The sequence below is a fragment of the Bacillus sp. FSL K6-2431 genome (assembly GCF_038005165.1).
Classification (GTDB): domain Bacteria; phylum Bacillota; class Bacilli; order Bacillales; family Bacillaceae; genus Bacillus; species Bacillus pumilus.
Genome location: NZ_JBBOSQ010000001.1, coordinates 1667928 through 1725598, shown reverse-complemented (window position 1 = coordinate 1725598; position 57671 = coordinate 1667928). Strand labels below are relative to the sequence as shown.

At 44.9% G+C, this 57671-nt stretch carries 23 protein-coding genes (2 of these 23 cut by a window edge); 16 read left to right on the top strand and 7 right to left on the bottom strand.

Translation table 11 applies throughout. The features are described 5' to 3' along the window. The 6 genes from MHH40_RS08480 to MHH40_RS08455 form a co-directional block, all read left to right on the top strand. Nucleotides 1-3370, top strand: the end of a protein-coding gene (locus MHH40_RS08480) for a non-ribosomal peptide synthetase (protein ID WP_340900935.1). The gene continues 7337 nt to the left of window position 1, outside the view; the window shows 3370 of its 10707 coding nt (coding positions 7338-10707); its start codon lies off the left edge, out of view; the stop codon is at nucleotides 3368-3370. 20 nt (nucleotides 3371-3390) lie between these two features. Beyond that, nucleotides 3391-14085 (top strand): non-ribosomal peptide synthetase, encoded by a 10695-nt coding sequence (locus MHH40_RS08475; protein ID WP_340900934.1) that lies wholly within the window; start codon nucleotides 3391-3393, stop codon nucleotides 14083-14085. A gap of 44 nt (nucleotides 14086-14129) precedes the next feature. Beyond that, nucleotides 14130-17963 carry a non-ribosomal peptide synthetase gene (locus MHH40_RS08470; RefSeq protein WP_340900933.1) on the top strand — a complete coding sequence of 1278 codons (3834 nt, stop codon included), beginning with the start codon at nucleotides 14130-14132 and terminating at the stop codon, nucleotides 17961-17963. Between the two features lie 63 nt (nucleotides 17964-18026). Further along, on the top strand, nucleotides 18027-28157 hold the full coding sequence (locus MHH40_RS08465) for a non-ribosomal peptide synthetase (protein WP_340900932.1): 10131 nt from the start codon (nucleotides 18027-18029) through the stop codon (nucleotides 28155-28157). 13 nt (nucleotides 28158-28170) lie between these two features. Further along, on the top strand, nucleotides 28171-36366 hold the full coding sequence (locus tag MHH40_RS08460; RefSeq protein WP_340900931.1) for an amino acid adenylation domain-containing protein: 8196 nt from the start codon (nucleotides 28171-28173) through the stop codon (nucleotides 36364-36366). A 6-nt stretch (nucleotides 36367-36372) separates the two neighbouring features. Beyond that, nucleotides 36373-37113 carry a thioesterase II family protein gene (locus MHH40_RS08455; RefSeq protein ID WP_050945481.1) on the top strand — a complete coding sequence of 247 codons (741 nt, stop codon included), beginning with the start codon at nucleotides 36373-36375 and terminating at the stop codon, nucleotides 37111-37113. A gap of 35 nt (nucleotides 37114-37148) precedes the next feature. On the opposite strand, the gene MHH40_RS08450 is transcribed toward MHH40_RS08455, so the two are convergent. Continuing rightward, a complete protein-coding gene (locus tag MHH40_RS08450; protein WP_340900930.1) occupies nucleotides 37149-38063 on the bottom strand; it encodes a DMT family transporter in 915 nt (304 codons plus the stop codon). A 130-nt stretch (nucleotides 38064-38193) separates the two neighbouring features. On the opposite strand from MHH40_RS08450, the gene MHH40_RS08445 reads away from it, so the two are divergent. Then, nucleotides 38194-39531 (top strand): aminotransferase-like domain-containing protein, encoded by a 1338-nt coding sequence (locus MHH40_RS08445; RefSeq protein WP_226804646.1) that lies wholly within the window; start codon nucleotides 38194-38196, stop codon nucleotides 39529-39531. Here MHH40_RS08445 and MHH40_RS08440 read toward each other — a convergent pair. Together MHH40_RS08440 and MHH40_RS08435 are read right to left on the bottom strand one after the other, a co-directional pair. Then, nucleotides 39528-40220 carry a 4'-phosphopantetheinyl transferase family protein gene (locus MHH40_RS08440; protein ID WP_050945484.1) on the bottom strand — a complete coding sequence of 231 codons (693 nt, stop codon included), beginning with the start codon at nucleotides 40218-40220 and terminating at the stop codon, nucleotides 39528-39530. The two genes, MHH40_RS08445 and MHH40_RS08440, sit on opposite strands and share 4 nt — an antisense overlap. A 197-nt stretch (nucleotides 40221-40417) precedes the next feature. Further along, nucleotides 40418-41062 carry a YczE/YyaS/YitT family protein gene (locus tag MHH40_RS08435; RefSeq protein ID WP_044140485.1) on the bottom strand — a complete coding sequence of 215 codons (645 nt, stop codon included), beginning with the start codon at nucleotides 41060-41062 and terminating at the stop codon, nucleotides 40418-40420. A gap of 535 nt (nucleotides 41063-41597) precedes the next feature. Between MHH40_RS08435 and MHH40_RS08430 the strand changes: the two genes are divergently transcribed. From MHH40_RS08430 to MHH40_RS08420, 3 genes are all read left to right on the top strand, one after another. Continuing rightward, nucleotides 41598-45647 (top strand): isopeptide-forming domain-containing fimbrial protein, encoded by a 4050-nt coding sequence (locus tag MHH40_RS08430; RefSeq protein ID WP_340900929.1) that lies wholly within the window; start codon nucleotides 41598-41600, stop codon nucleotides 45645-45647. A gap of 6 nt (nucleotides 45648-45653) precedes the next feature. Continuing rightward, a complete protein-coding gene (locus MHH40_RS08425; RefSeq protein ID WP_050945486.1) occupies nucleotides 45654-46214 on the top strand; it encodes a class D sortase in 561 nt (186 codons plus the stop codon). 105 nt (nucleotides 46215-46319) lie between these two features. Next, a complete protein-coding gene (locus MHH40_RS08420) occupies nucleotides 46320-46604 on the top strand; it encodes an AbrB/MazE/SpoVT family DNA-binding domain-containing protein (RefSeq protein WP_050945487.1) in 285 nt (94 codons plus the stop codon). A 40-nt stretch (nucleotides 46605-46644) separates the two neighbouring features. On the opposite strand, the gene MHH40_RS08415 is transcribed toward MHH40_RS08420, so the two are convergent. From MHH40_RS08415 to tcyA, 3 genes are read right to left on the bottom strand one after another with little or no spacing between them, the layout of a single operon-like run. Next, a complete protein-coding gene (locus MHH40_RS08415) occupies nucleotides 46645-47388 on the bottom strand; it encodes an amino acid ABC transporter ATP-binding protein (RefSeq protein WP_050945488.1) in 744 nt (247 codons plus the stop codon). A gap of 12 nt (nucleotides 47389-47400) precedes the next feature. After that, nucleotides 47401-48093, bottom strand: coding sequence for an amino acid ABC transporter permease (locus MHH40_RS08410; RefSeq protein ID WP_034325166.1), 693 nt, complete (start codon nucleotides 48091-48093; stop codon nucleotides 47401-47403). After that, entirely contained in the window at nucleotides 48080-48895 is an 816-nt protein-coding gene (tcyA, locus tag MHH40_RS08405; RefSeq protein WP_003213831.1) for a cystine ABC transporter substrate-binding lipoprotein TcyA, read from the bottom strand. The genes MHH40_RS08410 and tcyA overlap by 14 nt, the downstream gene beginning before the upstream one ends. 325 nt (nucleotides 48896-49220) lie before the next feature. Here tcyA and MHH40_RS08400 point away from each other — a divergent pair, with 325 nt between their 5' ends. After that, complete coding sequence (locus MHH40_RS08400; protein ID WP_212046365.1) at nucleotides 49221-50654, top strand: amino acid permease; 1434 nt, start codon at nucleotides 49221-49223, stop codon at nucleotides 50652-50654. Between the two features lie 45 nt (nucleotides 50655-50699). On the opposite strand, the gene MHH40_RS08395 is transcribed toward MHH40_RS08400, so the two are convergent. Next, on the bottom strand, nucleotides 50700-52193 hold the full coding sequence (locus tag MHH40_RS08395) for a peptide MFS transporter (RefSeq protein WP_044140493.1): 1494 nt from the start codon (nucleotides 52191-52193) through the stop codon (nucleotides 50700-50702). A gap of 262 nt (nucleotides 52194-52455) precedes the next feature. On the opposite strand from MHH40_RS08395, the gene MHH40_RS08390 reads away from it, so the two are divergent. From MHH40_RS08390 to MHH40_RS08370, 5 genes are all read left to right on the top strand, one after another. Then, nucleotides 52456-54240 (top strand): right-handed parallel beta-helix repeat-containing protein, encoded by a 1785-nt coding sequence (locus MHH40_RS08390; protein ID WP_226804648.1) that lies wholly within the window; start codon nucleotides 52456-52458, stop codon nucleotides 54238-54240. A 200-nt stretch (nucleotides 54241-54440) separates the two neighbouring features. Continuing rightward, the gene (locus tag MHH40_RS08385) at nucleotides 54441-55766 is read left to right on the top strand and encodes an LLM class flavin-dependent oxidoreductase (protein ID WP_226804649.1); all 1326 of its coding nucleotides are present in this window, start codon (nucleotides 54441-54443) and stop codon (nucleotides 55764-55766) included. A 17-nt stretch (nucleotides 55767-55783) separates the two neighbouring features. Then, nucleotides 55784-56287, top strand: coding sequence for a GNAT family N-acetyltransferase (locus MHH40_RS08380; protein WP_340900924.1), 504 nt, complete (start codon nucleotides 55784-55786; stop codon nucleotides 56285-56287). Between the two features lie 22 nt (nucleotides 56288-56309). Next, nucleotides 56310-57104, top strand: coding sequence for an amino acid ABC transporter substrate-binding protein (locus MHH40_RS08375; protein WP_050945492.1), 795 nt, complete (start codon nucleotides 56310-56312; stop codon nucleotides 57102-57104). 24 nt (nucleotides 57105-57128) lie between these two features. After that, nucleotides 57129-57671 carry the 5' portion of an amino acid ABC transporter permease gene (locus MHH40_RS08370; RefSeq protein ID WP_003214174.1) on the top strand. Its footprint extends 132 nt past the window's final position, so only the first 543 of its 675 coding nucleotides appear in the window; it begins with the start codon at nucleotides 57129-57131; its stop codon lies off the right edge, out of view.

The window sequence follows — 57671 nt, the reverse complement described above, 5'->3', positions numbered from 1 at the left end:
GGAGCCATTCGAAGAGAATATCGCCAAATTTGATTTGACCTTAACTGGAAACGAATCGGCTGATCACATTGAGCTTGTGTTCGATTTTAATTCTTCTATCTTTCAACAGTCGTCGATTGAAAAATGGAAGGAGTTTTTCCTTCATTTATTGGAACAAATGGTATCAGCGCCAGAACAATCACTAGATCAAATGCAGCTATTATCACCGAAGCAGCAGCAAAAAATGCTCAACGAATGGTCAGGTCCTGTCCTAGACGTTCCGTCAGATCAAACGGTTCATGAACTGATCGAGGCTAAGGCATTTGAAGCACCTCGCCAAAAAGCGGCGACCTTCTGCGGAACGAGCTGGACGTATGAAGAGCTGAACAATCGGGCAAATAGAGTCGCTTCAAGACTTATCTCAAGGGGCATAAAACGAGGAGACCGCGTCGGCATTCTCACCCGTCCGTCCCTTGACATGACGGCAGCTGTCCTTGGCATCTTGAAGTCAGGTGCGGCATTCGTTCCAATTGATGCGGATTACCCGGATCAGCGTATTGCCTACATGCTGGAAGACTGCGGGGCAGAGGTTCTTCTCATGCAAAAAGGATTAACTGCACCAACTTCCTTTGCAGGTCATGTCCTGTTGATAGAAGATGCCGTAGAAGGCGAAGCACAAGAAATTCAGGTTCATGTCAAACCAACAGATCTCGCCTATATGATTTACACATCTGGAACGACAGGACAGCCGAAGGGTGTCATGGTCGAGCACCAGTCCCTTGTGAATCTTGCGTTCTGGCACAATGATGCCTTTCAAGTGACAAATGCGGATCGAACCGCCAAATATGCCGGCTTTGGCTTTGATGCCTCTATTTGGGAAATGTTCCCGACATGGATTGCCGGCGCAGAGCTGCACATCATTGATGAAGCGATTCGTCTCGATATGATCAAGCTCAATGCGTATTTCAATGACGAAAATATCACCATTGCATTCCTGCCAACTCAGCTATGCGAGCAGTTTATGTCGATGGACAATCACTCCTTGCGTTACTTACTAACAGGAGGAGACAAGCTGAAACAGGTAAAACCAGTTCCATATCAACTCGTGAATAACTACGGTCCGACAGAAAACACCGTCGTGGCGACAAGCGGGATCATCGATCCAGATCAAGGCACGCTTCCGATTGGAACAGCGATTGCCAATACCCGTTTTTACATTATGGGTTCGTTATATGACCTCTCGCCGCCAGGCGTACCGGGTGAGCTTGTGATCGCAGGAAAAGGACTGGCAAGAGGGTACTGGAATCTTCCAGAGGAAACAGAGAAAAGCTTTGTCCCAGATCCATTTTATCCAGGTGAGCGTATGTACCTGACAGGCGACTTAGTGAAATGGACAGAGGATGGCGAGCTGATTTATCTCGGCAGAAAAGATCATCAGGTCAACATCCGTGGCTTCCGGATTGAGCTGTCAGAAATTGAAGCTCAGCTTCTTGAACTGAATTCAGTCAAAGAAGCAGTCGTGACAACGGTCAAAGATGCCAGTGAACAGGATGCCCTTGCCGCATATGTCATCACGGAGAATGAAACAGAAGACTTAAAAGAAAGCTTAAAACGCACGTTGCCAGACTATATGGTGCCTTCTTGGATCATTAAGCTTGACCAACTGCCGATGACGGCAAATGGCAAGGTCGATCTGAAAGCATTGCCAGCACCAAATATGGAAGCGAACCAAACAGCATACGAAGCACCAAGAGACGAAGTGGAAACACTACTATGCGGCATTTGGGAAGACGTGCTTGGCGTCAGCCAAGTCGGCATTCACGATCACTTCTTCTTCCTTGGCGGAGATTCGATTAAAGGCATTCAAATGGCAAGCAGGCTCACACAAGCGGGCTGGAAGCTTGATATGAAACTGCTTTTCCAATACCCAACGATTGCGGAGCTGCGCCCATATATCGAAGAAGCTGATCAACTGACAGCTGACCAATCACCTGTCGAAGGAGAAGTTATTTTCACACCGATTCAGCGCTGGTTCTTCGAACGAAACTTTACGAGTCAGCACCATTGGAACCAATCAGTTATGCTCCAAGCTCCAAATGGCTTGGATGAAACCATCGTTCAGCAAGTGTTGGAGCAGCTCATGATCCATCATGATGCCTTGCGAATGGTGTATCCGCTTGAAGAAGGACGCGTAATCCAGCGTCATCGAAAAATCGAAGAAAATTTGGTGGCTGTTGATGTGGTAGAAGTACAAGGGGAACTGTCGCAGCAAATCCAGCAGGTAGAAAACCTGGCAAATGAAGTGCAGGCGAGTATATCGCTAGCGGAAGGACCTTTAGTAAAGCCAGCCATTTTCCGAACGGATCAAGGGGATCATTTACTGCTCGCTGTACATCATCTTGTCATCGATGGTGTGTCATGGCGTATTTTCCTTGAAGATTTTATGGCTCTTTATGAACAGTCGAAGCGCGGGGAAATCCTGACACTTCCTGAAAAAACACACTCTTTCCAAGAATATGCCCAGAAGCTGACGGAATACGCGATGTCAGATGAGTTGCTGTCGGAAAGAGCTTATTGGAAAAAGGTACTTGCGCATTCTGTTACACCGCTTCAAAAGGATCATGTGACGGAGGATCAGCGGATGCTTCATACACAGACCATTCGTTTTACATTGTCTGAGGAGGAAACGCGCAGTCTGCTGACAGATGTACATGAAGCATATCAAACAGACATCAATGATATTTTGCTGACAGCACTCGGATTGTCCATGAAAGAGTGGACTGGTGAAGACAGACACTTTATTCATCTTGAAGGACACGGAAGAGAGAACATCCTCCCTGCGGTCAATGTATCACGGACGATTGGCTGGTTTACAAGTATGTATCCTGTGTTACTGGATATGTCGCATGCAGACGATCTTTCTTATCAGATCAAGCATTTAAAAGAGGAACTCAGGCACATCCCGAACAAGGGAGTCGGCTATGGCATATTAAAATATTTAACCCCTGACAAGATGAAGGACGATATCTCATTTGAGCTTGCGCCACATATCAGCTTTAACTATCTTGGTCAGTTTGATGAACAGATCAGCGGTGAGTTAAGCCGTTCAACGTGGCATCCAGGACAATCGCTGAGTCCTGAATCAGAGAAACCTCATGCAATTGATATTGTTGGTTTCGTCGAACAAGCCATGCTCCATGTGACGATTTCTTATCATCATCTTGAATTTGAAGAACGTACGATGGAACAATTCAAGGACCTTCTTGAAAAGAATGTGAAGGCGCTGATCTCACATTGCGTATCACAGGAGGAAACCCAGATGACACCTAGTGATGTAGGGGATGAAGATCTCACGATGGATGAACTTGAAAAGCTAATGGATATATTTTAAGCAAACGAAGAGGTGGACATATGAGCAAGCAGAAGATTCAAAAGGTATATCCTTTAACACCCATGCAGGAGGGCATGCTGTATCATGCCATGCTAGACCCTAATTCCTCCTCTTATTTCACACAGCTTGAGCTTGGAATAAGCGGAGAATTTGATCACGCTCTTTTTGAAAAAAGTCTCAATGAGCTCATACGGACATATGACATTCTCCGTACAGCCTTTGTTTATCAACAATTACAAAAGCCTCGTCAGGTTGTACTTGCTGAACGTCATCTCGATGTGTATCGAGAGGATCTATCACATCTGAATCATCAAGAGCAGCAAAAGGTATTGGATCAATATAAAAAACAAGTGAGAAAGCAAGGATTTCATTTAACAAATGATCTGTTATTGAAGGTCGCTGTTTTTCAACTAAATGAAACAAATTGGCATCTAATTTGGAGCAACCATCACATCATCATGGATGGTTGGTCCATGGGTGTTTTAATGAAAAAACTGTTTCATTACTATGAATCTTTTCGGAACGGTCGAACGCCGGATCGCTCACAGGGTAAGCCTTATGCAGATTATATCCAGTGGCTTGGAAAGCAAAATAAACAAGAAGCGGAAAGCTATTGGCAGGAGCGTCTAGATGGAGCGGTTCAGCATCAAGGGCTGCTGCAGCAAAAAGAAGCGAACGGACAATACGACCATCAGGAATGGACGTTTACATGGGATGCTCAAACGGTACAAGCCATTCAAAATGTAGCAAGACAATGCCAAGTGACAGCCCCGAACCTGTTTCAGGCTGTCTGGTCTGTTCTTTTAGGCACCTATCATGCAGCTGATGACGTCACATTCGGCACCGTTGTATCGGGCAGACCTCCAAGTGTATCTGGAATTGAGCGCATGGCAGGGCTGTTTATCAATACGATACCCGTTCGAGTGACATTGGATCAGAAACAGACGTTTAAACAGCTGTTTCAAAAGGTTCAGCAGCACGCACTGGAAGCGGAAAACTATGATTTTATGCCGCTTTATGACATTCAGCAGAAGACAGCTGCTGGAGGGCAGCTTTTTGATCATTTGGTTGGGTTTGAAAACTATCCTTTAGATCAGGAGCTGTCTGGTGACACCATGTCTGCACGTCTTGGTTTTTCCATTGATGTAAAGGACGGATTTGAACAAACGAATTTTGACCTAAATATCCTTGTGTATCCAGGTGAAACATGGACATTGAAAATCAAATACAACGCCATAGCTTTTGAAGAAAAGATCATTGAAAACATATCGAAACATCTAACCAATCTCATGAAGCAAATCATCCAAAACCCTGAAGTACGCCTTCAGGACGTGACGTGTATCACGGAAGAGGAGAAGCAGCAGATCAAAGCGTGGAATCAGACGGAGCGAGATTATCCGAAGCATCTGTCTATTCCTGAGCTGCTCAATGAACGTGTGAAGGCGCAGCCTGACCATCTGGCATTAGTTGAAGGCGATCAAACATTCACGTACGAGGAGCTCGGACAAGAAATCAGTCGTTTAGCTGGCAGTCTTATTGAGAAAGGCGTACAGCCAGGAGATGCTGTTGCAGTGTATATGAACCGATCAGCTGATGCGGTGATTGCCATTTTAGCAGTTCTGCACGCAGGGGCAGCTTATGTGCCGATTGATCCTTCGCAGCCTGAAGAAAGAATCCGATTTATGCTTGAGGACAGTGGCGCATCCATTTTGCTTCATGCTGATAGTCAGCCGCCAGTTGATGAACAGATCAAGGCTGTACATGTGACGAGTCAGCCTCATCACTCACACATGGATGTATCAGTCAGGACGTCTCCATCTCACTTGGCGTATATCATGTATACATCGGGATCAACTGGACAGCCAAAAGGGGTTCAAATTGAGCATCAGCATATTGTGAGATTGGCTTGCTCTCAGGAGAAATTAGGCTTGAATAAGTCGGATCGTATGGCTCATACAGGGGCCGTCAGCTTTGACGCCATTACCTTTGAAATCTTTACCACGCTGCTGGGTGGGGCGACGCTGTATCCTGTTGACCGCGATACTTTATTGGATATTCATCGATTTGAACAATTTATCCAAACACATCAGATCACGACGCTCTTTTTAACGACTGGATTATTTAATCAGCTCGCTCAGCAGCGGCCACAAATGTTCAAAGGATTAACCACATTAATTACAGGCGGTGACGTGATCAATGTGAAGAGTGCGGAGCTTGTGAAACAGCATCATCCAGCACTTGTTTTGCTGAATGCCTATGGTCCAACAGAAAATACAACCATCTCGACCATTTACGAAGTAAGAGGAGATGAAACGGGTCCAATTCCAATTGGCCAGCCGATTAACCATTCGTCGGCTTATATTTTAGATGATGATCAACGATTGCAGCCAATTGGAGCGCCAGGAGAGCTGTATGTTGGCGGGGATGGTGTCGCAAGAGGGTATCTCCATCGTCCAGATTTGACCAATCAAGTATTCATGGCAAATCCTTTTAAGCCGTCAGGCCGTTTGTATCGAACAGGGGATTTGGCTCGGTATGGCGCGGATGGCCAAATCGAATTCCTCGGCCGGACAGATGATCAGGTGAAAATTCGAGGCTTCCGTATTGAGCTTGGTGAAATTGAATCAGTGCTTCAGCAAAAAGAGGGCATAGATGATGCGGTTGTGCTTGTCCATTCGTTTTCCTCAGATGAAAAGGAAATCACTGCTTACTTCACAGGGACAATGACAGAAGAAGAAGTGCGAGATTTATTTAATCAAGAGCTCCCAGCTTATATGGTGCCGCACCATGTGATGAAGCTGGATGCTTTTATGCTCACATCGAACGGCAAGGTAGATCGAAAAGCTTTACCAAAGCCGGACGAAGCGTATCAGGAGAAAAAGGAAATCATTCCGCCTGAGACAGAGACAGAAAAGGCACTCGCTCAAATTTGGGAGGAGCTTCTTGGAAAAACGGTAGGAGTAGATGAACATTTCTTCATGGCTGGCGGGCACTCTCTTAAAGCGATGATGATGTCCGCGAAGATTCAAGAGGTGCTTCAAAAGGAAATGCCGATTCAAGTGATTTTTGAGAAGCCGACGATTCGTTCATTAGCAACATATATCGATCAGGATGGTCAAGAAGAAATGGGGCATCCGATTTTACCAGCAGAGCAGGCGGACGAGTATCCGGTATCACCAGCTCAGCGCCGTTTATACATTTTGCAGACACTTGAACCAGACAGCACGAATTATCATATTCCAATCGTCTTAACGCTTGAAGGAACGCTCGAATATCAGCGGCTCAAATCGGCGTTCGATCAGTTGATCCAAACGCACGAAATTCTAAGAACGAGTTTTCATATGAATGGAGAAGATATTGTTCAAAGAGTGAATGAATGGACGGGATTTGACCTTCCTGTTCATGATATCAAGGAAGAAGAGGCGGAGGCATTTCTTTCTGAACATCAATCACCATTTGATTTAACAGCTGCGCCTTTATTACGAGCCCAGTTGTTGAAGGTCAGTGAAAACCGTCATCTTCTCGTCTTGGAAGCACATCATCTCATTACAGATGGCAGCTCCATGAAGACGTTCATACAAGATTTGGCGAAGGCCTATGATGGCGAAGCTCTTGCAGAAAGAGCCATTCATTATAAAGATTACGCTGTCTGGCAGTTAAGTGAAGAAGAGACGGAGAAACAGAAGGAGCATGAAGCCTATTGGCTGAAGCAATTCGAAGGAGACTTGCCAGTATTAGAGCTGCCAACTGATTTCTCGCGTCCAGCGGAACGTGATTTTTCAGGAGAACGATTCATGTTTGGCTGTGATCAAGCGACGACTCAGCGGATTCATGACCTGCTTCAGAAAACAGATACGACCATGTACATGTTCTTGTTATCTGCTTTTCAGGTGCTGCTTGCCACCTATAGCGGTCAGGAAGATATCATCGTTGGTTCCCCTGTTGCAGGACGGACACATCCTGATATACAGGACATGCCAGGGATGTTTATCAACACCGTTGCGATACGCGGAAAACCAGAGCAAACGAAAACATTTTTACAGCTGCTTGAAGAAATAAAAGAAACGAGTGTTGATGCTTTTGCTCATCAAAGCTATCCGCTTGAAGAGTTAATTGCACGTCTTCCGTTAGATCGTGATACAACCCGAAGCCCGCTCTTTAGCGTGTCATTTAACATGCAGAACATGGAGGTTCCCGCACTAAAGCTCGGCGACCTGCACATTTCGCCTTATGCCATACAGCATCACTCAGTCAAATTTGACTTGTCTCTAGAAGCATTTGAACGAGAGGGAGCATTAAAGCTGAGCTTTGACTATGCAGCGGCGTTATTTAAAGAAGAGACGGTCCGCAGATTCGGAACGCATCTTCTGGCGATTATTCATGAAGCGGTCCAACACCCGGAGGAACAGATCGGCTTGCTCCCTATTCTTGAACAGCATGAGCAAATAGAGCGGTTGGAGAAAAAAGACGAAGTGCAAACAAATCATCATGAGCCTTTCCACGTCCAATTTTCACGTCAGGCAAAGGAAACACCAGATGCCATTGCGGTGATGGATGATCAACGGAAGCTCACTTACGGCGAGCTGGAAGACATGTCAAATGCGCTTGGCAGTGAACTGAAGATACGTGGCGTCGAGAAAGAAAAGACTGTAGCGCTGATTCTTGATCGCTCTGTCTATGTCATCGTTTCAATGCTTGGTGTGATGAAAGCAGGAGGTGCATTTGTGCCAATTGATCCGGCCTTCCCTGCGGAACGTATCAATTACACGTTAGAAGATTCAGGTGCACAAGTGATCGTAACAAATGAGTCTCTTGCAGGGTCCTATCAACATCACAAGTCGATTCAGGTCGTGCAGGTTGAAAAAGCAGTACTTCAAAGCCGCACGCTAGATTTACCGGAAGCATCAGCCAATCAACTTTCGTATGTGATTTACACATCTGGGACAACAGGAAAACCGAAGGGTGTTCAGCTCACGCATCGTAATCTATCACACTACGTTAACTGGCTGACAAATGAGGTGACATTGCAAGAATGCGATCGGACGGCACTGCTTTCTTCTTATGCATACGATCTTGGTTACACAAGCATTTTCCCTGTCTTAAAGGCAGGAGGAACCCTGTATGTGCCTCGTGAAGATGTGTATACAGACCCGGTACGACTCATGCGTTTAATTGATGAACAAGAGCTGACTTATATCAAAATGACACCATCCTTATTTCATATGATGGCAGATTCGAAGGATCATGCATTTAACGCTTTACGCCTTGTCATACTTGGAGGAGAACCGATTGTCTCTGAGGACGTTGAGACATTTATGGAGCAGCATCCATGTGTGGCTGTGATGAACCACTACGGCCCGACAGAGACAACCATTGGAACTGTGACCAAGCTGATCACAAAGCAAGAGCTAGGCACACTCAAGGATCGCTCTGTGATCGGGCAGCCAATTGCTCATACAAGAGCGCTCGTACTCAATCGTCAGCAGCGCCTCGTCCCTTATGGCGCACCTGGAGAGCTTTATATATCAGGGGAAGGTGTATCGAGAGGGTATTTGAATCAGCCTGAATTAACGGCAGAGCGTTTTCTAGAAAATCCGTATTTTTCTGAAGAACGGATGTATCGTACAGGAGATTTGGTCAGACAGCATGCAAATGGAGACATAGAGTTTCTCGGAAGAATAGATGATCAAGTAAAAATCCGCGGCTATCGTATTGAGAAGCAGGAAATTGAGCATGCCGCACGTGCACGATTATCCATTCAAGAGGTGTATGTCAAAGTACTTCATATGTCCCGTTTACCAGAGCTTGCACTCTATTACAAGGCGCCTGAACCGATTGGAACACTGACGTTTAGAGAAAAGCTTGCGGAGACACTGCCGGATTATATGATCCCAACGTACTTTGTCAAAGTCGACCACATCCCGCTCGCGCAAAACGGAAAGGTAGATGCGAAGTCTCTGCCGCTTCCGCACGAGGTGCATATGAAGCGCGCGGTCCATGTAGCACCAGACACGGCACTTGAGCAGACGCTTTGCGATATTTGGTCAGAAGTACTTGCGGTTGAACAAATAGGTGTGCATGATCACTTCTTTGAATTGGGAGGTCATTCCCTCAAAGGCATGGTGCTCATTTCAAAAATGCAAGCCAAGCTGAACAAGCATGTGCCGCTCAAAGTCCTTTTTGAAAAGCCAACGATACGCGCGATGACAGCTTATTTAGAAGAAGTGGGTTCCTCGGACATGACATCCATTCAGCCGGCGGAGAAGCAAGATTTCTATCCTGTCTCTTCTGCTCAAAAGCGGATGTATGTGTTGCAGCAGCTGCATCCAGAAGCAGTGACTTACCATATGCCTGCCGTATTGATGATGGAAGGCAGTCTAGATGTAAAGCAGCTAGAAGAAGCGCTGCAAGCCTTGATCGAACGACATGAATCATTGCGGACAGCCTTTGTAGAAATTGACGGCGTACCCGTTCAAAAAGTGTATCGCCGAGTGCCGTTTACGTTAGAGGTTGTTGAAGTAGAGAAAGGTCATGAGCAACCTGTCATAGACGCATTCATCACCCCATTCTCATTACATCAAGCACCATTAATGAGGGCAAAGGTGGCGAAGTTTTCTGAAGAAAAATATGTGTTCATGATGGATATGCACCATATCATCGCAGATGGTGTCACACGCAGTCTGCTCATTCAAGAATTGGCAGAGCTGTATGAGAAAAAGACGTTACCGCCAGTTCAGCTGCACTACAAGGATTATGCGGTGTGGCAGCAGGAAGAAAAGCAGCAAGCGCTGCTCCAGAAACAGCGTCAATATTGGCTGGAGCAATACGCAGAGCCACCTGAAGATTTGGCACTGCCACTTGATTTTCCGCGCCCTCATGTCCAGTCATTTGAAGGAGACCGAGTCGATAGATGGTTATCTCCTGAGAAGGTGCAGACCATTAAAGCACTCATGGCTGAAAAAGGTGTAAGCATGAACATGGTCATGCAAACGGCATTTGCTATTTTCCTTTCCAAATTAACTGGGCAGACAGATATCGTCATAGGCGCTGTCACAGCAGGACGTACACATGCTTCAATCGAACGGGTTCCAGGCATGTTTGTGAATACACTGGCTTTTCGACATGAAGTGCAACTCGAGGAAACCACAGCACAATTGCTTGAAAAAATGAAAGATCGAAGTCTATCAGCCTATGAACATCAAGATTTTCCGTTTGAGGAATTGGTAGCACAGTTAGATCTTCCGAAAGACACTAGCCGCAACCCATTGTTTAGTGTCATGCTGACAACGGATGACCGTGATATGACATTACCGAAACTAAATGGACTCAAGCTTTCGCAAAAACAGCAAGAGACAGTTCAAGCAAAATTCGATGTAACGCTCGGTGTATTCGAAGAAAAGGACAAAGTGGGCTTACGCTTTGAATATGCAACAGCGCTGTTTAAAAAGAAGACCATTCAGCGTTGGAGTCGATATTATGAACAAATCATAGACGAGATGCTGGCGAAGCTAAATGAACCAATTTCATCGCTTTCGATCTTAAATGAAGAGGAAAAACAAGAGCTGATCAATGAATGGTCAGGCCCTGTGCTACATGTACCGTCAGATCAAACGGTTCATGCACTGATTGAGGCTAAGGCATACCAGACACCTCATCAAAAAGCGGCGACCTTCTGCGGAACGAGCTGGACGTATGAAGAGCTGAACAATCGGGCGAATAGAGTCGCTTCAAGACTTATCTCAAGGGGCATAAAACGAGGAGATCGTGTCGGTATTCTGACTCGCCCATCGCTTGATATGACGGCAGCCGTCCTTGGCGTCCTCAAGTCAGGTGCGACATTCGTTCCAATTGATGCGGATTATCCGGATCAGCGTATTGCCTACATGCTGGAAGACTGCGGGGCAGAGGTTCTTCTCATGCAAAAAGGATTAACTGCACCAACTTCCTTTGCAGGTCATGTCCTGTTGATAGAAGATGCCGTAGAAGGCGAAGCGCAAGAAATTCAGGTTCATGTCAAACCAACAGATCTCGCCTATATGATTTACACATCGGGAACGACAGGACAGCCGAAGGGTGTCATGGTCGAGCACCAGTCCCTTGTGAATCTTGCGTTCTGGCACAATGATGCCTTTCAAGTGACAAATGCGGATCGAACCGCCAAATATGCCGGCTTTGGCTTTGATGCCTCTATTTGGGAAATGTTCCCGACATGGATTGCCGGCGCAGAGCTGCACATCATTGATGAAGCGATTCGTCTCGATATGATCAAGCTCAATGCGTATTTCAATGACGAAAATATCACCATTGCATTCCTGCCAACTCAGCTATGCGAGCAGTTTATGTCGATGGACAATCACTCCTTGCGTTACTTACTAACAGGAGGAGACAAGCTGAAACAGGTAAAACCAGTTCCATATCAACTCGTGAATAACTACGGTCCGACAGAAAACACCGTCGTGGCGACAAGCGGGATCATCGATCCAGATCAAGGCACGCTTCCGATCGGAACAGCGATTGCCAATACCCGTTTTTACATTATGGGTTCGTTATATGACCTCTCGCCGCCAGGCGTACCGGGTGAGCTTGTGATCGCAGGAAAAGGACTGGCAAGAGGGTACTGGAATCTTCCAGAGGAAACAGAGAAAAGCTTTGTCCCAGATCCATTTTATCCAGGTGAGCGTATGTACCTGACAGGCGACTTAGTGAAATGGACAGAGGATGGCGAGCTAATCTATCTCGGCAGAAAAGACCATCAGGTCAACATCCGCGGCTTCCGGATTGAGCTGTCAGAAATTGAGGCGCAGCTCCTTGCGCTGGCAGAAGTCAAAGAAGCAGTTGTGACAACGGTGAAAGATGCCAGCGAACAGGATGCCCTTGCCGCTTACGTCATCACAGATGAAGAAACGACCGACCTAAAAGAAAGTCTAAAACGAACGTTGCCAGACTATATGGTGCCTTCATGGATCATTAAGCTTGACCAACTGCCGATGACGGCAAATGGCAAGGTCGATCTGAAAGCATTGCCAGCACCAAATATGGAAGCGAACCAAACAGCATACGAAGCGCCAAGAGACGAAGTGGAAACACTACTATGCGGCATTTGGGAAGACGTGCTTGGCGTCAGCCAAGTCGGCATTCACGATCACTTCTTCTTCCTTGGCGGAGATTCGATTAAAGGCATTCAAATGGCAAGCAGGCTCACACAAGCGGGCTGGAAGCTTGATATGAAGCTATTATTTCAGTACCCAACCATTGCCGAGCTGCGCCCATATATCGAAGAAGCTGATCAACTGACAGCCGACCAATCATCGGTTGAAGGGGAAGTCATGTTGACTCCAATTCAACGCTGGTTCTTTGAACGAACATTCACTGACCAGCATCATTGGAATCTCTCGATGATGCTTCATGCGCCAAATGGATTTGACCTTTTGATGGCAGAACAAGTGATGCAGAAATTACTTTCACATCATGATGCACTGCGCATGGTATACAGGCAAGAGGATGGCGGCATCCTGCAATACAATCAGCGGGAGCTCACTGAACCGATTGCGGTTATTTCTCATGATGTCTCTAAAGAGCACGACGTGAAAAAAGCCATTTCCACCTATGCCAACGAGTATCAGCGTCAGCTGAACCTCGAAACAGGTCCGCTCATGAAAGTGATCTGTTTCCGTGCAAAAGATGGCGATCACTTACTTATCGTGACACACCATCTTGTGATTGATGGTGTCTCATGCCGAATTTTACTAGAGGACTTTATGTCTCTTTATCAACAGGCAGCCCAAGGACAAACGCTCGTCCTACCGCCTAAAACCCACTCCTTTAAAGAATGGGCAGAGGCGATCGAACGATACGCACAGTCCAAGCCGTTAAAAAGCCAAAGTGAGTACTGGAATGAGATTGACAGGACGCCAATGACCACTTTACCTGTTGATCATGAAGTAACGAAAAGAAAAGTTGCTCAAACAAAAGCAGTACAGATGCAGCTTTCAGAGTCTGAAACCGAGCATCTTTTAACAGACATTCATCTACCGTACACAACGGAAATGAACGATATTCTTCTATGTGCGCTCGGTCTTGCCGTTCAGGAGTGGACAGGTGAATCCCATGTACATGTGCAGCTTGAAGGTCATGGAAGAGAGGATATTTTATCAGGGCTGGATGTCTCCCGCACGGTTGGATGGTTTACGAGTATGTACCCAGTCGTACTGAAAGCAAAGCCGGATCAGACCGTAGCTGAGGCTATTAAAGGAACGAAAGAGATGCTGCGGCGTGTCCCGAATAAAGGGATCGGCTACGGGATTTTAAAATACCTCACAGCCACTGAATCGTCAGGACAGCATGTACAACCTGAAATCAGCTTGAACTATCTGGGGCAGATTGATCAAGAAGTGACGACAGAACTCTTTAGACCGTCCGCCTATGATATGGGACGACAAGCAAGCCCTGATTCAGAAGCTGTCTATAAGCTGAATCTCAGTGGTCTTGTTCAACATAATCGATTCATGATGTCGTGTTCCTATTGTACAGATGAATATGAAGAACAAACGATACAGCAGTTCATGGCATTGCTAAAAGAAAAAATCCAATCCATCATGACTCATTGTTTAGCGCAGCACGAACGAGAATTTACGCCAAGTGATTTCTCTGCTGGTGACCTTGAAATGGATGAAATGGACGATATATTTGACATGCTTGAGGAGAAATTGACCTAACAACATGAGATCAGTCATAAAAACGGGAAGGGAGGATGAAATAGATGAGTTCATTTAAAAGGGATCAAGTTCAAGACATGTATTATCTGTCACCGATGCAAGAAGGCATGCTGTTTCATACCCTCCATCACCAAGAAAAGGGCTTTTATGTAGAGCAAATGGATATGAACGTAAAGGGCACACTGCGTCATGACTTACTTGAGAAAAGCATGAACGTCATCGTGGAGCGGTACGATATTTTTCGTACCGTATTTCTCCACGAAAAAGTGAAGCGCCCTGTCCAAGTTGTGCTGAAGAAACGTCCTTTTACGCTTGATGTGGTGGACATGCAGAATCTTTCTGAAAACGAACAGCTTGTACGTCTTGAGACATTTAAACAACAGGATCGCCTGAGAGGATTTGACCTTTCGAAGGATGCTCTCATGCGGGCAACTGTTTTCCAAACGGGCCCTGCCAGCTATCGCTGGATATGGAGCTACCATCATATCCTTCTTGATGGCTGGTGCTTTGGGCTTGTGGTGCAGGAGTTATTTGCGATTTATCATGCCCTTTTACATGACATCCCTTACAAACTGGAACCGGTTAAACCGTACAAAGAATATATTCAATGGCTTGAAAAACAAGATAAACAAGCATCACTTCAATATTGGCAGCAATCATTAGCCGGGTTTGATGGGCAATCTACCTTTAAAGAACAGAGAAAGCAAACGAATGAACATGAATTAGGCGAATTGGAATGGTCGATGAGTAAGGCAGAAACGGCTGCTTTATCAGAGTTAGCGTTCCAGCAAAATGCAACGTTAAGCAGTGTGCTGCAATCGGTCTGGTCAATTCTGCTGAGCAGATATCAGCGGTCAAATGATGTGCTGTTTGGCACGGTTGTGTCGGGACGTCCGGCAGATTTAGCTGGTGTTGACAGAATGGTTGGCTTGTTCATCAATGTCATCCCAAGAAGAATTCAGCTGACAGATGATATGACATTCCGTTCTCTTCTGTCAGAAACGCAGCAGCAGTCTCTTGCAGCCGAGCCGCATCAATATATTCCGATTTATGATATTCAGGCAAATACAGGTCATCAGCCACTCATTGATCATATTGTCGTGTTTGAAAATGTCCCAGCCGCAAAGAAGGACGAGCAAGAGGCGCGGTTAGGATTTACTGTGGAAAACATGAATGTGTATGAAAAATCGAACTATGATCTCAATTTGCTGGCATCACCAGGAGAACAATTGCAATTGAAGCTGGCCTTTAACAAAAAAGCATTTGATCCTCAATTTGTTCAACGGTTAAAGGAGCAGCTGAGTTTATTGATGAGCGAGGCGATCAAGCATCCTGATCAATCGGTTCATACACTTACACTTGTCACGAAACAGGAAAAGCAGCTGATTCTTGAGGAATGGAATGCGCCCGAGCTTGAGCATGACCAGCTATATTTGTCGAAATGGTTTGAGCATAATGTCCGCAAACAGCCGAATGCGGTCGCATTATCAGCAGGTGAGCACACGATGACATATGCGGAGCTGAATGAACAAGCTAACCGATTGGCAAGACATTTGCAAAAAAATGGGGTCACGCATCAAACGGTCATCGCCATTTTAGCGGGCCGCACGCCTGAACTGATTGTCAGTCTACTTGCTGTCTTAAAAGCAGGTGCAATCTATGTGCCAATTGATCCCGATTATCCAGAAAGCCGCATTCAATACATGCTTAAAGACAGCGGGGCAACGCATCTACTGACTCACTCATCCTTTATCGGTCAAGTGAAGGGACTTGCGTTTGATGGAAAGTATCTGTTTGCAGATGATCAAGAAATTTCACTGATGAGCTCAGAGAATCTGCCGCTTGAAGCAGGCTTACACGATACGGCTTACATCATGTATACGTCTGGTACAACAGGTCAGCCAAAAGGCATCATGACGACCCATTCCAATATTGCCCGGGTGGTCAAAAATACAAACTACTTAACCATTTCAGAAACAGATACACTGCTGTCATTATCCAACAGCGTATTTGATGGCTTTACATTTGATGTGTATGGCGCACTTTTAAACGGAGCGAAGCTTGTCTTGCCGAAAAAAGAGACCATTTTAAACATGGGCGAGCTGACGGGATTGATTAAAAGGGAAAACATTTCTGTCATGTTTGTTCCAACGGCATTATTTAATCTCCTTGTTGATGAAGAAACCGACTGGATGCGTAGTGTGCGCAAGGTGCTATTCGGAGGAGAGCGGGCATCGGTACAGCATGTGAGGAAAGCCTTTGCTGTCATGGGGAAAGGCAGACTCATCAATGTCTATGGCCCAACCGAATCAACAGTATTCGCCACTTATTATCCAGTCGATGAGGCTCTGCCGATGGAAGCCCGTTCGATTCCAATCGGAAAGCCGCTCAACCAGACGGGTGCTTATATATTGAGTCAGCACAGGCAGCTTCAGCCGATTGGAATGGTCGGAGAGCTTTGTCTGAGCGGCAAAGGGCTTGCGAAGGGGTATTTGAATCGTCCTGATCTGACAAAACAAGCCTTTATCGCGCATCCATTCGCTGCGGGAGAAAGGCTGTATCGTACAGGAGACTTGGCTTATTTTCGAACGGACGGTTTGATTGAGTATGCAGGCAGAGTGGATGATCAGGTGAAAATTCGCGGTCACCGAATTGAGCTGTCAGAAATTGAAGCCCACCTTCTCATGCATCCAGGTGTAAATCAAGCGGCTCTTATAGCTGATCAGCATAACACGCAGCATACAAGGCTGCTCGCCTATATGACGTGTGAGGAGGAGTGGAAGGATAAACTGGATGTGATCAAATCAGGGCTGAAGGAAAAACTTCCGGCTTACATGCAGCCTCATGACCTGATCAGACTTGAGAAAATACCACTTACGCCAAATGGAAAGGTTGATAAACGTCAGCTGCCAAAGCCAGCGTTGCCTCAAGGAAACCGTCATGTGAAGCTTCCGGTAAATGAGGTAGAACAAAAGCTACTTGTGATGTGGCGGGAAGTGCTTGAACGAGAAGATATCAGCACAGATGACCATTTCTTTGAGCTTGGCGGGCATTCATTAAAAGCGATGTTGCTTTTATCCAAGATGTCGAAGGAATTCGATGTTCAGGTGCCTATTCACTTGCTGTTTGAGACGCCTACCATTGAAGCAATCAGCCGTTATATTCAACAGCAGGATCAGGAAGCAGCCGGCTATCTTGTATTCAATGAATCTCAAACGCCAACAGTCTTTGCTCTACCCCCATTACCAGGCTATGGCTTTATCTATCAGGAAGCCGCAAAAACGCTCGATGGTGTTCGTTTGATCGCCTTTGACTTTATTGAAGCTGATCACCGAATCACGCAATACGTTCAGCATATCCAGCACCTTCAGCCTGAAGGACCGCTGACTTTGATGGGTTACTCTGGCGGGTGCTACCTAGCCTTTGAGCTTGTTCAATCGCTCGAACAAGCAGGGCGGACCGTCGAAAAAGTCATCATGATCGATTCCTATAAGAAAATAGGAGAAAGTGATTTAGAAGGACGATCCATTGATGACGATATTGCAGCGATCGTCCATCAGTCGAAGCAAAGTGAACTTGCCCAAGCGGAGCTCATTCAAGACGCGCTTGCTCAAAAAACGAGGGCTTACTATGAAACTTTTGTTAAGGGGGTGAACCAAGGAGAGATACAAGCAAACATTGATTTCATCCAATCCGAAGAAAACATTGCGATACCAGAATGGATGGAACATTGGGAAACTGCGACGACCGGCGCTTATCGACAATATCAAGGCTATGGTCAGCACGCCGACATGTTCAAAAACAAAGAATGTGCCGCCCGAAATGCACAGCTAATTAAAGAAATAGTCCATCATAAAAATAGAGAAACAGTCTTGTGAACTTTAGATGAGGCAGGGGTGCACATTGGCAGCCCTGCCTGACAAAAAAGGGAAGGAACTCATATGAAACCATCAACCATTAATCAATCGAATGTACATGAATCAATGGATACGATTTTACAAGATGTACAGAAAACCATTTTACAAACCAACGAAATCGAACGCTTCGCTGTTTTTTCTCGTGAAAAAACCATTCGACCACGGCCATATCACCTCTCTCATTTATTTCTAGACCAACACATGGAGCAGGAGGCCGCAGCTGAATGGATACAAACGCAAATGGCTTCACCTGCTTTAGCGGACATGCCCCCAGCCATTTCCTATGGAGGGGATATAGATGTTCGGGCAGGAGCTCAAACCTTGCAGGACGCTCTAACTGAGGCAGCCAAAACAACAAATGGGCTGACTTATATCATCAATAGTGAAAACGAGCTCACGCAATCCTACGCGCAGTTAAAGGAGGATGCCGAGCGGGTGTTGACGGGTTTAAGGGCACTAGGGCTTGAGCCAGGAGATCCTGTGTTCTTTCAATTTTCATCGAATCATGCGATGGTCACGGCTTTTTGGGCATGTGTGTTAGGCGGATTTGTCCCAACACTTGTGTCGGCAGCCCCGACCTATCGGGAAATGAATGCCTCAGTGAAGAAGCTTCATCACGCTTGGGACCTGCTGGAGCATCCGCTCATTCTCACGGATGACTCGCTGATTGATGAGGTGCAAGGCTTGGCTTTACTGTGGCATACAGATCAATTACGTGTGGCAGCCGTTGAACCAATGCTTACTTTAGAAAGAGATCTAGAAGCACACCCAGTCACGCCCGATGATTCCGTCTTTTTTATCTTAACGTCTGGAAGTACGGGGATGCCTAAATGCGTAGAGCATTCTCATAGAAGTGTGCTGGCGAATGTCAAAGGAACAGTGGCAGCCAATGGGTTTACACAAGAGGATGTCTCGTTAGACTGGATGCCATTAGATCATATTGGCGGCATTGTCATGTTCCATCTTGTCAATGTGTACACAGGCTGTGAGCAAATTCGAGCAAGAACAGATGACTTCATCGCTCAGCCGCTGCGCTGGCTTGACTGGATGGACCGCTATCGTGCAACGAAGACATGGGCACCTAACTTCGCATTTGCGATGATCAATGATTATGAGAAAGAAATCTCTTCGGGATCGTGGGATCTTTCTGCTATGACTTGTATGATCAATGGGGCAGAAGCGGTCGTACCGAAGACGATTCACCGGTTTTTACACCTGCTCGCTCCGCACGGCTTAAAAGGAGATGTCATCAGACCAGCTTTCGGCATGTCAGAAATCTCATCAGCCGTTGTCTTCTCTTTTGCGATTGAGCGGGGAGATGAAAACAGCGGGGTACTGACCTTTGAGGAAACATCGCTGACAGAGCAGCTAAGACCAGCAGAGGCACGCGAAACTGGAACCGTCAGCTTTACAGAGCTCGGGAAACCGATTCCGGGTATTACGATTCGTATCGTTAACCATGAGCATGAGCTTCTTCCCGAAGATCATATTGGCAGCGTGCAAATCAAAGGGCCGACGACAATGAAGGGCTATTACAAGAATGACGAAGCGAATCAAGAGGTTTTTCAAACAGAGGGCTGGTTCCACACGGGTGATTTAGGTTTTCTGCATGAAGGAAGACTGACATTAACCGGTAGAGAAAAAGACATGATCATCATCAACGGGAAAAATTATCACAACTATGAAATTGAAGCCATGGCAGAGGAAGTACCCGGCGTAGAAACAAGCTTTGTGGCAGCTTGCTCCGTTCGGATGGAGGCATCTGCATCCGATGAACTGATTCTCTTTTTTACACCGAAGCTGTATGAGCCTGCTTATATCATGAGGGCTAGCCAGCACATTAAAACCCATATTGCGACAAAAATGGGTCTTTATGCATCAAGGGTTATTCCTGTCCAGAAGCATGCCTTTCCGAAAACAAGCTCTGGAAAAATAGAAAGGGCACAGCTCAAGACAAGGTGGCAGGAAGGTGAATTTGACGAAATCATCAAGGAACTGGACATCAGACTTGAAAATGAACATACCTTGCCTGATTGGAGTTATCAAAAGAAGTGGACACCCGCTCCGCTTCATGAAACGGAAAAGCAAACAGAAGGGGACATGGTGATCTTTGCAGATGAGTTAGGGCTGGCAGATCAATTGAAATTCCTCTCAAACCATGAACAAACCTATATCACGGTTGAACCGGGTCAAGCATTCACACAACTCACACCCACTCACTTCATCATCCACCCGAATCGGCCGTCAGACTACGAACAACTCTTTGAGACGCTCCGTTCGTATGGCGTTTCGGTGAAACAAATCATTCACCTTTGGAACTACACAAACAAGAAAGACACATTACAGGCGGAAATAGCGAAGGAAGCACAGAAAGCTGGCAGCATGAGTGCATTGTATGTAACAAAAGCGATCGCCGCCTATGAGGAACCTGTAGAGATGACCTTTGTCTCCGCTCATGCGATGAATTTGCCAGAAGACAAAGTACATCATGTGGAAAAAGCAACAACAGCGGGATTGATGACAGCTGTTCAGCATGAATGGCCGTTTATCAAGGTGCGATGTCTTGATTTTTCTCTCACAGAATCGGTTGGTCATTCTCATGTATCGGCGATCATGACAGAGCTCATCCATGGCACAAGTCAGCATGTCGCTGCTTATCGCGAAGGTGTTCGTTATATTCCTCTTATAGCGCCGCTTCATCTGGAAAGGGAACAAAAGAGGAAAAAACCGCCATTTGAATCATCCGGGCTTTACGTGATGACGGGCGGGCTTGGCGGAATAGGACGGATGCTAAGTGAACATCTTCTAACATCCTATCACGCGCATCTTGTGCTGCTTGGAAGAAAGGCACGAGAAGCTTTAAGTGCGGAGCAGCAAGACGTATTGACCTCACTTGAGAAACAAGCGGAAAAACGCGGCGGCACTGTTCATTATGAAGAAGTGGACTTGACGAATGCAAAAGCCCTTGAAGCCCTTATCTCGAGACAAGAGGTGGCTCATGGAAAAAGGCTGCATGGTGTGATTCATTTCGCTGGCATCATTCAAGAAGAGCTGCTTGCGGACATGACGTCTGCGTCCTTACATGCGATGTACGAAGCAAAGGTATATGGCACGATTGCGCTTCATGAAGCGGCTTCTAAACGGCATAATGTCTTATTTCTTTCTAGCTCATCAGCACGAACGTTAAAGGGCGGGATGACCGTAGGCGCTTATTGCGCTGCCAATGAGTTCGTTGAACAATTTGCTCATTATCAGAGGCTGACATCTACCGTGAAGCCTTACTGCTTTAGCTTTAGCATGTGGGATGAGATCGGCATGAGCGAGGGTTCAATGATCAAAGGCATGTTAAAAGAAAGAGGCTATCTTCCGATTCCGAAGCGGGCGGGCTTACAGACGATGCTGGCATGTTTGATGACAGATGCACCTCTCATTTATATGGGATTAGATCGGTCGAAGCAGGACATTCAAGAGATGCTCCATGCGAAGAGCCGAACAGAGAAAGCCGTGTATGTCTTTTTCAAAACCGACAAAACAAAAGCCATTGAAGAACGGCTGTATCAGTCCATTTATACGTCTTTGCAGTCTCATCTATCTGGTGAATATTCCGTCCATCTATTTCCTGAGGAATATTGGAAAGAATCAGAGGATGGCATGCCGGATGAACCGTATTTTAAAGCACTCATTGAGGAAAGTGGCCAGGAAGCCGAGGACAGAGCGCCTCAAACGGAGACGGAGAAACTTTTGGCAAGCATTTGGTCCGAACTGCTTGATGTCTCAAATATCAGCTGTGGTGATCATTTCTTTCTACTCGGGGGTCATTCACTCAAGGCGACGCAAATGCTGTCTGCGGTGAGACAAAAAATGGGGTTTGATGTGCCTCTCGCTGTTCTTTTTGAGCATACGAGACTTGGGGAATTAGCGGCATGGATCGATTCGCATGCAAAAGTGGATGAAGCGGTACAGGTGCGGAAAATGGCAAAGGGTCAGGAGATTCCGATGTCTTATGCCCAGCAAAGACAGTGGTTTCTCTATCAATTACAGCCTGATCTGCCATTTTACAATAATACAATTTCCTTTCGGATGAATGGATCTTTAGATGTGAAGGTACTTCAGCGCAGTCTTCAGCAAATGGTGCGAAGGCATGAATCGCTCAGAACTTCCTTTACCATGAGCGGCGATGAACCGGTGCAGATCATCCATGAGCATATGACCCTTCCAGAGCTTGAAGTGGTGGATCTATCAGATCTGACGTCACAGGAAGAAAAAGAACAAAAAGCGGCTGAGTGGGCAAAAAGAGAGGCAAGCAGAGCTTTCCGCTTAGAGTATGATCCGCTCTTTCGGGTAAAACTAATTCGGTTGTCGGACACAGATCATTTGTTGCTAATGTCCATTCACCACATTGTGTCAGATGGCTGGTCGGTTGGGATTGCCGCAAGAGAGCTGTCTGAATGGTATACAGCGATGATTGACAAGAGAGAGCCTGATCTTTCGCCGCTGCCAATACAATATGCGGATTACGCCCTATGGCAGAAGGAGTATTTGACTGGAGAGACGCTGCAAAAGCAGGTTTCCTATTGGAAGGAGCAATTTGCTGTCCCTGTAGAAGATTTGGTTTTGCCGTATGACTACCCGCGGCCAGCCGTTCAATCCTACAAGGGAAAAACGAAAAAATACCACCTGTCGCAGTCGCTGTCTGAGCAGCTGGCAGCTCTTTCTAAAAAAACAGACAGCACCCTTTATATGACGTTACTGACTGCCTTTTCTACCTTGCTGCACCGTTTGTCTTCACAGGATGAGTTTGTGATTGGGTCAGTCATTGCTGGGAGAAATCGGACGGAGATGGAGCAGCTCATCGGATTTTTCGTCAATACGCTGGCACTTCGGATCGATCATAGCGGGAATCCTGCTTTCACTGACCTATTAGAACGGGTGAAAGAAACAACAATGGGCGCTTATGCGCATCAGGATGTGCCGTTTGAGATGGTCGTAGATGAGCTGAATATTGTACGTGAGGCTGGCAAACAGCCGCTGTTTCAGGTCATGTTCGTTTTGCAAAATCTTCCTCTTGAGGCTTCTCCGATGGGGGAGGCGACATCTGTTTTAGCCATTGAAGATAACGATACCGCCAAATTCGATCTATCCCTGTTTGTTTTTGAAGGAGCGGAGGGTCTTCAACTAAAACTGGAGTATGATGTGGACTTATTTTCTGACGATACGATGGACCGGTTCCTTCAGTACTACGAGCAGCTGCTTGAGCGTATTTGTGAAAATCCAGCACAGCCGATTAGACTAATGAATTACCTGCCAGAAAAAGAGAAGCATCAGCTGCTCTATGAATGGAGCGGCAAAACAGATCAGCCTGCAGGCCCGCTTCTCATCACTGAACGGTTTGAAGCGCAGGTGAGAAAGTCACCCGATGCCATCGCTCTCGAATTCGGGGAAGAGCAGTGGACGTATCGTGTGTTACAAGAGAAAGTCGACCGGCTTGCGGCTTCTCTGCAGCAGCGAGGTGTGACGCCGCATGAACCAGTAGGGCTGCTCATCGACAGGTCGCCTGAAATGATTCTTGGGGTGCTGGCGATTGTGAAAGCAGGAGGCGCCTATGTGCCAATTGATCCTGAATATCCAGATGCCCGCATTGATTATATGCTGAGGGATACAGGTATTCAGCTGTTACTGACAAAAAATAAATGGCTGAAAAAGGTGTCCATCAGTCAAACCGAACTCATTTGTCTTGATGAAGGATATGAAGAATTTTTATCAGAAGCAGAACTCATACCTGCTGCCTTAAAACCTGATGGACTCGCTTATATCAATTACACCTCAGGATCAACTGGACAGCCAAAAGGGGTATTGATCCCGCATCAAGCAGTCATCCGGCTTGTCTGTGAAACAGATTATGTCACCCTTGATGAACATACACGTATTTTACAAATCGCTAGCTTCTCCTTTGATGCCTTTACGTATGAAATATGGGGAGCCCTGCTAAACGGGGGAAGACTGATCCTGACCGATCGAAATACAGTTTTATCAATGGATACACTGGCTGATACACTGACATCATACAAGATCACAACAGGATTTCTGACGGTGCCGCTGTTCAACCGATTGACAGAAGAACATCCAGAAGCTTTATCTGGATTTGATGCATTATTGGTCGGTGGTGATGCGCTCTCAGCTGCTCATATCCGCAAGGCACTGCCGTATTTACCGGAAGGGCTTTTAAACGGCTATGGACCAACTGAGAATACGACGTTCTCCTGTGTGCATCACATTCGTTCATTAGACGAAGGGCAGACGACCGTTCCTATCGGTCAGCCAATTGCTTATTCACAAGCCTATGTATTAGACGACCAGCTGCAGCCGGTTCCGCAGGGTGTCATTGGAGAAATCTACGTTGGCGGAACAGGGCTGGCACTCGGCTACCTTGGAGATGAAGAAAAAACATCGCAATCATTTATCCCGCATCCTTTCCATAAAGGAGAGCGTTTATATAAAACAGGTGATATGGGCCGCTGGCTCCCAAATGGCATCATCGACTGCCTTGGAAGAATGGATCATCAAGTGAAAATACGCGGACATCGCGTCGAATGCGGAGAAATTGAAGCCGCTATGCTGAGTGTTGAAGACATCGTAGAATGTGCGGTTATTCCGCATCAGCACGAGAGTGGTCATAAGCGCCTGATCGGTTACTTTGTCCAAAAAGGTGAATGGACTCAGCAAGACCTTCGACGCAAGTTAAAAGATCGACTGCCAGATTATATGGTACCGAGCCTATTCATAGAGCTCGAGGAACTGCCGCTCACGCCAAACGGCAAGGTAGATCAAAAGCATCTCCCGCCGCCAGTGTGGAGACAGGAAGAAGCAGACAAACCAGCAGATCAGGCACTCAGTGAGGAAGAACGAGTGCTGGAAAAGGTGTGGACTCAGCTTCTTGGCACTCCTTCAATCGGTGTTCAGGATAACTACTTTGAGCTTGGCGGAGATTCTATTATTGTCATACAAATGGTGGCACGCCTAGCACAGGAAGGCTACATCATACAGCCGAGAGATGTATTTGAAAAACAGACCATTTCACAGCTGGCACGCGCTATGAAAAAAGCAGATGTATCTGTGTCCTATGATCAATCACCTGTTACAGGAAATGTTCGTCTGCTTCCAATCCAATCTTGGTTCCTTGAACAATCGATGACAAACCAAGATTATTGGAATCTATCAGCGCATATTGAATTCAAGCAATCGATACAACCCGAGCAGTTAACACAAGTTCTTTCAAAGCTTGTCGATCATCACGATATGCTGAGAGCCATTTATACAAAAGCAGCAGACGGTACATGGATTCAAACCGTTCGTGCGCCTGGCATCATTCCTTGTGTCACTTTCTTTGATTTGACGGATATTTCTCACGAGGAAGCGCTAGAGCAAATTCGCTTGGAGACAAGCGCTTGTCAAGGAACATTGTCATTAGAGCGGGGAGAAGTGATCAAAGCCATTCTTTTTCAGACAAGTGATCGTACGTCTGAACTCTTTATCGCAGCCCACCATCTTGTGATGGATGGAATATCGTGGCGCATCATACAGGAAGATGTATTAAACGGGTTGAAGCAGGCTGCGGCAGGGCAGGAGATCACGCTTGCAAAGAAAACCGCTTCCTATCAGCAGTGGGCAGAGGCACTCTATGAATATGCACAAACCGATCAATTACAAGAGCAGGTTTCTTTTTGGGAAAAGATCATGAATCAAGAGGAAGAAGGTTCTCCTTTTCAACCACCTGCGCTTTTCAATATAGAAGAACATGCAGAGATCCTGACTATTCAATTGACGAAGGATCAAACAGACATTTTACTAAGGCACGCATCACAAGCGTACCGAACAGAGGTCAACGATTTACTCCTGTCAGCACTTGCGCAAGCTGTTGGAAAGCCACTACTGATTACGTTAGAAGGGCATGGACGCGAGGATTTATTTGAACAGATGGATTTGTCACGGACAGTCGGCTGGTTTACAAGCTCTTATCCTATTTTTATTCCTTTTATTCAAACCGATGTTGAGAGACAAATTAAAGATGTCAAAGAAACCTTAAGAGCTGTGCCGCAAAAGGGGATCGGCTATGGCTTACTTCAATACATGACCGCATCACGTTTACTTAAAACGGCAGCGCCGCAGGTGAGCTTTAATTACCTTGGACAATTAGATCAAATAGATGGTGAGGCAAATCTGTATATAGCAGATGAACGAAATGGACATGTACATGACCCAAAAGCAGAAAGACAGCATTTGATCGATGTGTACGGATACGTTGTCAGTGGTCAGCTTCAGATGAATTTTATGATCAATCGTGAACTGCTTCAGGAGGAAGAGGTGCGTCAGTTACCTGAACGATTTAAAGAAAAAATGGAGGGCATTTTGACGCATTGTGTAGAGGCAAAAGGCGGCTTTACGCCATCTGATTTTCCAATGGTCCAGCTGACGCAAAAGCAAATAGATGAGCTTCCAGACAATGTGGTAGATGTGTATCCATTATCTCCGATGCAGCAAGGGATGCTGTTTCATGCACTGTTAGATCAAGCATCACAGGCGTATTTTGGTCAGGTGCATATGACACTCGAAGGCTTAACGGACGGCGAAGCCTATGAAAAAGCATGGAATCTGCTTGTGGAACGTCATTCGATTTTACGGACAAGATTTGCTTGGGAGGGGCTAAAGGAGCCTGTCCAATTGATTCAATCAGAAGGAAGCATTCACCTCACTCAGCACGATGTGCGCCACCTGAGTGAAATGGATCAGAAGAAAACCATTGAGCGTTATTTACAATCCGATCGTTCAAAGGATTTTGATTTGGAAAATACGGCTGAACCGCTCATTCGTATCGCTTTATTCCATCGTGACGAGAAAACTTGCACGTTTGTTTTTAGCTTTCATCATATTTTAATTGATGGCTGGAGCCTGTTCGGCTTGATTGAGGAATCCTTTTCAATGTATCGCTCGCTTGTGGATGAACGAGAGATGAACCTTCCTGCTGTGCGTCCATACAAAGATTTTATTGAGTGGCTGCAAAAGCAGGATCAAGAGAAGGCACAAGAGTTCTGGAAACATTATATGTCAGGAGTAGAGGAAGCCACACCACTTCCAGGAAACGGAGAGCAAGCTTCGGATGAAGGAGCAGGTATTGATCAAATTAGTATCAAACTGACGCCTGAAATGCAGCAGAAGCTGGAGAAAATGACAGGGACACAGAAGGTCACGATGAGCACACTGATTCAGGCGGCATGGGGTCTGCTCTTGCACCTTCATTCAGGCTCAGAGGATGTCGTGTTCGGTGTCACAGTATCTGGCCGGCCGGCGGACTTACCAGAGGTTGAAAGCATGACAGGGCTCTTTATTAACACCTTGCCGCTTCGTTTGCCGATCACACCAGACAGGACCATTGCCGAACTGCTTACGCAGACGCAGGAAACGGTTTTTCACATGCGAGAATTCGAGTATACCGTACTCCCAGATATTCAGCAGATGACCCAAATTTCGAATGGAGAATCATTGTTTAACAGCATTGTCGTGTTTGAAAACTACCCGATTGAATCTGTAGAGCCGTATGGTGTACGGATCTTAGACATAGCTAGTCATGAAGAAACCAACTATGACCTGACCCTTGTGGCTGTCCCGGGAGATACGCTGGAGCTTCGGGTCACATACCGCTTCAATCAATATAAAGAAAAACAAATACAATCGCTGATGCAGCAGCTGGTCCATACACTTGAAGCCATGACAGAACAAGTGGAGACACCACTCTCTTCCTTCACGATCGTGACAAATAAAGAAAAAGAGCGGATGATCACCGATTGGGCGAAAAATGCACAAGTCAGCGTGCTGTACCCAGATCAAGAAGAGGTCTATTCAGTTATTCATGATCCTTCGTGTGAGACGGAAATCTATGTTCTGAGCGAAGAGCATCAGCTCATGCCGGTAGGATTTCCTGGAGATATTTTTATCGGTGCAAAGGATATCAAGGCACTTTGTGGAGAGCTTGCCGATTGGATGGAGACGCATAAAATTCCGCATCCATTCAAACATCAAACTGGCGAATACCTCTATCCGACAGGGGATGTCGGCGTTTGGACTGAAAAAAACAAGATTCAGATTTTGGATTGGGTGTAGGAGGAGAAGAACGATGTTAATGAGTAGAAGAAAAGGACATGCAGCAAATCATATCGTCAGAATCAACGGAAAACGAATCGATCTCAAAGCATTAGAACAGGTCGTGATGCTTCATTTTCCGTTAAAGGAATGTGCATTCATCCCGAAGAAAAATGAAGAAGGTAGCCTCTCGCTTGTGCTATTTGCACAGGCGAAGGACCCTTCGCTAGCAAGAGAGGATCTAATGACAGGCGCGCTTCACCCTGATGAAGTGCCAGCCGCTCTCGTCTTATTGCCTTCCTTGCCAAGGACAGAAAGTGGAGCGGTCGATACAGAAGCACTGCTTTCGATTGACATCATTGATGAAGAGAGTTTGAGAAAGATAGAAGATCGTACGAAAGCTATAGATGGAGTAGAGGAAGCGGCTGCTCTCATTGAAAGTCAGACAGAAAAACAAACGCCTTATCACCTAGATGATCTGTTTCCTAATCGGCAGCGTGCGCAAGGGAACGAATCGATCTCGAAGGATGAAGAGGGCGAAACAAAGCAAGCATCTTCTCATGAAAAGCCGCCTGCACTTGTGTATGGCGGGGATGTCATCAAAAAACCAGGCACACCTGTCACACTGACAGAGGTGTTGATTCGATCAGCCTTTATGTCACCTGACCGCGGGGTGACCTATATCAAAGAAGGCGGGCGCACGTTGACCCAATCCTATCCTGAGTTACTCACAAACGCAGAACGGGTTCTGTCTGGTTTAAGGAAAGCAGGCCTGACAAACGGCGATCAAGTGTTACTACAATTGAAAGATCATCAAGATTTCATCACTGCGTTTTGGGGCTGTATTCTCGGTGGTATCATTCCGACTCCGGTTTCTGTACCGCCTGTTTATGATGAAACGAATCAAGCTGTGAACAAGCTGAAAGGCGTGTTTCGGCTGCAAAATGAACCGTTTATTATGACGAATGAAGCAAGTGCTGAGGACATTGCTGGGCTGCGTGAGTCATTTGAGGCAAAAGACATACCTATTTTAACAATCGAAACATTGCTCTCGTGTGAACCTGATGAACAGCATTATGAGCCAGAGCCAGATGAGCCTGTGCTTCAGCTGCTCTCTTCAGGTAGTACGGGTGTGCCAAAGTGTATCCGTCACAACCATCAAAGTATTTTATCTCGAATCATCTCCTTTGAGCAGACAAATGGCTTTACGCATGAGGATGTGTCGCTTAACTGGATGCCGCTTGATCATGTAGGAGGCATTGTCATGTTTCATGTGCATGACGTCTACTTTGGCTGCCAGCAGATTAGTCCATCCATCGATCAATTTATCGAGCGGCCGATGGTGTGGCTGGATTGGGTAGAAACATACGGCGTCACAAGGACATGGGCACCGAATTTTGCTTTTGCGATGATGAATGAATATGAGGACGACATTCGCAAGGGGAGCTGGGATCTCTCCACACTGACTTATATCATGAATGCAGCCGAAGCGGTTGTGCCAAAAGTGACGCAGCGCTTCATGCATATGATGGGTCAGCACAGATTAAGCCGTCATGCGATGGTGCCGGCGTACGGCATGTCTGAAACATCCTCAGCCATTGTTCAATCAAAGAAATTCATGCGGCATGGTGATCAAGATGGACAGCTGACGATTGATCAGACTTCGTTAACAGGTGAAATTCAATACGTGGCGCAAGATCATCCGCACAAAATGACGTTTACCGAAGTCGGTGCACCGATTCCGTCTGTATGGATTCGGATTGTAGACGAGCATCATCATGTGCTGCCAGAAGATCAGGTCGGGCGCTTGCAGGTGAAGAGTCCGACGATTATGATGGGCTATGATCAAAATGAGGAAGCCAATCAAGAGGTATTTGTGGAAAATGGCTGGTTTCACACGGGGGATTTAGGATTTATCCACGAAGGGCGTCTTGTTCTAACAGGCCGGGAAAAGGATATCATCGTCATCAACGGAGCCAACTATTTGAATTACGAAATTGAAGCAGTTGTGGAAGAGGTGGACGGGGTGGAAGTCACCTTTGCCGCTGCGTACGGCATCTACAATCCCGAATCAAGCAACGACACGCTTGCCGTCTTCTTTGTGACACAAAAGGATTCGCTAGAGGAACAAATCACGATGATTCAGCAGATCAGAGAGGCCATCATTCGTAAAATTGGCATAGAGCCCGATCACATCATTCCAGTGAAAAAAGACCAATTTCCGAAAACAGAAAGTGGAAAGATCCAACGTGCTCAGTTAGGCGCGGCGCTAAAAGAAGGGATATTCCGTGACATTGAAAGGGCACTGGACCTTGCTTCTGAAAATGAACAAACACTGCCAGATTGGTTTTTCAAACGCAATTGGGTAAAGGAGCATATTGGTCCGTCTCAGCCTGCTGCTGATCATGTACTCGTTTTCGAGGATGAAAAAGGGCTTTACCAATCACTTTACGCCCATTTTGAAAAAAGAAATCAGCCCTATGTTTCTGTGAAAAAAGGACATGAATTTTTGCGTCTGTCCAAAGGGATGTACCAGATGAACCCGAGAATCAAGGGGGATTATGTCAGACTCGTTGCAGCACTTGAAGCAGATGAATTAAAGACAGGGTGCATACTCCATTTGTGGAATGTGGCAGACAAAGAAGCCATTGTTGAGCCTGCGCAGTTCACAGAAATGCATGCGAGGTCCAATCAATCGATTTTGTACTTGTATCAAGCATGGAGGCAAGAAAACAAAGAGCCTGTCCGGCTTGTTGTGGTGACAAAGGGTGGTCAATTTGTAAGCCCTGAAGACGATCTTCATGTGGAGAAAACGTCGCTCGTTGGTTTATTAAAAACCATCCCGCAAGAATGGGAAGGAGCAGAGGTGTCCCATATTGATATTGAAGCGGAGCAAGTGGAGCAGGATGCAAAGCACATTGCTGATGAGCTGTCGGCGATTCATATAAAAGCAGAGGTGGCATACCGAAAAGGGCACAGGCTCGTACCAAAGCTGGAAAAAGTCGATATGATGAACGCACCTCAAACAGAAGGATTTTTAGAATATGAAGGACTTTATTTGCTGACCGGAGGACTCGGCGGTATTGGATTTGAACTGTCTAAGCAGATGCTCCAATTTGGCCTAAAGCTTGTATTGATTGGAAGGACTTCTTTGGAAGACAGCTTGGAAAAGAAAGAAGCGTTTTTACAGCTAAAAAGTCTCGGTGACGTTATCTATGTACAAGCGGATGTGACCGATTTAGCTGACATGGAGCGGGCGATTTACAAAGCAGAAAAACATTTTGGTCAAACCATCCGGGGTGTGCTGCATTTAGCCGGTGCTGGCAATGTGTCAGAGCATTTTCAGCATGCGGATAAGTATACATTGGCGCATACGTCAGAAGTGGATTTTACAAAGGAACTGTCAGGGAAAGCAGACGGAGCGTTTGTCCTGCAGGAAGCCTTCAAGCATGATCCGGCAGTACCACTCGTCTTTTTTGGATCAGTAAATGGCTTTTTTGGCGGTACAACATTCGGGGCTTACTCTGCGGCCAACAGCTTTTTAGATGGGCTTGCGCACACGCTCACCTTTCAAGAAGGAAGACGGGCGATCTCTTTAAACTTTAGTATGTGGGATAATCTCGGTTTGTCTAAGGGACATACCGGCGCAGCCCTTACCGTCCGCAAGGGATTTCAATTGATTGGAAAGAAGCAAGGTCTCCATTCATTATGTCTAGGTGCTCGGCTGAATGAAGCGCATCTATTTATCGGACTAGATGGAGCCAATCCAGAAATCGCAGCGTATCTTCAGCCAGCGCCAATACCGACTTTTGAGAAAAAGCTTTTTTACACAGTTCAGCCTGGCAAAGAAGTGCATGTGGAAGATATCGCAGGCGGAACAAAAGGTGACTGGGATATTCAGCAAGTACAGGAAATACCGAAAAAACTAGATGGCTCTATTGATCATGAAGCCGTTAAGCTGAATCATCACAAAAATGGACAACCCCTTGAAAAACAATTGCCAGAAACGAAAACAGAGCAAATGCTTGCTGCCATATGGGAGGACATTTTAGACGTTGATCGTGTGTACAAAGAGGATCAATTCTTTGACCTTGGCGGACATTCATTAAAGGCGACTCAAACCATTTCTCGGATCAATCATGAGTTTTCAATCAAGGCGCCTTTAAAAATATTATTTGAAAGCAAGCATCTGGCACATTTGGCGCAAATGGTTGATGACATCAAAGAGGCACCTGCTGTTCAGGAAGCCAATATTCCAAAGTTGGAAAAGCGAACAAGCTATGAACTGTCACATGCTCAGAAGCGTATTTGGTTCTTATCCACATTGGAAAAGAGCCATCATTACAATATATTAGGTGCTTGGAAGCTGACAGGACAACTGCACATTCAAGCGTTAACAAAAGCGATTGGTCTCTTAACGAAACGTCATGAAGCACTACGCGCAACTTTTCAATCGCTTGGTGGCAAGCCAGTTCAACTGATACGTGAAGACCTTCCGCCATCCGTCACTGTTGCGAACTTCTCATTATTTAATGAAAAAACAAGAACGAGAAGACTCAAGCAGCTTATTCAGCAAGAAGCGAACCGCATTTATGATTTAGAAAGAGGGCCTCTTGCGCAGTGGACGATTGTGGATATGGGCAATGAAGAATTTTATCTTCTTTGCGCGCAGCACCATATCATTTCAGATGCATGGTCGCTCAGTCTGCTCATTCAGGAGTTAGAAATGGCATATGACGGGCTGCTTGCAGATGAAGCGCCGCAACTCCCAGCGCTGGAAATTGAATGGACAGATTATGTCCATTGGGAAAATGAGCAAGTAATGCATCATCAAGTAGACCAAGCCTATTGGCTCGATCATTTACAAGGTGATCTTCCGGTGTTAGAGTTGCCGTTTGACCGTCCTCGCCCGCCAGTTCAAACATTTAACGGCGCTACAGAGCAAATCGTCTTGGAAGATACGCTTATCCGCCGTTTGCAGGCTTTGTCCAAGCAGCAGGGCACAACACTGTTCATGACGATGCTGTCAGCGTACTACGTCCTGCTTCACAAGCTGTCCGGACAGACAGATATCATCATTGGTTCGCCGATCGCAGGGCGAGGTGCCAAGCAATCAGAGAAGCTTGTTGGAATGTTTGTGAATACACTCGCGCTGAGACAGGATATCTCCACAGCAGATACGTTTGCTGATGTCATGGAAAACGTGAAGGAGATGACATTAAAAGCCTTCGAGCATCAGCGTTATCCATTTGATAAGCTTGTCGATGATCTTTCATTAGATAGAGATTTAAGTCGATCGCCTATTTTCCAAGTGGCGATGGGTTATGTAACAGATTCGCTCCATGTCAATCTCAAAGGGCTGACAAGTGAACATGTGATGATTCATCATACAGTGTCTAAATTTGATCTCACCTTACATGTATTTGAACAGGGGGATCAGCTGTCGATCCAAGTGGAATACAATACAGATTTATTTGATCAAGAGACCATTCATCGTTATATGAATTATTATCTTCATCTGCTAGATGGTATGACAGCTCAGCCTGAACGTACATTTTCTGATTATTGCTTAATGGACAAAGCGGAACAGGCTGCGATGATCATAGGGAAAAACCAAACGGCTACGCCCTATCCAAAGCGCACCATTCAAGAGCTGTTTGAAGAACAGGTGCAGCGTGATCCGCACCGCATTGCCTTGTCTTATTTGGAAGAGCACATGACGTATCAAGAGTTGGATGAGAAGGCAACACAGCTTGCTGCTTACTTGCAATCAAAAGGAGTTGGACCAGGTTCACTTGTACCGATGCTTTTTGATCGTTCCTTTGACATGATTGTCTCAGTGCTAGGCATTGTCAAATCTGGTGCTGCATATGTTCCAATGTCACCAGAATATCCAGATGCGCGAATCCGCCTCATTGTTCGCGATACGCAAAGTGATGTGATCATCACTCAATCTCATTTAATAGAGCGTCTAGTAGACTTTACAGGTACAAAGATTGAGATGGACAAGCCATTACCAGTAACAGATGCAGTGTATCAAAGAGAACAATCAATCATTGGAGAAGACCAGTTAGCCTATGTCAACTACACATCAGGCTCAACAGGTACACCAAAAGGCGTCATGCTCCCCCATGCAGGAGTTGTCCGTCTGGTTCGAAAAACAAACTATATAAAACTAGGTCCAGATGATAAGATGCTTCAGCTCTCAAACTATGCTTTTGATGCCTTTACATTTGAGTTGTGGGGCATGCTGCTGAATGGCGGTCAGCTCATTCTGATTCCGAAATATGCCGCACTGAATATGGATGAATTATCACGGCTGATCAAAGTGCATCAAGTGACAGCCAACTGTCTGCCAACCGCTTTATTCAATCGGCTGGTGGAGCACGATCCAAAAAGTGTAGCAGGCTACCGCACATTACTCGTTGGCGGAGAAGCGATGTCCAGTGAGCATGCACGAAAGGCACTACCACATATGGAGGGTGTACTCATCAATGCTTACGGTCCTACAGAAAACACGACCTTAGCCACAACACATCAAGTCACGCACATGCCAGAGGGAGCAAGGTCAGTTCCGATTGGTGTCCCAGTATCGAATTCAACTGTCGTCATACTAGATGATGCGCTCAACCCAGTGCCAGCAGGCGTCAAAGGAGAAATTTACATTGGCGGCACAGGGCTGGCAAAAGGCTACCTTCATGATCTAGAGCGGACGCATGAACGGTTTATAGACAATCCATTCCCTGAACTAGGGGGAGACAGGCTGTATCGTTCAGGTGATCTAGGTACATGGCGTTCAGATGGCACCATTGAATATCTAGGCCGAAAAGACAACCTCGTGAAAATTAGAGGCTACCGGATTGAATGTGGAGAAATAGAGACAGCTCTCCTCAAGCATCCACAAATAAAAGAATGTACAGTCATCGCCAAAACGTATGGCAGCTCAAAACGGCTGGCGGCCTACCTTGTCACAGACGGAGAGAATCCTGTTTCAGGCTGGAAAGCATTTTTACAGGAAAGCCTGCCAGGCTACATGATTCCAAGTTACTTTATTGTAATGGACGAAATGCCAGTTACAACAAACGGAAAGGTTGATCAAAAAGCACTGCCAGACCCAGCAGAAACGATCTCTCTTTCTCAGGGGGATGACAAACCAGTCACCGAAACGCAGCAGCTGATTGTCACAGCTTTCAAGGACGTGCTTGGTGTCAAACAAGTAGGCATACATGACTCATTTTTTGATTTAGGCGGCGATTCAATTATGAGTATCCAAGCTGTTGCCAAATTAAAAGAACAGGGGATTCGTGTGGATCCAAAATGGATTTTCATGCATCCAGCGCCGGCTCAGCTAGCCGCACATGTGGACGCAATGCCAGAGGCCGGAGAGCACGTCGAAAGGTCTCCAAAGGACTACGTGATTGAGCTGAAAAAAGGCGATCCAGCCGTACCGAGGATTTTCTTTGCACCGCCTGCCGGTGGAACGGTGATGGGCTATATCGATGTGGCTAAGCTGATGACACATCAAGGCGCTGTGTACGCCTTGCAGTCTCCTGGCTTATATGAGGATGAAGAACCGCAATTCCTCCATTACACAGAGCTTGTGTCCATATTTGTTGAAGCCATTGAGACCTTCTATCGACCTGGTGTTGACTATCTAGCAGGGCATTCAATGGGCGGGCACCTTGCCTACGGAATGAATCAGCGGCTCTGCCATGCAGGAAAAGCGCCGAAAGGACTCATCATTTTAGATACCGTCCCTGTGTTAAGAGATGAGGCAGATCAGGCGCTCCATGCGGATATGAACGAAGAAGAAGTGAAAATGCTTGCGCTTGTCCTTGGAATGGGGAATCTTGTCGGCATCCAGCCAGAAGCATTACAAGGGCTGAGCTTCCAAGAAGTGAAGCAAAAAATACTCAAAGAGGCAGAAAAGGATGAAGTGGTTCATCAATTTATGAATGATCAGTATTTAGATAAATATTTGCAAATGCAAACGCATAATACAATCATGTCACAAGCCATTGAATTAGAAAAAGAACCATTCGATGTGCCGTTTTATATTGTACAAAGCAGTGATCACGCCATTGATTTTCAGAAGAAGTTCTCAGACTGGGAGGCTTATACGAAAGGATCATGCTCGTATTATCACATCAAAGGAGACCATGTCACCATGATGAAAAGGCCGCAGGCAGATGAACTGGCACGGATTCTTCAAACGATGATAAAGGGGTAAGAACATATGAACCATTTATTTAAAACCTTTGAAAAAAAATCAGACCTTATTCAACTTATTTGTTTTCCTTTTGCAGGCGGTTATTCCGCCTCGTACCGCCCGCTTTTTGAACAGCTAAAAGGCACTGCCGAAGTAACAGCAGCAGAGCCCCCAGGTCATGGAACCAATCTCATGCCGCTCGAAACGAGCATTGACCGATTGGCTGAGCTATACAAAGAAGGGCTCTCGGGCAACTTGAACCGCCCGTTTATCCTGTTCGGACATTCCATGGGAGGACTTGTTGTGTATAGACTGGCTCAGCTGCTAGAAAAGGAAGGAATCGATCCTGCAGCAGTCGTGATCTCGGCTATTCAGCCGCCGCAAACAAAACGACAGATCCTGACCCATTTATCGAATGAAGCATTTGTTCAGCATATTGCCGAAATGGGCGGGATTCCAAAGGAATTATTAGAGAACAAACCAATGATGGATTACTTTACGCCGTCCTTACGTGCAGACTATCAGGCGCTGGAAACCTTCCAGCACAAAGATCAATCCATCATCGAAACACCCGTTTATTTATTCAATGGAACAAAAGATGAAAAATGCATGAAAGATGCAAATGGCTGGCTGCCATGGGCAAAAACCATCGAACGCACCAATTTCGAAGGAGGGCACATGTATATCAACACACACCTCGAGCCCTTCGCAGAACAGATGAGACATGTGATTGACGTTGCAAGCAAACAACAATTAATGAAACTTTAAAAGAAAGCGGTCCTCCTTAAAGGGACCGCTTTTTCTTATGAATTCCGCTTTTTCACCACATTCCCGCCAATCACTCCGCCAATGACCAGCACACCTCCGATGAGATGATACCAATCGATTGTTTCATGTAAAATGAGAACCCCAGCGGCAACTGTAATAAACGCAGATAAATTGTTAAAGATGCTGACCTTTGCCGCTTCAAGCTGAGAAAGGGCATAGTTTGATAAATATGCCGTGAGAAGTGATGAAAGAATGCCTAAAAAGAGCATTGACCATACAAAGGATGGTTGTGTAAATGGGCTGAAAAATTGCGGCATTGTCCCGTTTGCTGAATGCTGGATGAGCGCAGCGGCATTGAAGAAGACAAATCCAAAGAATGTCATCACGAAAGTGAGTTCAATCACATGGAAGCGCCGTGTAATCACTCGGGCAAATACACTGTATGCACTGGAGGATAAGGCTGAAAGTAATATCAGTCCATAGCCGATCATGTGTGAATGCTTCACATCAATTCCCTTCATGACAAAGAGAAGCATCACCCCGCACACAGAAAGAATGGTAAACAGCACTTGGATCCATGTCGCGCGTTCCTTTAAAAACCACGCGGCAAGCACCATCGTCAGAATGGGGATCGTTGCCTGAATAATACCAGCCTCTGACGAAGAGGTATACATCAGCCCCCATACTTGAAAAGCAAAAAACAACACAGGATAAAGCAAGGAAAACGGTACGATGTAGAGAAGATCATGCCATTGAATGGAGAGGCGGATCTTCTTTCGTAAAAATGGATAAAGCGATAGTGCGGCTGCAAAAGAAACTGTAAAGCGGTGTGCTAATAAATCAATCGGGTTTGCTGATTCTAATGCAATTTTGACAAACAAAAATGAAAAACCAATGATCGTGGCGTAGCCTATCGCGGCAGCATACGCTTTTTGTTTTGAAATGTCCACAATTTGACTCCTTATACGAGCATGCATGCTTCAGTTGAATTGACCGGTTCTGTTCTTCTATCGTAATCGGATCATCTAAAGTGTACAATAAGAGAACATGATATCTGTACCGGTACAAGGAGGAAGTGGTGTGAGGAAATATGATCAGCTTGTTCTCAGCTTAAAAGAGAAGATGACGTCTGGTGAATACCATGCAGGCATGAAGATCCCCTCCATTCGCCATTTGGCGGCTCAATATGCAGTGAGTAAAAGCACTGTCATCAAAGCACTAGACACATTAGAACGTGAACATCTGCTGTATTCTGTAGAAAGAAGCGGCTATTATGTCGTGAAAACGAAGCAGTCAGCGGGGAAACAGGATAGCACATGGATTGATTTTGCTTCATCTGCACCTGATCCCGTCGTGTTTCCATATGTTGATTTCCAGCACTGCATCAACCAAGCCATCGATTTGTATCAAAATGACTTGTTTATATACGGCACAGCCAACGGATTACCCTCGCTGCTGCCAGTCATTTCTAAGCGATTAATGGATTATCAAGTGTTTGCAAATCCAGAACAGATCGTTATGACTTCTGGTATTCAGCTGGCGTTATCCATTTTAAGCACCATCCCTTTTCCGAATGGCAAACAGACCATATTAGTCGAACAGCCAGGCTATCATCTATACCTTCAATATTTAGAAAAAAATCAACTGCCTGTACGGGGGATTCAGCGGACGGAAAAGGGAATTGACCTTCAGGAATTGGAGCGCATCTTTCGAGAAGAGGAGATTCGTTTTTTCTATACGATGCCAAGGTTTCAAAACCCGCTTGGAACGAGCTTGTCAAAGCAGGAGAAAAGAGCGATTGCAGCTCTTGCCGAGACATATGACGTCTATATCGTTGAAGATGATTACATAGCCGATTTAGAATTCGACGCAAAAAGAGACCCGATCTATTCGTACGATCAGGCGGGGAAGGTCATTTATTTAAAAAGCTTCTCCAAAATCATCTTTCCAGGACTTCGAACAGGAGCGGTCGTCTTACCTGAGGAACTGATTAGACCTTTTAGCGAACACAAACGGCTCATTGACATCGACAGCTCCATGCTGTCACAGGCAGCCTTAGAAATATATTTAAAAAGCGGGATGTTTGAACGGCATCGAGACAGAATGCGGGCGACCTATCGCAACCGATCCAAACAACTAGTGACATGCCTGAAAAGCGATCAAATCGCTTATCAACTGGGAGAAGAGGAGCCAGCTACTCATACACATGTACGTTTCGATCGGTCAATTCCGATGAACCAGCTCATTCAGCAGTTGAAAAAGGCATCTGTTTCCATTCAGTCAATCGACCGCCATTATCTGTCGACTTATCAAAAAGACCCCATTCTTCAGTTGAACATTTGGCATGTGAAAGAAGAGCAAATCACACGTGGAGTCGATTTGATAAAGACAGCATTTCAGCAAATTGGGCGATATTAAAGACGAGACAGTACATCACTACAAGAGAGTATCTCAACACGTTCAGCCGCAGAAGGCTTTCGTGTACACACCGCCATTTGGTAGGTAGGATCAAGTGAGTATGTTTGAACAAAGCAGGGCGCTTCATGATCAGGTAATGCAAGCGTCGCCTGTCCATCCTCTGACAGGCGGGCTGTAAAGGACGAAAGACCATAAGATAATCCCTTTCCAGTCAGCTTGATAAAGGCCTCCTTCATTGACCATAAATGAAAGAAGTAGGCTTCCTGCCGTTCTGCCGGTTGTGAAAGTAAATCCTCATACTCATCTGCTGAAAAAAATCGTTTAGCAATCGCTAGATCAATCGGTTTGATCTCCTCAATATCAATACCTACAGGTGCATCATCTATTGCGCATACGACCCAATCACCAGAGTGAGAAAGATTAAAATGAAAAGAAGGAATGTGCCGGACGACAGGCTTGCCATTGCCCTCTGTTTCAAAAACGATCTCATCAAAAGGCAGATCGTACATATCATGGATCATCTGACGAACCAGAACCTCACCTAACAAGGTCCTTCTTGCATCGACCAAAAAGCGAAAGCGCTCAGCCGCAGCACGTTTTTCAGCTGAAACAAAGGGTTTCAATTGATCGATTTGTTTTCGTGCATGGATGTCATCTAAATGCTGTAATTGGATAGCGAAAATCTTCATAATGAACCTCTAATTTTTTACATTGATTGTACCATTGGAGAGCGCCGTACAAAAGGGAAACAGACCTCCTTTTCAGCGAAAGCTCAAAATGACAGGAAGTGGAAGGGTTGGGTTGATTTCCTCTTATGAATATAAGAAAAATCTGTTTATTTATTTTGACACAAGAAAAGCCATTCTTTTTGTAGAATGGCTTGTTCTTATCGGATAAGCGTCTGAACAGGTTTCTCTGCTGTTTTTGTAATAAGCAGCTGCAGGAGCCGTGTCGATTGCGGTAAGGAGAATCGAAGGACGAGACCTGTAAAAATAGCCGTCAGAATCGTGCCAACGCCAATCGGCCCGCCGAGCATCCATGCAAATAAAAGCACTGTTAGCTCAATGCCATTTCGCACCCACTGCACGTTCAATCCTGTTTTCGCTGAGATGAGCAGCATTAATGAATCCCTTGGCCCGGCGCCAAGATTCGCTGAGACATAAATGCCAACACCATAACCTGAAACCACAACGCCCGTAATAAACACATATAAAGCGGGTAAATACCCATGTGGTGCAGGCAATACCGCATTAAAGAAATCTATAAACATACCAATCAGCACCATGTTCAGTAATGCGCCGATCTTTGGAAATGATTTCGTAAAAACAGATGTTAGTGTCACAATGAGTGCACCAATAATGATGGACCACTGTCCAATCGTGAGTCCAAAGTGCTGAAACAGTCCGTAGTGGAAAGCGTCCCAAGGACCAATGCCTAGAATCTTTCCTTTCACTGTCAGCGATAGTCCAAAAGCTAGTACGATCAATCCAACAAAATAAAAAAACCAACGTAAAAGATGTTCCCGCTTCAAAAGCTTTCCCTTCTTTCTTAAACACTCGAATTCAATCGTAACATACTCCCACGCCCCTTTAAATGGCTTTGCTCAATTGTAATCGCTTACTTATAAAAAGAATTTTTCGCATCGTAAAAGGTCAAAACAAGAGCAAGACTTTCGACTTGTTTTTTTTAACAAAGTGAACCAATCATTCCCTTTTTTTAAGATAAAATGAAAAAAATTCAATATATACTGACAAAAAAATAAGCATCACCCAATTAAAGAATATTTATCTTTAAATAGAAAGGATTGTATGTAAATCACATCATAAGACCTGTTTGGAAAATAGATAGATGAGGAATTTCGGGATGGAAAAAGGTTATTTTATTGGAAAAACATAAGCAAATCAATCATCGGGAGGTATTTAGTTCAAAATGTCTATTTTTGTCGAAAATAGTCATTTAGTCCTGTTGAGGCTTTTGAAATCTTACTGATATTCTTTACCAAAGTGTGGGAGGTGAACTGGTACATACCATTATGATTTAGAGCAGGGAAAAGGGGATGTCAAAAAATGAACATAGTAAAAAGAACAAGTCAATTATTTCTAATATTGGTGTTGATTGCTGGAAATTTATTAACAGTCTCACCACCTGTTACGAAAGCCGCTGGGACGGTGGTTGTCAATAACACAGATTCCTACATGATTGGAAATGGTAAGTTAGTTCTTTATCAGCTTGATGGGCAAAACCCAACAAACGTAAAGGCTAGTGTACAGGTGAAGGGAATTAATTCGTCTGTAGTGAACGGTGTTGCTGTGAATGATCAAGAAAACACAGTGTATGCAACTACGACAGCAAGTGGAGAGCCAGTTCTTTATAAAATAAATGCGACCACTGGACAAGCAGAGCGTGTAGGTGTTTTAGGCGGAAAAGCGCCTAATGCCGTTGTTTATAACGGTAAATATATTCATTCGTATACGGTTGGTGGAGAACCCTACCTTGCAACGTACGACTTAGCAACTGGTCAAAAAACGGCCAAGAAAATTGCCGGTTATGACGTTGGCCCTGGCATCGGCGGAGACATTGGCGGAGACCTTGTAGTCGATAAGGATGGCTATCTTTGGTTCGCATCTAATACCAGTGGGTCCATTGCGCAAATGAATCCTGAAACAGCTGAAGTCATTCGAGTGATTCCAATCACAAATGCAGATGGTAAACCTATTGAGGGAGGAGTACGAGGAATTAGCTTTTTGCCAAATGGACAAATGCTATTACAATCAGGAAAAGATGACTCTATCGGTCATTCTACTCTTTTTACACTTGATGCGAAAACATTAAGTACAACATATATGGGCACTGCAGGTGATTCATTATCTTACGACTTAGCTTCAAGGGTGAAGCCCGAATTTGATCCATATCCTCCTAACCTTGAATCAGAAAAATCTGTTGCCTTACAGAAAAAAGCAGAAGGCAACACAGATGAAAAGAATCCAGAAGTAGGCGACACATTGCTTTATACAATTAGAGCAAAAAATACGGTGCAATACGGTATTCTTAAAAATCTGACCATATCAGATAATCTTCCGAGCAGCTTAGCCTATGTGCCAGGCTCACTTAAGGTGGATGGCGCAGGCATAACAGATGCAAAAGACCAAGACAAAGGTGATTTTACAAACGGTACTGTTACAGGTCAAATAGGTGATGTGAAAGACACCGATTGGCACACCGTGACATTTGAAGCGAAAGTAGCAAAAGGTCAAGCTGGCAAAGATATTCAAAATACAGCCAATGTCAAAGGGGAAAACACACCGCCAGACAAACCAACAACAAACATAGAAATTTATCCTCGTGATCCAAAGCTTGAATCAGAAAAATCAGCGGTCTTACAGAAAAAAGCAGATGGTAATACAGATGAGAAGCACCCAGAAGTAGGCGACACATTACTGTATACCATTCAAGCCCGTAACACTGTTGAAGACAGCTTCATTGAAGACCTTGTGATTTCTGATAAGTTACCTCAAGGATTATCATATGTACCAAATTCTCTTCAGATAGATGGGAATCCAGTTACAGATACAAAAGATGACGACAACGGTGATATGACAGATGGAACTGTCACTGGAACGTTCGGTGAAGTGAAAGATGCGAAATGGCATACCGTGACATTTGAAGTCACAGTTGAAAAAGGTCAGGCAGGCAAAGACATTCAAAATACAGCGAGTGTCACAACCGGCAACACACCGCCAGACGAGCCGACAACGAATGTAGAAATCTATCCTCGTGACCCGAAGTTGACTTCTGAAAAATCAGCCGTCTTGCAGAAAAAAGCAGATGGTAATACAGATGAGAAGCATCCAGAGGTCGGTGATACCCTTCTTTATACGATTAAAACAAAGAATACGATAGAAGACAGTCTCGTTAAAAACTTAGTGATCTCAGATGAACTGCCAGAAGGATTAGCATATGTGCCAAATTCACTTGAAGTAGACGGACAAGCGGTGACAGATGAGCAAGATCAAGACAATGGGGATGTCACAAACAGAACCGTATCAGGACAATTCGGTGACATTCAGGATACAGATTGGCATACCGTGACGTTTGAAGTGACGGTTGAAAAAGGACAGTCTGGTAAAGACATTCAAAATACAGCGAGTGTCACAGGTGAAAATACACCACCAGACGATCCAACAACAAAAACAGAAATCTATCCGCGTGATCCAAAGCTTGAATCAGAAAAATCAGCGGTTTTGCAGAAAAAAGCAGAAGGTAACAAAGATGAGAAACATCCAGAAGTAGGGGACACCCTTCTTTATACGATTAAAACAAAGAACACGATAGAAGACAGTCTTGTTGAAAATCTAGTGATCTCAGATCAATTACCAAAAGGGTTGGAGTATGTCGCTGGTTCTCTTGAGATTGATGGAGAATCCGTCACAGATGTGAAAGATGACGATAGCGGTGACTACACAGATGGAAAGGTCACGGGGTATTTTGGCGATGTGAAGGACACGGACTGGCACACTGTGACGTTTGAAGTGACAGTTGAAAAGGGACAGGCTGGTCAAGACATTCAAAACACAGCCGAAGTAACAGGTGAAAACACGCCGCCAGATGATCCAACAACGAAAACAGAAATTTACCCTCGTGAGCCAAAACTAGCATCAGAAAAGGATGCAAGCATTCAGAAAAAAGCTGAAGGTAACACAGATGAAAAGACACCTCAGGTAGGAGATACCCTTCTTTATACGATCAAAACAAAGAATCTTGAAGAAGACAGCATCGTTAAAAATTTAGTCATCGCAGATCAACTGCCAGAAGGTCTTGAATACGTCGAAGGATCATTAAAAGTAGATGATCAAGCCGTCACAGATGCAAAAGATGACGACAACGGAGACTACACAAAAGGCACAGTAACTGGTCAATTTGGCGATATCAAAGACACGGACTGGCATACGATTACTTTTGAAGCGAAGGTTGCTAAAGGCCAATCAGGTAAAAGCATTCAAAACACAGCGAAAGTAACAGGCGAAAACACGCCGCCAGATGAGCCGACAACCGAAACAAAAATTGAACCAAGAGATCCAAAGCTTGAATCAGAAAAAACATCTGAGATCTCTCAAAAAGCAAAAGGTAATACAAATGAAAAACAAGTTCAGGTAGGCGACACCCTTCTTTACACCATCAAAACAAAAAATAGTGTAGAAGACAGTGTCATAAAAGATCTAGTCATCGCAGATCAACTGCCAGAAGGTCTTGAATACGTCGAAGGGTCATTAAAAGTAGATGACCAAGCCGTCACAGATGCAAAAGATGACGACAACGGAGACTACACAAAAGGCACAGTAACCGGTCAATTTGGCGATATCAAAGACACGGACTGGCATACGGTTACTTTTGAAGCGAAGATCGCTAAAGGCCAATCAGGTAAAAGTATTCAAAACACAGCAAAAGTAACAGGCGAAAACACACCGCCAGATGAGCCGACAACCGAAACAAAAATTGATCCAAAGGATCCAAAGCTTGAATCAGAAAAAACATCTGAGATCTCTCAAAAAGCAAAAGGTAATACAGATGAAAAACAAGTTCAAGTAGGCGACACCCTTCTTTACACCATCAAAACAAAAAATAGTGTAGAAGATAGTGTCATCAAAGATCTAGTCATCGCAGATCAACTGCCAGAAGGTCTTGAGTATGTCGAAGGGTCATTAAAAGTAGATGCACAAGGTGTCACAGATGCAAAAGATGACGACAACGGAGACTACACAAAAGGCACAGTAACCGGTCAATTTGGCGATATCAAAGATATGGACTGGCATACGGTTACTTTTGAAGCGAAGGTCGCTAAAGGATATGAAGGTAAAACCATTCAAAATATCGCAGTTGTGAAGGGTGAGAATGTGGACGAACCAGACAAACCTGAAAACTCCACAACGGTAGAACCGCCGCATGTGCCAGAGGTGCCAGGGAATCCAGAACAGCCTTCTCATTCAGAACCGGATACACCTGGTCATCATCTTCCGAACACTGCAACAGCGATGTACAACCTTTTACTAGCAGGATTTGCACTTGTGCTAATAGGTGCCTCCCTTATTGTATGGAAAAGAAGAAAAAGAAACGAATAATTATCCATGTTTCAAAAAATCATCTCAACTCTATTGATCACAGCAGGTATTTGTCTTGTGATGATAGGATATATGAGGATCGTTGATGGGCAAAGGCAAGTAGATCAATCTTTCCAGTCTGCACAAGCAGCCATCCAGCAAAAGGGGCAAACAGATTCCCCTTTTGTCCCGAAGGCTGGTGAAACCATTGGGCTCTTGCACATTCCAAAGTTAAATGCTGAGTTACCAATTGTAGAAGGAACAGAAGCGGAGGATTTAGCAAAGGGCGTTGGTCATTATCACGAAAGCTATTTACCTAATGAACAAGGACAAATCGTTTTATCTGGGCATCGTGATACTGTGTTTAGACGAACAGGAGAACTGGTGAAAGGGGATCAACTCGTCATTGAACTTTCATATGGACGATTTACCTATGAAATTGAGAAAACAAAGATTGTGAAAAAAGATGATCAAAGTATTATTACATTGCAACAGGAAAAGGAAGAACTTATCCTCACCACATGTTATCCTTTTTCTTTCATTGGTCCTGCACCAAACAGATATATCATATATGGGAAGCGTGTTTAGCCACTGGATCAGCCTGCAACTTATCCTTTCACTAACCGATTAGAGCGCTTCATTCCTTGATAAAAAGGGAATCGCCTATATCTAGAGATGCAGGAGGGGGTCAATTTGTTAAATCAAGACTATGTAAGATATATAGATAACTTTGGAAGAATTGTTCTTCCGACAGATATAAGAAAACGGTTGAAAATTCATCCGCGCGATTTTATGGAGATTTATCGAGAAGAAGACCAAATTGTCATGAAGCCGTATTGGCAGGATAAACCTTGTATCGTCACAGGGGAAGTGACAGGCTCCAACAAAGTGCTATCGGGTGGAGTGGTTATCAGTCCAGAGGGAGCGAGACTGCTCCTGCAAGATTTACTGGCGCTTCGCTTGCAAAAGGAAATATAAAAAAAGGCTGTTCTCATCACGTGAGAACAGCCTTTTTTCATCATACTGGATTCAAAATCCGGTTTAAGAATTGTTTTGTTCGTTCTTCCTTTGGTCGTTTGAAGATTTCCTCTGGAGGACCTTGTTCGACGATGACGCCGCCATCAATAAAAATCACTTCGTCCGCCACTTCTTGGGCAAACTTGATTTCATGTGTGACAACTGCCATGGTCCAGCCTTCTTTCGCTAAATCCTTCATGACCTTTAAGACTTCTCCGACAAGTTCAGGGTCAAGCGCAGAGGTGGGTTCATCAAAAAGCATAAGCTCTGGCTGAATGGCAAGTGCACGGGCAATCCCGACACGCTGCTTTTGACCGCCTGACAGCTGGAATGGATACAGGTCTTTTTTATCTTCAAGACCGACCTTTTGCAAGAGCTGGATGGCTTCTTTTCGAACCATTTCCTTTGGACGGCGCTGTACTTGGACAGGACCTTCCATCACATTTTCAAGCACGGTGCGGTGTGGAAACAGGTGATAATCTTGAAACACCATTCCCGATTTCCGGCGAAGCTTCAGCAGATCAGCTGACTTATTTTTTTTCGAAAAATCAATCGAGAAATCATCGAAGGTAAAGGAGCCGCCATTTGGTGTTTCAAGTGCATTTAAACAGCGAAGCATCGTTGTTTTTCCTGAACCTGATGGGCCAAGAATGGCTACAACCTGCCCTTTGTTGATCGTAAAATCTATTGACTTTAAAATCTCATTTTCACCAAAGGATTTCTTGAGACCTTTGACTGTTAGCATGTCGTTCCCTCCTTACCTTGCGACATATCGATCAAGTCGTTTTTCAATTTGATGCTGAACGAGCGATAGAATGAAGCAGAATACCCAATAGATCAGGGCTGCCTCCATATAAATGAACAAGATCTGATCCAAGTTCGCCGCAGCAATTTCCTGAGATTTACGGAAAAGCTCTGCTACGAGGATTTGGGAGGCAAGAGATGTATCCTTCACCAAGCTAATGAATGAATTAGATAGCGGTGGAATCGATACACGCACAGCCTGCGGTAAAATCACGCGGACGAGCGTTTTACGATGCGTCATCCCAATTGAATAACCAGCTTCCCATTGTCCTTTAGGAACAGATAGGACGGATGCACGGATAATTTCCGACGCATACGCACCTACGTTTAATGAAAAAGCGATAATGGCACTTGGATATGGATCCAGTGTGATATTAAATGTCGGAAAGAAATAGAAAATAATAAACAATTGCACAAAAAGCGGCGTTCCGCGAACGGCCGACACATAGATGGAAAAAATCCATCTGAGGGCTTTGATTTTAGACATTCTAGCAAGTGCTGTCACAAGCGCGATAAAAATACCAATAATAAAAGCAATGATGGCGAGGGGGATTGTGTAATAAATCCCCTGCATCACCATTGGCCAAAAAGATTGCTGAAGAAGATCCCAAGGAATGACGACTCCTAGGGTATTACTTTGTAACATCTTCACCAAACCATTTCTTAGAAATCTTAGCAAGTGTACCATCTTTTTTCATTTCTTTTAATGCGCCATTCACTTTGTCAACGACTTCGCCGCTGCCTTTTCTGAATGCAAAGTAAGTTTCTTGAGGATCTCCTGTTTCAAATGCAACTTTTAGGTTTTTGTTCCCGCTTGTTTTCAAGTAATTCAATACAGCCAGCTTGTCATTGAACGTCAGATCAGCACGTCCTTGCTGAATCAATTGAATCGATTGTGCAAGACCTTCAACGCCTTCAATTTTAGCACCAGCATCTGTAGCTAGTTTATTGTAGTTACTTGTTAATGATTGTGCTGCTTTTTTGCCTTTTACATCAGATAGTTTCTTGATGTCGTTGTTATCTGATTTTGTCACAACAATGGCTTGAGACGTTGTGTATTTATCAGAGAACTCGTATTGATTTTCACGTCCAGTTTTACCAACTTGGTTCGCTACCACGTCAAAACGTTTTGAATTCAGTCCAGCAAACATGCTGTCCCATTGTGTTTCTTTGAATTCAGGTTTTAAGTCAAGACGTTTTGCTACTTCTGTGATGACTTCTACATCGTAGCCAGTTAATTTATCTGTCTTTTTGTCATGGAATGTGAAAGGAGCATAAGTTCCCTCTGTTCCGATCGTCAGAACACCTTTATCCTGAATGGATTTCCAAAGGTCGCCTGATTCCTTAGACCCAGATTGTTTATTCGCGTTGTCGCTTGCACCAGATCCACATGCCGTGATCAATGCAACACAAGCGCCTAACATAATGGCAAAGAACATTTTTTTCATTTTATTCCCCACTTTTCTTGTTGGTATTTACAACATATGATCTTACAGAGAAGCAACCTAAAAGTAAAGCATTTGAAACTAGCTTGAGCGAATCTCACCAACTTTATGCCCGCAACCCGTTTCTTTCAAACCTCTCACGTCTACAAAGCCTTTCATCTTTTATTTGTGCGAACATTATTAAAATAAAGACTTTGAGACAGTGACCATAGAAGGAAGCATATTTATTATAAAAGATGTATAATTAGTAGGTTGTTTTGAAAATGGAATGAATCACATGGAGACATGTTTTGATAAGTTATCATCTTAGAAGAAGGAGGGCATCATTGTGGATGTTGGACAAAATCAGCCCGAGCAATTGAAAAGGGCGATGACCTCCCGTCATTTATTTATGATTTCACTTGGCGGTGTCATTGGGACAGGCTTTTTCTTAGGAACGGGCTATACGATTGGACAAGCAGGGCCAGTTGGAGCCGTTCTTTCTTATATTGTGGGCGGATTGATTATGTATTTAACCATGCTGTGTCTTGGAGAGCTGTCGGTTGCACTTCCTGTGTCCGGGTCGTTTCATACGTATGCGACGAAATTTGTCAGCCCTGCAGCGGGTTTTGCGGTCGGCTGGATTTATTGGCTTGGCTGGGCAGCAACGGTCGCCCTGGAATTTTTATCAGCAGGACAGCTGATGAGGCGCTGGCTTCCACAAGTGGATGTGTGGATTTGGTGTCTCGTATTTGGACTGTGTCTTTTCTTATTAAATGCCCGGTCGGCGAAAGCGTTCGGGGAGTCGGAGTTTTTCTTTTCAACCATTAAGATTATTGCGATTTTACTCTTTATAGGTGTAGGCGGAGCGGCGATGTTTGGTTTTATTGAAACAACGAGCGGTGAACCTGCCCCTTACTTCAGTCATTTTGTGAGTGATGGGCTGTTTCCAAATGGATTGCTCGCCGTTGTGGTCACGATGATCACCGTGAACTTTTCATTCCAAGGAACAGAGCTGATCGGGATTGCGGCAGGAGAAAGTGAAAACCCTGAGAAAACCGTTCCTCGCTCAATTCATCAGACTGTTTGGCGTACACTCGTCTTTTTCGTCTTATCTATATTTGTCTTAGCGGGTATGGTGCCTTGGAAGGAAGCGAGTGTGCTGCAAAGTCCATTTGTTACTGTGTTTGAGAGAACGGGAATTCCTTTTGCGGCAGACATCATGAACTTTGTCATTATCATCGCTTTATTATCTGTTGCAAACTCTGGCTTGTACGCATCGACGAGAATGCTCTATTCCTTATCGAAAGAAGGAATGGCAGGAAAAGCATTTAGACGCGTGAATCAGCGCGGTATTCCGATGAATGCCTTACTGCTCACGTTCCTGTTTACAGGGATTTCGCTATTATCCGGGTTCTTTGCAGAGAAAACAGTATTTGCCTGGATCGTGTCCATTGCCGGCATGAGTGCCCAGACTGGCTGGATCACCATTACCTTATCACAAATGCTATTCCGCAGAAGATATCTTAAAGCAGGCGGAAAGCTGGAAAACTTAAAATTTAAAACCCCTCTCTATCCGGTTCTGCCGATTATTGCGATTACTCTCAACACCATTGTGTTGATCAGCCTTGCCTTTGATCAGGAGCAGCGCATCGGGTTATATGTCGGCGTCCCTCTCATGATCATTGGGTATGTCGTCTATCACCGCTATGTGAAAAAGCATCAGGCGAAAAGTGAACCGCTTAAGCTGCAAATTCATGGAGATGATGAGATCCGGTTTTAAACTAGAAAAAAGAAGCCAACCCAATGGGGAGGCTTCTTTTTTTATTTAATGAATACCTTTCATCGCTTTCTTAATCACTGGTGTTAAGAGCAGCATCACACCGCATAAAACGATGGCGAGCAATCCAATGATACCGAAATAGACGGTTTCTGGCACTTTATCAAACAGTTTGACCACTTGGGCATTGATCGCCTGTGCCATCGCATTTGAAAGGAACCAAAGGCTCATTGTTTGCGCTGAGAAGGCAGCAGGTGCAAGCTTTGTTGTCGCTGACAGCCCAACAGGTGATAAGCAGAGCTCTCCGATCACGACGAGGAAGAAGCTCAGAACGAGCCATAATGGGCTCACAAGTGTATTCGGACCAGACATGTAGGCAGGAATGATCATGATGATAAAGGATAATCCTGCAAACAGAAGGCCAAGTGAGAACTTAATCGGGGTAGACGGCTGTTTCTTTCCAAGTCTAATCCACAACCAAGCAAACACAGGAGACAGCAGCACAATAAAGATTGGGTTCAATGATTGAAACCACGAAGAGGCAAGTGTCATCCCAAGGAAATTCAAGTTTGTTCGTTGATCTGCATATGTGGCTAGAATGTTTGAGCCTTGTTCTTGAATCGCCCAGAACATCACCGCAGCAAGGAACAATGGAATATAAGCGAGAACCCTGGATTGCTCCACTGGGCTCGTCTTTTTACTGAAATACATGACGATGAAATACACAATCGGAATGAGCACACCAAGGACACTGACAAACCAAGTGAATAGATTAATCGTGAGTGCGCCTGTTTGAATGCCGATGACGACAAAAACAGCGAGCACAATGGCAATTAATGTTCCGAAAATTTTGAAGTTCTTGCGTTCAGTAGCTGATAACGGATTTGTTACATAAGTACCGGCAAGACCAAGATTCGGTTTTTTCGTGATCACAAATGTAATCAGACCAACAAGCATCCCAACGGCAGCAAGTGAGAATCCGAGGTGGAAGTTCACTTTTTGACCGAGTGTTCCGACAATTAGTGGGGCAATAAAACCGCCCATGTTGATCCCCATGTAGAAAATACTAAAGCCAGAATCCCTGCGTGGGTCTGTTTTGGAATACAAATCGCCAACAATGTTTGAAACATTCGGCTTCAGAAGACCTGTCCCAATAATAATCAGCCCCATACTAATAAAGAGCGCTGTTGCACCGCTTGGCAAAGCCAAAATGACATGTCCAAGCATAATGAAAACCCCGCCATAAAAGACCGTACTGGACGAACCGAATACTCGGTCGGCGAGCCATCCGCCAATAATGCCTGACATATAGACAAGCGCACCGTAGACAGACATGATCGAATTGGCTGTCGTCTGATCAAAACCAAGACCGCCCTTTGTCACCTCTGTGTACATATAGTAAATAAGCAGTGCACGCATGCCGTAATAAGAGAAACGCTCCCAAAATTCAGTGAAAAACAGTGTGTAAAGTCCTTTAGGATGTCCAAAAAAACCTTTTTGAGGAACACTTTTAACAATTTTATCGTGGTCAATTGTTGACATGGCATAGATCCTTTCTTAAAAAAAGAGATATGAGAAAAATGATATTCTTGTATAGTTCTTGTGTCAATATAAAACTATTCTAAAACAGGAAAATGTTAGTTAAATAGGCGTAAAGACTCAAAAAACGAAAAATTCTTTCAAGTAAGAATGGTCAGAAAGTTATATTGGAAGAATTTATTTAAAATTTGAAGGATTGTACAAGCAAACCTTTTACACATGCATAGGATGACAAGAGGACATGTGTGAAAAGGAGGGGTTTAGATTGGGGGAATTGAATGAATCTGATCTAAAAAAACCTGTTGTCAATGTTCAAGATTTTGGTGTAGTGGCGGATGGGAAAACGGACTGTACAGCGAGGCTTAATGAATGCTTAGAATGGACGAAAGCACAGGGGTATTCCCATGTCTGGCTGCCGAGCGGCACGTATGTCATCGATGCTGTGTACAGAGGTGATCAATTTTTTCCTTTCCGGGGTGCGGGTATACGTGTGCCAAGTCATATGACCATTGAGATGGCGCCGGATGCCGTAATTAAGGTGAAACCAAATGATTCGTGGGGGTATGCGGCCTTTTATATAGGAAAGGTTCAGCATGTGACCATCCGGGGTGGGCGAATCGAAGGGGATCGCCATGAGCATGTGTACAAGTCGCTTCCCCCTGAACGAAAAACCCATGAATGGGGCTTTGGGATATGTATTGAAGGGGCCTCTGATGTGGAAGTGAATCGTGTACAAATCAAGAATTGTACGGGAGACGGCATCATTGTCAGTCCCCACGGTTTATTATCACAAGCTGAATCGTACTCGCCTGCTTCATCTATTCACATTTCTGGCTGCCACATCACAGATTCAAGACGAAACAATATCTCGATTACAGGCTGTGATGGAGTCATTGTGGAGGACTGCCTGCTGGAGAGAGCAGGAGTTGACGGAGTCGAGCCGAGAATGGGCATTGATATTGAAGGCTACGGAGAAAATGCGGTTAATATGGAGGAACCACTGAATATTCAAATTCGAAACAACATTGTAAGAGGTGGTGCCGCAAGCTCCATTTATAACTTCAACGGCTATGGTGTCATCATTGAAGGCAATCACACAGACAGCAGTATCTCCTATGGCTTTGCCACCGAAACCATCATTGCCAACAATTTGATCCGTGCAGTAGGAGGAGGCGTCACAAAAGCTGGGATTACGAGCTTAGGAGTCTCTTTTGGTCAAACGGAAAACAATGTGATCATTATTGGCAATATGATTGAGGGATTTGAAAAAGGGATTGATGTGAGGGGCGATAGTGTTCACATTACAGGGAATAAGATCAGTCTATTTGAAGATGCGGCTTTGTCCGTTTATATGGCGAACCGTATTCTAATAGAAGGAAATCATATTGAATCGGGGACGAATATAGGGCAAAGAAGCGCAGCGCTGCGTATCTATCAGTCGGATAGCGTCGTCTTTTCAAACAATACGATTTACTCGGTGATTGATGGAGCGATGGTGAGAGGAACGAATATCCTGATCCAGCACAATCAATTTAAAGATTTCAGCAGAGGGATCTGGGTGCAGGAAGGAGAAGCTGGAGTTAACGGCAATCTCTTTATTCAAGAAGGACACCCAGAGCTAGGGTCTTCGTATACGATCAGTGTCACTGGAAATGCAAAGGCTTTCATTTGGCAAAATCGCTTTAAGCACTACCAAAACTACGCCGTATACAGCAGCACGACTGGTCCATTAGAAATCAAAGACAATTCCTTTGAAGAATCATCTTTATATGTCGTGATGTATATTAAGAACGGTTCACCACAAATCGGAGATAACCGCTTTTATTTAAATCGTTCGATCGGACAGCCGACGGCGATCTTTATCGATCAAGCCGCCTCAGCCCGTGTGCTGCGGAATAACATCATTAATTTATCTCCTCAAAAAGCGATTGCCGTCCGCACCATATCTTCCACTCATTCCGTGATCGCCCATAACATGCTGGAACGCAGCCAATTGATGACACATACTACAGATCGGCTCATTGGGAATATTGAAATCGATACACCGTGATAAACGGGTGAAATCCCTAATTTTGGAGGTTCAGAAGGCGGTTGACAATCCTGTAAAAAGGGCATATAGTAATAATTATTTTTCATTTTTCGCAACATTTGCCCTTTTTTTATTGATAAAACCGATTAATTCAATCAGAAAAATGTATCTTACGAGGACTTCAGTTTGATACAGCAGGATATAGAAAGGATGAAGAACAAGTGTCACAGCCGAAAAGGAAGCTCAAGCTAGGCGTATTCATCGCAGGAACTGGACATCATGTTGCCTCTTGGAGACATCCGAATGCCGTATCAGATGCAGCCATGAACCTGGATTATTTTAAACAATTAGCGAAAAAAGCAGAGGAAGGAAAGCTAGATTTACTCTTTTTAGCCGACAGCTTATCCATTAACCAAACCTCTCATCCGAATGTACTGACGAGATTTGAACCGCTTACCCTGCTTTCGTCCATTGCTGAGTCTACTTCATCAATTGGTTTAGCAGCAACAGCATCCACTACATACAGTGAGCCTTTCCATATTGCAAGACAGTTTGCCTCCCTTGATCATTTATCAGGCGGAAGAGCGGCATGGAATGTGGTCACATCTTCTATTGAAGAAACAGCGAAAAACTTTAGCGGAGAAGAGCATTTAGCCCACCATAAACGATACGAGCGAGCAGAAGAGTTCGTCGAGGTCGTGAAAGGTCTTTGGGATTCTTGGGAGGAAGACGCCCTTGTCAGAAACAAGGAAACGGGAGAATTCTTTGAATCTAGTAAGCTTCATGAGCTCCAGCATAAAGGAGAGTTCTTCTCAGTACGAGGTCCTCTCAATGTATCACGCACGCCTCAAGGGCAGCCAGTGATCATTCAAGCAGGATCATCCGAAGATGGTCAAAAGCTTGCAGCAAAAACAGCTGAACTCATTTTCACAGCACAAAACGATCTCAAAAAAGCGAAGGAATTTTATCAAAGCTTGAAGGAGAAAGTAGAGGCTGCTGGCCGTGCTAGAGAGGACGTCAGCATTATGCCGGGCATCTTCCCGATTATTGCTGATACAGAGGAAGAAGCCAAAGCGAAATATGAAGAATTACAGGAGCTGATTGTTCCTGAGATTGGGCTGAGCATTCTGCAAAACTACTTAGGTGGGATTGATCTGTCTCAGTATCCTTTAGACGGACCGCTTCCAGAGATTGATCCAAGTACGTCAAATGCGGTAAAAAGCCGTTTTGATCTCGTGATGAATATGGCGAGAAAGGATCACCTGACCATTCGCCAGCTCTATCAATCGGTTGCCGGCTCTCGTGGTCATAATATTTTCATTGGTACACCGCAGCAGCTCGCAGATGTGATGGAGACATGGATCAATGAAGAAGCAGCAGACGGCTTTAACGTCATGCCGCCGCTATTGCCAGAAGGGCTGGATATGTTCGTAGACCGCGTCGTCCCAATCCTTCAGGAAAGAGGCTTATTCAAAACAGAATATACAGGACAAACCTTACGAGAAAATCTAGGATTAACTGAGCCAAAAAATCGCTACACGACATAAGGGTGAGGTGACTAACGTTGGGATACACGTTTCGTCTGGCAACAGAGGCAGATATAGAGGCACTGCTTGAACTGACAATAAGAGCCTATGAGCCAATTCGTGAGCTCGGCATCCGGTTCCAAGCAGCATATGCTGATTTTGCTCTCGTTCAGAAAAATGTACAAAAGAATCTTTGCTATGTGATGGAAGAAAACGGAGAGCTTCTATCCACCTTGTCGCTCCGTATGCCTTGGGGAGAACAGCCAGGCCCGTTCGGCGTCCCTCACATTTGGTGGTTTGCCTCAGAACCATCCGCCAAAAAAGGGACAGGCTCTGTCTTGCTGGAATGGGTGGAAACCGAAGTGTTGAGGGATACCTTGAAGGTGCCATACGTATCTCTAGGTACAGCTGATAAGCATCCGTGGCTCATCGACATGTATGAGCGCAAAGGCTACGTCAGAGCAGGAGAAAAGGATTTAGGCAAGGGGCACATCACGGTTTATTTTAAAAAACAACTAAGATCAGATATCACACAACCATAAAAGGAAAGAAGGGTATACGAACATGAAAAACAAAAAGTGGCTAGTCGTTCTATTTGCAGCAATGCTGGCAGTTTTAGCAGCTTGCGGCGGGGGCAATCAGGGTGAAGGCAAAGATGAAAAAGTATTAAAGGTAGGTGCCACAGGACAAAGCTATCCGTTTGCCTATAAAGACAATGGCAAGCTTGTTGGCTTCGATGTCGAAGTAACTGAAGCGGTTGCGAAAAAGCTCGGCTACAAACTAGACTGGCAGCTGAGTGAATTCAGCGGACTCATGGGACAGCTGACATCTGGTAAGCTGGATACAGTGTCAAACCAAGTCGCAGTCACAGATGAGCGTAAACAAACGTTTAATTTCACTGATACGTACGCTTATGCAGGAACACAAATCATCGTGAAAAAGGACAACAACGACATCAAAGGTCTTGATGATTTAAAAGGAAAAACAGTGGCGGCGGTTCTTGGCTCTAACCACGCCAAAAACTTAGAAAGCAAAGATCCGGACAAAAAAATCAATATTAAAACATATGAAACGCAAGACGGTGTCTTAAATGAAGTGGCAAATGGCCGCGTAGATGCTTATGTCAACGGACGCAGTGTATTACTTGCTCAAATTGAAAAAACAGGTCTGCCACTCAAAATCGTTGGCAACCCAATTGTGTATGAAGAAGTAGGCTACCCATTTGCCAAAGATAAAAAGCATGACAAGCTAAGAGAAGAATTTAACAAAGCGATTAAAGAATTAAGAGAAGACGGGACACTTAAGAAATTGTCTGAGAAGTATTTCAAAGACGATGTCACAGTGCCAATTAAAAAATAACGACAGCGGCGGTGAAGAGCAGACATGAACAAAATTGATTGGCAGTATATGGTGACCGTTTTTCCGACATTGATCCAATACTTGCCGATAACGATCTTCATGGCGATTGTCTCCATGGTATTTGCCATTATCATTGGTGTGGTATTCGCGCTCATTACGAAAAACCGGATACCTGTTTTATACCAATTTGCCAAGCTGTATATTTCTTTTTTCAGAGCGGTTCCAACCTTGGTTCAGCTCTTTCTCATTTATTTTGGTCTTCCGCAGCTATTCCCTGCGATGACTTCAATGGATGCCCTAACAGCGGTCATTATCGGATTAAGTATTAAAAACTCAGCATACTTAGCAGAAATTTTCAGAGCGGCCCTTAATTCTGTAGATGAAGGGCAATTGGAAGCTTGTCTATCTGTCGGCATGACAAGATGGCAGTCTTACGTCAGAATTATTTTCCCGCAGGCAATTAGAAATGCGATTCCAGCGACGGGGAATACCTTTATCGGTCTTTTAAAAGAAACATCTCTTGCCTTTACGATTGGTGTGGCAGAAATGTTTGCACAAGGGAAGATG

Coding starts and splice junctions, on each gene's coding strand:
- MHH40_RS08475 (WP_340900934.1), top strand. CDS start 3,391: ATGAGCAAGCAGAAGATTCAAAAGGTATATCCTTTAACACCCATGCAG.
- MHH40_RS08415 (WP_050945488.1), bottom strand. CDS start 47,388: ATGCTAACAGTCAAAGGTCTCAAGAAATCCTTTGGTGAAAATGAGATT.
- MHH40_RS08455 (WP_050945481.1), top strand. CDS start 36,373: ATGAACCATTTATTTAAAACCTTTGAAAAAAAATCAGACCTTATTCAA.
- MHH40_RS08425 (WP_050945486.1), top strand. CDS start 45,654: ATGTTTCAAAAAATCATCTCAACTCTATTGATCACAGCAGGTATTTGT.
- MHH40_RS08470 (WP_340900933.1), top strand. CDS start 14,130: ATGAGTTCATTTAAAAGGGATCAAGTTCAAGACATGTATTATCTGTCA.
- MHH40_RS08440 (WP_050945484.1), bottom strand. CDS start 40,220: ATGAAGATTTTCGCTATCCAATTACAGCATTTAGATGACATCCATGCA.
- MHH40_RS08430 (WP_340900929.1), top strand. CDS start 41,598: ATGAACATAGTAAAAAGAACAAGTCAATTATTTCTAATATTGGTGTTG.
- MHH40_RS08375 (WP_050945492.1), top strand. CDS start 56,310: ATGAAAAACAAAAAGTGGCTAGTCGTTCTATTTGCAGCAATGCTGGCA.
- MHH40_RS08465 (WP_340900932.1), top strand. CDS start 18,027: ATGAAACCATCAACCATTAATCAATCGAATGTACATGAATCAATGGAT.
- MHH40_RS08410 (WP_034325166.1), bottom strand. CDS start 48,093: ATGTTACAAAGTAATACCCTAGGAGTCGTCATTCCTTGGGATCTTCTT.
- tcyA (WP_003213831.1), bottom strand. CDS start 48,895: ATGAAAAAAATGTTCTTTGCCATTATGTTAGGCGCTTGTGTTGCATTG.
- MHH40_RS08460 (WP_340900931.1), top strand. CDS start 28,171: ATGTTAATGAGTAGAAGAAAAGGACATGCAGCAAATCATATCGTCAGA.
- MHH40_RS08395 (WP_044140493.1), bottom strand. CDS start 52,193: ATGTCAACAATTGACCACGATAAAATTGTTAAAAGTGTTCCTCAAAAA.